44 protein-coding genes (2 of these 44 cut by a window edge) are annotated in these 57671 nt (G+C 70.4%); 25 read left to right on the top strand and 19 right to left on the bottom strand.

The genetic code is table 11. The features are described from left to right. The 12 genes from IPL40_10185 to IPL40_10130 form a co-directional block, all read left to right on the top strand. Positions 1-2633, top strand: partial view of a hypothetical protein gene (locus tag IPL40_10185; protein ID MBK8481529.1) — the 3' portion only. 478 nt of this gene lie to the left of the window's left edge; the window shows 2633 of its 3111 coding nt (coding positions 479-3111); its start codon lies beyond the left edge, outside the window; the stop codon is at positions 2631-2633. A gap of 92 nt (positions 2634-2725) precedes the next feature. After that, on the top strand, positions 2726-3589 hold the full coding sequence (locus IPL40_10180; GenBank protein MBK8481528.1) for a sugar phosphate isomerase/epimerase: 864 nt from the start codon (positions 2726-2728) through the stop codon (positions 3587-3589). Beyond that, entirely contained in the window at positions 3565-6315 is a 2751-nt protein-coding gene (locus tag IPL40_10175) for a hypothetical protein (GenBank protein ID MBK8481527.1), read from the top strand. Before IPL40_10180 ends, IPL40_10175 begins: the two co-directional genes overlap by 25 nt. Positions 6316-6317: 2 nt before the next feature. Then, positions 6318-7478, top strand: coding sequence for a hypothetical protein (locus IPL40_10170; protein ID MBK8481526.1), 1161 nt, complete (start codon positions 6318-6320; stop codon positions 7476-7478). A gap of 63 nt (positions 7479-7541) precedes the next feature. Next, on the top strand, positions 7542-9494 hold the full coding sequence (speA, locus tag IPL40_10165; protein ID MBK8481525.1) for a biosynthetic arginine decarboxylase: 1953 nt from the start codon (positions 7542-7544) through the stop codon (positions 9492-9494). 55 nt (positions 9495-9549) lie between these two features. Continuing rightward, entirely contained in the window at positions 9550-10434 is an 885-nt protein-coding gene (locus IPL40_10160; protein ID MBK8481524.1) for a carbon-nitrogen hydrolase, read from the top strand. Next, entirely contained in the window at positions 10431-11603 is a 1173-nt protein-coding gene (locus tag IPL40_10155) for an agmatine deiminase family protein (GenBank protein MBK8481523.1), read from the top strand. Before IPL40_10160 ends, IPL40_10155 begins: the two co-directional genes overlap by 4 nt. 1051 nt (positions 11604-12654) lie before the next feature. Continuing rightward, positions 12655-14202, top strand: coding sequence for an ABC transporter substrate-binding protein (locus IPL40_10150; GenBank protein MBK8481522.1), 1548 nt, complete (start codon positions 12655-12657; stop codon positions 14200-14202). Between the two features lie 7 nt (positions 14203-14209). After that, entirely contained in the window at positions 14210-14785 is a 576-nt protein-coding gene (locus IPL40_10145) for a hypothetical protein (protein ID MBK8481521.1), read from the top strand. A 26-nt stretch (positions 14786-14811) separates the two neighbouring features. Continuing rightward, the gene (locus IPL40_10140) at positions 14812-15681 is read left to right on the top strand and encodes a tetratricopeptide repeat protein (GenBank protein ID MBK8481520.1); all 870 of its coding nucleotides are present in this window, start codon (positions 14812-14814) and stop codon (positions 15679-15681) included. Continuing rightward, entirely contained in the window at positions 15682-16953 is a 1272-nt protein-coding gene (locus tag IPL40_10135) for a hypothetical protein (GenBank protein MBK8481519.1), read from the top strand. Between the two features lie 96 nt (positions 16954-17049). Beyond that, positions 17050-19449 (top strand): cyclic nucleotide-binding domain-containing protein, encoded by a 2400-nt coding sequence (locus IPL40_10130; GenBank protein ID MBK8481518.1) that lies wholly within the window; start codon positions 17050-17052, stop codon positions 19447-19449. A 31-nt stretch (positions 19450-19480) separates the two neighbouring features. Here the strand turns inward: IPL40_10130 and IPL40_10125 are convergent, their stop codons facing one another. Together IPL40_10125 and rimO are read right to left on the bottom strand one after the other, a co-directional pair. Beyond that, positions 19481-20710, bottom strand: a complete 1230-nt coding sequence (locus tag IPL40_10125; protein ID MBK8481517.1) for a hypothetical protein — start codon at positions 20708-20710, stop codon at positions 19481-19483. 51 nt (positions 20711-20761) lie between these two features. After that, the gene (gene rimO / locus IPL40_10120; protein ID MBK8481516.1) at positions 20762-22123 is read right to left on the bottom strand and encodes a 30S ribosomal protein S12 methylthiotransferase RimO; all 1362 of its coding nucleotides are present in this window, start codon (positions 22121-22123) and stop codon (positions 20762-20764) included. Positions 22124-22185: 62 nt separating this feature from the next. Between rimO and IPL40_10115 the strand changes: the two genes are divergently transcribed. The 3 genes from IPL40_10115 (at position 22186) to IPL40_10105 (ending at position 25735) form a co-directional block, all read left to right on the top strand. After that, complete coding sequence (locus IPL40_10115; protein MBK8481515.1) at positions 22186-23280, top strand: alpha/beta hydrolase fold domain-containing protein; 1095 nt, start codon at positions 22186-22188, stop codon at positions 23278-23280. Positions 23281-23396: 116 nt separating this feature from the next. After that, positions 23397-24917: a HAMP domain-containing protein gene (locus tag IPL40_10110; protein MBK8481514.1), complete on the top strand. Its 1521-nt coding sequence runs from the start codon at positions 23397-23399 to the stop codon at positions 24915-24917. Positions 24918-24979: 62 nt separating this feature from the next. After that, on the top strand, positions 24980-25735 hold the full coding sequence (locus IPL40_10105) for a response regulator (GenBank protein MBK8481513.1): 756 nt from the start codon (positions 24980-24982) through the stop codon (positions 25733-25735). Between the two features lie 75 nt (positions 25736-25810). Here IPL40_10105 and IPL40_10100 read toward each other — a convergent pair whose 3' ends face one another. Further along, complete coding sequence (locus IPL40_10100) at positions 25811-26470, bottom strand: response regulator transcription factor (protein MBK8481512.1); 660 nt, start codon at positions 26468-26470, stop codon at positions 25811-25813. 478 nt (positions 26471-26948) lie between these two features. On the opposite strand from IPL40_10100, the gene IPL40_10095 reads away from it, so the two are divergent. From IPL40_10095 to IPL40_10085, 3 genes are read left to right on the top strand one after another with little or no spacing between them, the layout of a single operon-like run. Continuing rightward, on the top strand, positions 26949-27509 hold the full coding sequence (locus tag IPL40_10095) for a carboxypeptidase regulatory-like domain-containing protein (GenBank protein MBK8481511.1): 561 nt from the start codon (positions 26949-26951) through the stop codon (positions 27507-27509). 33 nt (positions 27510-27542) lie between these two features. Then, the gene (gene trpS / locus IPL40_10090) at positions 27543-28520 is read left to right on the top strand and encodes a tryptophan--tRNA ligase (protein ID MBK8481510.1); all 978 of its coding nucleotides are present in this window, start codon (positions 27543-27545) and stop codon (positions 28518-28520) included. Beyond that, positions 28514-28960: a hypothetical protein gene (locus tag IPL40_10085; protein MBK8481509.1), complete on the top strand. Its 447-nt coding sequence runs from the start codon at positions 28514-28516 to the stop codon at positions 28958-28960. The genes trpS and IPL40_10085 overlap by 7 nt, the downstream gene beginning before the upstream one ends. A gap of 9 nt (positions 28961-28969) precedes the next feature. On the opposite strand, the gene IPL40_10080 is transcribed toward IPL40_10085, so the two are convergent. The 4 genes from IPL40_10080 to IPL40_10065 all read right to left on the bottom strand — a co-directional run bounded on the left by IPL40_10080 (position 28970) and on the right by IPL40_10065 (position 36234). Beyond that, positions 28970-30409 carry a sigma 54-dependent Fis family transcriptional regulator gene (locus IPL40_10080; GenBank protein ID MBK8481508.1) on the bottom strand — a complete coding sequence of 480 codons (1440 nt, stop codon included), beginning with the start codon at positions 30407-30409 and terminating at the stop codon, positions 28970-28972. A 193-nt stretch (positions 30410-30602) separates the two neighbouring features. Further along, positions 30603-31601, bottom strand: coding sequence for a dihydroorotate dehydrogenase-like protein (locus IPL40_10075; protein MBK8481507.1), 999 nt, complete (start codon positions 31599-31601; stop codon positions 30603-30605). Positions 31602-31642: 41 nt separating this feature from the next. Next, on the bottom strand, positions 31643-35242 hold the full coding sequence (gene nifJ / locus IPL40_10070) for a pyruvate:ferredoxin (flavodoxin) oxidoreductase (GenBank protein ID MBK8481506.1): 3600 nt from the start codon (positions 35240-35242) through the stop codon (positions 31643-31645). Positions 35243-35532: 290 nt separating this feature from the next. Then, complete coding sequence (locus IPL40_10065; protein MBK8481505.1) at positions 35533-36234, bottom strand: rhomboid family intramembrane serine protease; 702 nt, start codon at positions 36232-36234, stop codon at positions 35533-35535. A 304-nt stretch (positions 36235-36538) separates the two neighbouring features. On the opposite strand from IPL40_10065, the gene IPL40_10060 reads away from it, so the two are divergent. Next, positions 36539-37741, top strand: coding sequence for a glycosyltransferase family 4 protein (locus tag IPL40_10060; protein ID MBK8481504.1), 1203 nt, complete (start codon positions 36539-36541; stop codon positions 37739-37741). A gap of 15 nt (positions 37742-37756) precedes the next feature. Here the strand turns inward: IPL40_10060 and IPL40_10055 are convergent, their stop codons facing one another. Continuing rightward, positions 37757-39076, bottom strand: coding sequence for a GAF domain-containing protein (locus IPL40_10055; GenBank protein MBK8481503.1), 1320 nt, complete (start codon positions 39074-39076; stop codon positions 37757-37759). A 1214-nt stretch (positions 39077-40290) separates the two neighbouring features. Here IPL40_10055 and IPL40_10050 point away from each other — a divergent pair. Continuing rightward, positions 40291-40506 carry a hypothetical protein gene (locus IPL40_10050; protein ID MBK8481502.1) on the top strand — a complete coding sequence of 72 codons (216 nt, stop codon included), beginning with the start codon at positions 40291-40293 and terminating at the stop codon, positions 40504-40506. A gap of 213 nt (positions 40507-40719) precedes the next feature. Next, the gene (rarD, locus tag IPL40_10045) at positions 40720-41664 is read left to right on the top strand and encodes an EamA family transporter RarD (GenBank protein MBK8481501.1); all 945 of its coding nucleotides are present in this window, start codon (positions 40720-40722) and stop codon (positions 41662-41664) included. On the opposite strand, the gene IPL40_10040 is transcribed toward rarD, so the two are convergent. The 6 genes from IPL40_10040 to cysT form a co-directional block, all read right to left on the bottom strand. Continuing rightward, positions 41561-42631 (bottom strand): Gfo/Idh/MocA family oxidoreductase, encoded by a 1071-nt coding sequence (locus IPL40_10040; protein ID MBK8481500.1) that lies wholly within the window; start codon positions 42629-42631, stop codon positions 41561-41563. The two genes, rarD and IPL40_10040, sit on opposite strands and share 104 nt — an antisense overlap. Position 42632: 1 nt before the next feature. Continuing rightward, positions 42633-44180, bottom strand: a complete 1548-nt coding sequence (locus tag IPL40_10035; protein ID MBK8481499.1) for a GMC family oxidoreductase — start codon at positions 44178-44180, stop codon at positions 42633-42635. A gap of 36 nt (positions 44181-44216) precedes the next feature. Next, positions 44217-45251, bottom strand: a complete 1035-nt coding sequence (locus IPL40_10030) for a glycosyltransferase family 4 protein (GenBank protein MBK8481498.1) — start codon at positions 45249-45251, stop codon at positions 44217-44219. 140 nt (positions 45252-45391) lie between these two features. Further along, a complete protein-coding gene (locus IPL40_10025; GenBank protein MBK8481497.1) occupies positions 45392-46453 on the bottom strand; it encodes an ABC transporter ATP-binding protein in 1062 nt (353 codons plus the stop codon). Continuing rightward, positions 46450-47298 carry a sulfate ABC transporter permease subunit CysW gene (gene cysW / locus IPL40_10020; protein ID MBK8481496.1) on the bottom strand — a complete coding sequence of 283 codons (849 nt, stop codon included), beginning with the start codon at positions 47296-47298 and terminating at the stop codon, positions 46450-46452. Before cysW ends, IPL40_10025 begins: the two co-directional genes overlap by 4 nt. 25 nt (positions 47299-47323) lie before the next feature. Next, positions 47324-48163, bottom strand: a complete 840-nt coding sequence (gene cysT, locus IPL40_10015; protein MBK8481495.1) for a sulfate ABC transporter permease subunit CysT — start codon at positions 48161-48163, stop codon at positions 47324-47326. Between the two features lie 137 nt (positions 48164-48300). Between cysT and IPL40_10010 the strand changes: the two genes are divergently transcribed. Together IPL40_10010 and IPL40_10005 are read left to right on the top strand one after the other, a co-directional pair. After that, a complete protein-coding gene (locus tag IPL40_10010) occupies positions 48301-49329 on the top strand; it encodes a site-2 protease family protein (GenBank protein ID MBK8481494.1) in 1029 nt (342 codons plus the stop codon). A gap of 139 nt (positions 49330-49468) precedes the next feature. Continuing rightward, positions 49469-49831 (top strand): hypothetical protein, encoded by a 363-nt coding sequence (locus tag IPL40_10005; GenBank protein ID MBK8481493.1) that lies wholly within the window; start codon positions 49469-49471, stop codon positions 49829-49831. A gap of 8 nt (positions 49832-49839) precedes the next feature. On the opposite strand, the gene IPL40_10000 is transcribed toward IPL40_10005, so the two are convergent. Next, positions 49840-50916 carry a branched-chain amino acid aminotransferase gene (locus tag IPL40_10000; GenBank protein ID MBK8481492.1) on the bottom strand — a complete coding sequence of 359 codons (1077 nt, stop codon included), beginning with the start codon at positions 50914-50916 and terminating at the stop codon, positions 49840-49842. A gap of 78 nt (positions 50917-50994) precedes the next feature. After that, the gene (locus IPL40_09995; protein ID MBK8481491.1) at positions 50995-52281 is read right to left on the bottom strand and encodes an alpha-amylase; all 1287 of its coding nucleotides are present in this window, start codon (positions 52279-52281) and stop codon (positions 50995-50997) included. A gap of 159 nt (positions 52282-52440) precedes the next feature. On the opposite strand from IPL40_09995, the gene rffA reads away from it, so the two are divergent. Further along, entirely contained in the window at positions 52441-53607 is a 1167-nt protein-coding gene (gene rffA, locus IPL40_09990) for a dTDP-4-amino-4,6-dideoxygalactose transaminase (GenBank protein MBK8481490.1), read from the top strand. On the opposite strand, the gene IPL40_09985 is transcribed toward rffA, so the two are convergent. From IPL40_09985 to IPL40_09975, 3 genes are read right to left on the bottom strand one after another with little or no spacing between them, the layout of a single operon-like run. Continuing rightward, positions 53568-54179: a methyltransferase domain-containing protein gene (locus IPL40_09985; GenBank protein MBK8481489.1), complete on the bottom strand. Its 612-nt coding sequence runs from the start codon at positions 54177-54179 to the stop codon at positions 53568-53570. The genes rffA and IPL40_09985 overlap by 40 nt on opposite strands. Next, positions 54173-55141: a glycosyltransferase family 2 protein gene (locus IPL40_09980; protein MBK8481488.1), complete on the bottom strand. Its 969-nt coding sequence runs from the start codon at positions 55139-55141 to the stop codon at positions 54173-54175. Before IPL40_09980 ends, IPL40_09985 begins: the two co-directional genes overlap by 7 nt. Continuing rightward, the gene (locus IPL40_09975; protein ID MBK8481487.1) at positions 55138-56718 is read right to left on the bottom strand and encodes a hypothetical protein; all 1581 of its coding nucleotides are present in this window, start codon (positions 56716-56718) and stop codon (positions 55138-55140) included. Before IPL40_09975 ends, IPL40_09980 begins: the two co-directional genes overlap by 4 nt. Positions 56719-56967: 249 nt before the next feature. Here IPL40_09975 and IPL40_09970 point away from each other — a divergent pair, with 249 nt between their 5' ends. Beyond that, positions 56968-57671 carry the 5' end (the start) of a phosphoenolpyruvate carboxylase gene (locus IPL40_09970; GenBank protein ID MBK8481486.1) on the top strand. The gene runs 2101 nt beyond the window's last position, so only the first 704 of its 2805 coding nucleotides appear in the window; its start codon is at positions 56968-56970; the stop codon falls past the right edge of the window.

Below are 57671 nucleotides of genomic sequence, written 5' to 3'. Positions count from 1 at the left end.
GCCACGCCCTGATCGAGGGCTGCGGCGCCGACGCCGACGCGTTGGCCTACCTCTTCGTCTGGCTGCGGTTCTCGGCGCTGCGCCAGCTCGACTGGCAGCGGCGCTACAACACCAAGCCGCGCGAGCTCGCCCACGCGCAGCAGCGCTTGGGCGAGCTGCTGGTGCAGCGCTTCGCGGGGGCGCCGCGCGCTCGGCCGCTCGTGCGGCTGTTGCTCGGCACCGTCGGTGCGGCGAACGAAGGCCAGCGCATCCGCGACGAGATCCTCGAGATCATGCATCGCCATCGGATCAAGGAGGTGGCGGGGCACTTCCTCGAGGAGTGGCATCAGAAGCTCCATAACAACACGACGCCCGACGACGTCGCGATCGCCGAGGCGTACCTCGCGTTCTTGCGCAGCGACGGCGATCTGTTGCGGTACTGGGCCGAGCTGCAGCGACACGGCGTGACGCGCCAACGCCTCGAAAGCTACGAGCGGCCGATCCGCTCGGCGCCCGACTTCGTGCCGGGATTGAAGGCGGGCCTGGCCCAGGACATCGAGCACTTCGCCGGCACGCTGCGTGCGTTGCATGAGGCGAACGATCTGGCGGCGGCGGCGGCGGCGGCGCGAGAAAGCTGCGATCCCGAGGACCGTCAGCGGCTGGCCTGGCTCTTGAGCCTGTCACGCCCGAGCCCTGCGGATGGCGGCGCGCGCGGGATCGACCGGGCCACAGGCGCCGCGTCCCCGTCGCCGGCGGCCATCCTCGTGCAGGTGGTCGAGGCGATCACCGTCCTACGCCGCAACCTCGCCCGGCGCCTCGCTGGCGGCGAGACCGTGCGGGCGCTGCTCTACCTCGACCTCGCGCTCGAGGACCACCTTCGCCTCGCGGTCGAGCGCTGGCTCGACGCCGACGTGACGTTGGCAGAGCTGGTGGTGCTCGTTGAGCACGTGCTCGAGAACCTTGGCCTGAGCAGCGCGCTTCCGGAGCTCGAGCTCTGCCGGCGCCATTGGCGCCGCATCAGCGCCGACGGAACCTTCGACGCTGACCGTGCGCGCCATGCGCGGGCCGTGGTCGAGCGGGTCGCCCGCGCCGTCGGTGGCGAGGTCGACGCCTGGTACGCGCTGCTGCAGCCCAAGGCCGAGCAGCTCGGGGTCGCCCTGCGCGTCGAGGCCTGGGTCATCAGCCTCTTCAGCGAGGAGGTGGTGCGCGGGCGACCGAGCTTCGTGATCGCGGCGCTGCTGCGCCACCTCGACCCCTTGCTGCGGGCGGTGGCTGCGCTGGGCGACTGGCAGGTGGTCAGTCCGGGGCGCGGGGAGGGGGAGCTGCGCTGTGTCGACACCCTGCGCGAGCTGCAACTCGATGGTCAGCGCGGGCCGCTGGTCGTGCTCTCGCGCTCGGTCGGTGGCGATGAGGAGATCCCCGAGCAGGTGACCGCGGTGATCACCCCGATGCCGACGGATCTCGTCTCCCACGTCGCCGTACGCGCCCGCAACGCGGGGCTGCTCTTCGCCACCTGCTATGCGCCGCAGAAGTTGAGCGAGCTCGAAGCGCTGCAGGGACGGCAGGTGCGGCTGGAGGTCGACGCGCGCGGCGATGTGGTGGTGGCCGCGCTGGAGGGCGCCACCGCGGCCGCAGCGACGCCACGCGCACCGCTCGTGCTGCCGGCCGTCGACCTGAGCGGCGAGGATTGGGTCCTTCCCCTGGCGCGCTGCGGGCCGGACCAGGTGGGAGCCAAGGCGCGCGGGCTGCTGCGGCTCGCGGCGGTGTTGCCCTCGTGGGCGATCGTACCCCCGGCCGTCGCCGTGCCCTTCGGTGGCCTCGAGCGCGCCCTGGCGCTGCCCGCCAACGCGGGTCGGGCCGAGGAGTATGCCGAGCGGACGCGGCGCGCCGACGAGGGGGCGATCGATGTGGCGCTGCTGAGCCGCCTGCGCGCGTTGGTGCTGGAGCTGGAGGCGCCCGCGGCCCTGGCGCCGGCGCTGAAGAGTGCGCTGGCGGCCGTCGGCGTGCCGCTCGGCGACGCGCTCGCGACGAGCTGGATGCAGATCAAGCGGGTTTGGGCCTCGAAGTGGAACGAACGCGCTTACCAGGCGCGGCAGCACTGGCAGCTCGCGCACCGCGCCGTCCACCTCGCGGTGTTGATTCAGCCGCTGGTGCCCGCCGATCACGCCTTCGTCCTGCACAGCGTCAATCCGGCCGATGGCAACGCCCGTGAACTCTACCTCGAGCTCGTCCCGGGCCTCGGCGAGACCCTCGTCGGCAACCACCCGGGACGCGCGCTGGCGGTGGTCGTTGATAAGGCGCGCCTCGGCGACGCCGACGGGGGCGCGCGAATCGTGGCCTATCCGAGCAAGAGTGAGGCCTTGAGCGCTCGGGGGCTCATCTACCGCTCGGACGCCAACGCCGAGGATCTGGCAGGCTACGCTGGCGCTGGACTCTACGACAGCGTGACGGCCGAGGCGCCGACGGCGCGCCTGCTGGACTATACTGAGGAGCCGCTCTTGTGGGACGCCGCGCGACGCCTGCCGCTGGTGCGTCGCATCGCAGAGATCGGCCTGAGCGTGGAGCGGGCCTTCGGCACGCCCCAGGATATCGAGGGTGTGATCAGCGAGGGGCGGCTCTATGTCGTCCAGGCGCGGCCGCAGGTGGGTCTCTAGGCCCGGCGGGAACGGGCCGGCGTCGGTCGTCAGACGGTCGCGCGAGGGTGCGGACGCGGCTAGCGTTCGACGTGAAGGCAACGGGAGCAGGGATGCAACAGTCGCCGAGGCGTGTGCCGATCCGGATTGGAAACCAGACCAGCTTTGCCGCGAGCAGCGTGGGCGAGCCCTTCGACTACGCGATCGAGCATGGCTTCGACGCGTTTGAGTGGTTCCCCGATCGGCCTGATCGGCCCGAAATCGGGCTCGGCTGGGAGGAGGGCGATTTGGACGCCGGCCAGCGTCTGCAGCTGCGCAGCGCCGCGCATCGCCACGGCGTGCAGCAATCGGTCCACGCGCCCTGGCGCGCGACCCCGCTGCAGCCCGGGGGCCCGGAGCGGCTCCAGCAGTCGGTCGAGTTGGCGCTCGACCTCGGCGCCACGCTGATCAACCTTCACCTCGATCTCAGTCAGGGCATCGAGGCCTTCGCGGAGGCGACGGCGCACCTTGCGCAGCAGCTCGCGCGCCACCGGCTGGCGCTGGCGATCGAGAACACGCCCGAGACCAGCCCCGAGCACTTCAATGCGCTCTTCGCCCTGCTGCGCGCGCAGTTCGGCACGCAGCGCGCTGGCATGTGTCTCGACCTCGGGCACGCGAACCTCTATGGCGGCACGCGCAACGACTACCTCGCCTACGTCGATCGGCTCGCCGACCACGTGCCGTTGATTCATCTGCACCTGCACGAAAACTACGGCGATCGCGACAGCCACCTGACGCTCTTTACGGGTCCGGCGGCGCAGTCGCCGGCCGGGCTGCAGGGGTTAATCGCGCGGCTGCGGGCGCGCGGCTTCGCCGGCGCGGCAATCCTCGAGCAATGGCCACGGCCGCCGCGCTTGCTCAACGAGGCCAGGGATCGGCTATGCGAGCTGCTGGGGCAGCCACGGGCGCGAGCATGGACCGCCTGGTCGAACGACTAGTCGAGGCCAATGCCCGCCAGCGAAGCTGGCGCGAGAAGCTCGAGTGGGTGGCGGAGCTCTGCGCGGCCGGGCCCGACGGCGTGAGCGATGAGCAGCTCCGTGATCTCGGGATCTACCTGCGCTTCCTCGGCACGGGCGAGCTGCCCTGCGTCGAGGATGGACGGCACTTTCGCCCGGTGCATCACGCGCGGCTGGCGCAGCGTATCCACGCGAGTCTGCGCACGCTGCGCCGCCCGGGCAACGCAGGGCTGCTACGCCGCATCGTTCGTTGGCTGCCCTCTTACGATGGCGCCTTCCTCGCGGCCGAGCCGCTGACCCGGATCCGCGACATCGCGCACCGCAACGACATCCCGTCGGCGCTCAAGCACGAGATCAAGCATACGCTGCAGAACAAGCTCCACCGCTGCGCGGGTCCCGAGGATCTGGCGACCTCCGCGGCGCTCCTGCAGCGCGTCACGGCGCCCGGGGCGGACTATTCGCCGGCCTTTGTGCGCGAGTTCCGCAAGTTCCACGAGGAGCTGCAGCAGTTCTTCGGTGCGGGTGAGCTCGCGGCGCAGCTCGCGCCACTGCTGAGTGAGGCGCAGCTGGACCTCCAGAGCGCGGCAGCCGCGCTGCAACGAGCGCAGCAGCAGGCGCTCGGTCGTGACGCGACGCCTGAGGAACTGCTGCAGGAGCTGCGGGCGCTGACCGCGCTGCGGGAGCGGCTCGAGCCATCGATCGTCGGGAGCGCCAGCGCCCTGGCGCAGCGCTGCGAGCGCGTCGACCTGGCGCTCGAACGCCAGGCGTTTCTCGTCGCGAGCCGCTTCTGCAGCGCGCTCGAGGCGAGTCCGGAGCCGGCGCCGTGGAGCACCGTCTTGGGGGCCCTGGGGGCGCTGCTCGACCAGCTCGCGCTCAGCGGCGTGGCGCAGGCGGAGTCGCGCGCGCTGGGCAGCGATCTGCGCTGCTGGATGGCGGCGCCGCCCGGGGAGGCCTGGCGCCTACTGGCCCTCCTCGCCGCGACAGAGCGGGCCCAGGGTCTGGCCGCGGCCTGCGCCGCGCGCTCGCTGACGCTCTTGGCCGTGCGCGCCGAGCTCGTGGGCCGCGCCCTTGGCGTGGCGCCGCATGCGCTGGCCAGCTACGTCGAAGGCGAGCTGCGCGGCGCGCTCGTCTTTCAGCTCAGCAAGCTCGCCGAGTGGCTCGAGGCGGCGTTGCGGCGCGAGGCGGGCCTGCCGCCGTGGAGCGCGGTGGTCGCGGGGACTGTGGTCGGGCGGCTCTTTCACGCGAGCAGCCTCGAGGACGTCGAGGCTGGAGGCGCGCGCGAGGGCGCCGGCGCCGAGCCGGTGATCGCCTGCGTGGACCGCGCGACGGGCGATGAGGTCTTGCCGCCGGGCGTGGTCGGCGTGCTGCTCGGTCAGCCGATGGCGCTGCTGTCTCACCTCGGCGTGCGGGCGCGCCAGCACGCCGTGGCGTTCGCCGCGGGGAGCGCCGCGGCCTTGCAGGGGCTGCTGCGCGACGCTGCCGCCGACGCGGCGGGGCCCTTCCGGCTGACGGTGCGGGCCGATGGCGTGGAGCTGAGACCCGCGGCCTTGGCTCCCGCGCTGGCGCCGGAGCCAGCGAGTGCCCCGGCGGCCATCACCCGCGCCACCACGCAGGAGGCGCTTGATTGCGAGGCGCGCTGGTTCCTGCCGCTGCACGAGGTGAGCGCCGAGCGCGCAGGCGCCAAGGCCGCGAGCCTCCGCTGGCTGGCCGAGCTTGCGGCCGCTGAGCCCAGCGTCTTGCGCGTCGCGCCCGCGGCGGTCGTGCCCTTCAGCGCGCTCGAGCGGCTGATCGCGGAGCAGCCTGCGCCCTGGCGCGCGGCCTGGGCGCGCTGGAGCGGAGGCGCGGCGAGCGCCGGCGAGGGTCGCGCCGAGGGGGGCAGCGCGGCCGAGGCGCAGGCTGCTGCGCTCGCGGCGCTCTGGGCGGCGGTTTCCGTGCCACCGGCCTTGTTGGCGGGGTTGGTTGATCTGCTTGGCGCCGACGCACCGCTCGTGGTGCGCTCCAGCGCCGACACCGAGGATCGCGTCGGCTACACGACGGCCGGCCTGTTTCGCTCCGTGGTGAACGTCAGCTCGGCGGCCGTGGCCGGGGCGCTGAAGGAGGTCTGGGTCTCGCTCTGGTCGGCGCGCGCGCTGCGCGTGCGTGCGCAGCAGTTCGCTGGAGCGCCGCCTGCGCGGATGGCCGTGATTGTCCAGCAACTGATCGACGCTGAACTTTCGTTCGTCATCCACACCGTTGATCCGCTAACCTGCGACCGTGCCTTTGCGCTGGTCGAGTGCGCAGTGGGGTTGGGTGAGACGCTGGCGAGCGGCGCCGCGGGGACGCCCTTTCGCTTGCGTTGCCGCAAGGACGGCGGGGCGACGACGTTGCTCGGCTGCGCCAGCTACGCTGAGGCCCTGCGCCCTGCCGCGAACGGCGGCTTGTGCGCGGCGCCGGTGCGCTACGCTGGAATGCCGATCCTTTGCGACCCAGCCTGGCGCGAGCGGTTGGGCCAGAAGCTGGCGTCGTTGGCGCGACTGATTGAAGCGCGGGCCGGAATGCCGCAGGACATCGAGGGCGCGCTGGTCGCCGACGCGCTGCTGGCGCTGCAGACGCGAGCGCAACTGGGACTGTCGCGGCCACTGGGATTGTCGCGGCCACTGGGATTGTCGCCGCCACTGGGATTGTCGCCGCCACTGGGATTGTCGCCGCCACTGGGCGACGAGGACTGACGATGAGCCTTTCAACCAGCGAGAGCGCGCCAGAGAGCCGCGGAGCACCAATGCTTGCGCGGCAGCAGCCCGCCCTGCTGGGGCTCTTCGATAAGCGCCTCGAGGGCGACGACACGCTCTTTCAGTTGGCACGGCTGCGCTTCGAGCGCGCGGGGATCGGCGCCGAGGTCTATCCCGGCGCCCCGGAGCGCTTGAACGACGTCGTGGGGCAGACCCCAGGCAACGCGCTTACGATCCACGCGCATCTGCCGCGCGGGCTGAACCTGCTGCGGGAGGACGACCGGCATTGGGTCGTCGAGTTCGCCCGGCGATCCCCGGCGCGGGTGCGTGGGCTCGTGGCGCACGATCAATGGGATCTCGTCGAGAGCCCGGACGAGTATCGGGCGGCGTTACGCGCGCTCGACGCCGACTTGCGCGCCTTGGGTCGGCCCGAGCCGCTGCTCTTCGTCGAGTATGCGGTCGGAGTCGAGGCATCGCGCTTTGTCGCGATGTTCGCCAGCATCGCCGAGCTGTCGCAGATCAGCGCCTGCATCGACGTCGGTCACCTCGGCATTCAGCAGGCGCGGGTGGCCTTCGCGGCGCGCCGCCCCGGCCTCGACGTCTGCGCCTTGACGCCCTACGCCGACGAGCTGCCAGCGCTGATCGCCGTGGTGGAGGGCGCAGTGCGGAGCGTTCTGCCCTGGCTGCTCGAGCAGATCGAGGCGCTCGCGCGGATCGGTAAGCCCCTGCACTTCCATCTGCACGATGGTCATCCCCTCTGGACCCTGAACCGCTACGGCGTGGCCGACCACGCCAGCTTCCTCGAGCGGGTGGTCTTGCCCTTCGAGTTTCAGGGCCAGCACTGCTTGCCGATGATGTATGGCCCGCGGGGGCTGCAGGCGATCGTCGCCAGCGCGCTGCGCTGGCTGGCGGCCGCGCAGGTCAGCTTCACCGTCGAGGTCCATCCGGTTGAAGGGCGCCAGCCGCTGGCAGCCTTTGCGCCGCACTTTCGCCACTGGCGCGACACGACGAACGCCGAGCGGATGAACTACTGGTTGACGGTGCTGCTGCGCAACGCCCGGCTGACGCAAGAGGCCGCGCTGGCGGCCCTGGGTGCAGCGCCAGCCCTGGGCGCGCCGCCGCCGCTGCCGGCGGCCGGTGCTGGGTCCGAGCATGCCGAATAGCCGCCTGATCCCGCGGGCTCGACCGCAGTAGCGCGCGCGCACGGGATCGAGTAGTTTGCGCGCATGTCTGCCGACCCCCTCCGTCATAATGCGCTGCTCGACGGCGCCTGGACTGCCGATGATGCTCGTGCGCTCTATGGACTCGAGGACTGGGGGAAAGGCTATTTCCGCATCAGTCCGACTGGGCATCTGACGATCTGCCCGACGCGTCAACCCGAGCGCGGAATCGACGTCTGGGAGGTGGTCGAGGGCCTGCGTGAGCGCGGCATCAATCCTCCCGTACTCCTGCGCTTCCCCGACCTCGCGCGCGACCGGCTCCACGAGCTGCGGCAGGCCTTCGACGCGGCGATCGAGGAGAACCAGTACCAGGGCGGCTACTGCTTCGTCTATCCGATCAAGGTCAACCAGGAGCGCGACGTCTGCGAGGAGATCCGCAACATCGGCGCGCAGCTCGGCTATGGGCTGGAGGCTGGTTCGAAGCCGGAGCTGCTGGCGGTCTTGGCGATGACGGTCGGCCACAACGACATGCCGATCGTCTGCAACGGCTTCAAGGACCACGAGTACATCGAGACCGTGGTGTTGGCGACCAAGCTCGGTCGGCGGATCATTCCGGTCGTCGAGCGCTTCAATGAACTCGAGCTGATCATCGAGCAGGCGCAGCGGCATCAGACGCGGCCCCTGGTCGGTCTGCGCATCAAGCCGGCCGCGCGCAGCACCGGCAAGTGGGCCTCGTCCTCCGGCATGCGCAGCAAGTTCGGGCTGACGGCCGCCGAGGCCTTGCGGGTGATCGAAGAGCTCGAGCGGCACGGGATGCTCGACTGCCTGAAGATGGTCCACTTCCACCTGGGAAGTCAGGTGTCGGATATTCGGCGCCTGAAGAGCGCCGTCACGGAGCTGGCGTACTTCTACACCGAGCTGCGTCGACTCGGCGCCGGCATCGAGTACATCGACGTCGGCGGCGGGCTCGGCGTCGACTACGACGGCAGTAGCTCGGTCTTCGAGTCGAGCGTCAACTACTCGATCCGCGAGTACGCCAGCGATTTGATCTACCGCATCAAGACCGTCTGCGACGACGCCGGCGTCCCGCACCCGACGATCTTCAGCGAGTCCGGCCGGGCGATGGTGGCGTATTCCACTGTGCTCGTCTTCGACGTCGTCGGGCGCTCACATTTCGACAGCGAGCCCGACATCGAGGCCATTCGCGCGCGGGTCGCCGCGGAGGACGACCCGCCGCAGCCCGTGCTCGACCTGCTCGATGCCTTCGAGAGCATCACCGATCGCCGGCTCTCCGAGGCCTTCCACGACGCGGTCCAGGCGCGTGATGAGGCGATGAACCTCTTCTCGCTCGGCTACCTCACGCTGCCGATGCGCGCCGACGCGGAGAAGCTCTTTTGGGCGATCGGGCGCCAGATCCTGGCCCGCGCCGAGAAGCGCGGGGAGTTGCCCGAGGAGCTCAGCGATCTCCGTGAGGGGCTGAGCGACACCTACTACTGTAACTTCAGCGTCTTTCAGTCGCTGCCGGACGCCTGGGCGGTCGATCAGCTCTTTCCGATTCTGCCCTTGCACCGCTTGAACGAGCGCCCGACGCGGGCGGCGACCTTGGCCGACATTACCTGCGACTCGGACGGCAAGGTCGACAACTTCGTCGACCGGCGGGACATCAAGCGCACCTTGGAGCTGCACGAGACTCAGGGCGACGAGCGCTACACGCTGGCGGCCTGTCTCGTCGGCGCCTACCAAGAGGTGCTCGGCGACCTGCACAATCTCTTCGGCGACAACCACGTCGTCCGGGTCAGTCTCGACGCCGAAGGCTCCTGGTCGATCGACGAGGTGATCGAAGGTGACTCGGTGCGCGAGGTGCTCGCTTACGTCGGCTATAGCGGCGGGGAGATGGTCCGGACGATGCGTCAGGACGTCGAGCGCGCGCTGCGGGCGAGCACGCTCAGCGTGGCGGAGGGACGCTCCCTGCTCGAGTTCTACGAGAGCGGGATGGCCGGCTACACCTACTTGGAGTGACGGGTTGTGGGAGTGAGGCTTCGTGGCGCCACGGCGACTGGAGCGCCCTTCGATCATGACTAGTACCAAGATCGCGCTCGTGCAGATGGCGATGGGCCCCGAGCCGGCCGACAACCTGCGCCGCGCCACCGAGCTGATTGGGGAGGCCGCTGGGCGGGGTGCCGCGTTGGTCTGCCTACCCGAGCTCTTCCTTCGACGCTATTTCTGTCAGCACGAAGCCGTGCAGCACTTCGACGCGGCGGAGCCGATTCCCGGCCCGACGACGCAGGCGCTGGCGGCGGTCGCGCGGCGCGAGCGGGTCGCGCTGATCGTTCCACTCTTCGAGCGGCGCGCGGCAGGCGTCTTTCACAACAGCGCGGCGCTGCTCGACGCTGAGGGCGCCTTGAGCGGCGTCTACCGCAAGATGCACATCCCGGATGATCCGGGCTACTACGAGAAATACTACTTCGCGCCCGGCGATCTCGGGTTCCTCGCCTTCGACTTGGGACAGGTGCGGATCGCCGTGCTGATTTGTTGGGACCAGTGGTACCCGGAGGCCGCACGCTTGGCTGCCTTGCGCGGCGCGTCGGTGCTCTTCTACCCGACCGCCATCGGTTGGCATCCGCAGGAGAAGCAGGCGGAGGGCGCCGTGCAGCGCGACGCCTGGCGCACGGTCCAGCGCGGCCATGCGGTGGCGAACGGCGTGTACGTTGCCGCGGCCAATCGCGTCGGTCATGAGCCCGGCGAGGCCGGGGGCGCGGGGATCGAGTTCTGGGGCTCGTCGTTCGTCTGCGATCCGCAGGGCGTCGTCCTGGCGGAGGCGGGCGCGGCGGACGAGCAGATCCTGCTGGCGACCATCGAGTCGTCCCGCATCGAGCAGGTGCGACGCCATTGGCCCTTCTTGCGCGATCGGCGCATCGACGCCTACGCTGATCTTCAGCGCCGCTTCATCGACAAATGAGCCGGGCGACGCCGCCGACGCGGAGGATCGCGGTGGGCACGGGGGAGGCAGCGCCGCCGGCTGGGTTGCGCTACCGGATGCCCGCCGAATGGGAGCGGCATGCCGCGACGTGGCTGGCCTGGCCCCATAACGCGAGCGACTGGCCCGGCAAGCTGGGTGCGATCCACTGGGTCTTCGGTGAGATCGTGCGCCGCCTGGCGCCAGGCGAACGACTCCGCCTCGTCGTCGCCTCCACGGCGGTCGAGCGGCGGGCTCGCTCGGTGCTCGCGCGCGTCGGCGTCGATCTCGCTCAGATCGACTGGTTGCCCTGGCCGACCAATCGCGGCTGGCTCCGTGATAGCGGGCCCGTTTTCGTCGACGACCGGCGCGCGCAGGACAGCGCGCTGAAGGTCTGCAGCTTCGGCTTCAACGCGTGGGCGCGTTACTCGGATTGGCAGCTGGATGCGCGCCTGGCGGAGCGCGCGGCGCGTCACCTGGGCCTGCCGGTGCTGCGGGCCCGCCGCGGCGCGCGCGACTTCGTGCTCGAGGGCGGGGCGATCGACGTCAACGGCTACGGTAGCGCCCTGGTGACGGAGGAATGCCTGCTCGATCCTGAGGTTCAGGTGCGCAATTCGGGCCTCGACCGGCGTGGCTACGAGCGGCTCTTGGCCGACTACCTCGGGATCAGCCAGGTGCTCTGGCTCGGTCGCGGGATCGCCGGCGACGATACCCACGGCCACGTCGACGATCTCTGCCGCTTCGTCGACCGGCGCACTGTCGTGCTCTGCAGCGAGGACGACCCGCGCGACGCCAACTACGGGGCGCTGGCGGAGAACCGCGAGCGCCTGCAGGCGCTGCGCCTCGAGGACGGATCGCGTCCGCAGGTGGTGGCGCTGCCGATGCCGGCTCCGCTCTGGTTCGGCGGGCGGCGCCTGCCTGCCAGCTACGCCAACTTCTATGTCGGCAATGCGGCGGTGCTGGTGCCGACCTTCAACGATCCGCGTGATCGGCAGGCGCTGGGCGTGCTGGCCGAGCTGTTTCGCGATCGTCCGGTGGTCGGCATTCACGCGGTTGATCTGGTATGGGGACTGGGTACGCTCCATTGCTTGACCCAGCAGGAGCCGCTGGCGGGCCCGGCGCGCGCCAGCGCGAGGGGCGCTCGCGCGCCAGCCGCCGAAGATTGCGCCTGATCCCGGCTGCCGGCGCGCCGGCGCGGAGCGCGCGACGGTACGATCGCGCCGCCGCCGCGCGATCGCCAAGGAGCTGCTCGCTGAGGCCCAGGTTGCTCTGCGCCTCGGCGAAAGCCGGGAGCTGGTCGACGACCAAGGCGTAGTGGGCGCGGGCGGCCTGCAAGGCGCCGGCGCCGCGCAGCGCGTTCGCGAGCTCGTAGCGCAAGACGGCGAGGCTCTCGGCGGAGGAGAGCGAGCGCAGGTAGAGCGGATGGTCGGCGGGAACGCGGTACCTGCGCCGATACCAGTCATCGCTATACGCGCGCCCCGCGGCAAGCAGCTCGACGTTGCGCGCGGGGCCCCCATCGTGCGCCTGCAGGCGCACGAAGAAGTGACCCGGGACGAGCACACCCCGCAGCGGCAGCCCGAGCGCCTCCCCCAGGGCCAGGTAGAGGGCGCCGAGGCCCAGGCAGCTTCCCTGCCGGCGGGCCAACAGCGCAGGCAGCTGCGTTGCCGCCAGGGTCGGCGGGCCGCCCGCTGGCAGCGCGCTGAAGCGCCACTTGCCGAAGATCACCCGATGCCAGCTGCGGAGCCGGGCGCGGTCGTCCGGTGCAGCCAGGCCCGCATCACCGAGCTCTGCCAGCAAGCGCGCCAAGGCGCTGGGCGCCGCGGCAGCCGCGCAGCGGGCGCGCGCCTCCGGGCGCGGCCCCGCCGCTTCACCGAGCCGCCACCATGCCGCTGCGAAGGGTCCCAAGCCCGCGCCAGCCGCGCGCGCGCGGCTGCGCGGCTGATCGATCCCCGTGACGATCACCATCACGCAAAGCAGCCGAAAATGGGGACCAAAGGAGCCCTGCCTCACGCCCGCACCTCCCTTTCGCCGGAGCGCCGACCAGCATGCGGCCAGCGTAGCGGGCAAGGTGGATCGCTCCAAGCTCGACCGCCCCCCCTTGGGCTGCTACAGGCGGGCTGGGCGCACTTGGCTCCCGCGGATGGTTCGTAGTACGCTCGGTTGCAATCAGCTGCGTGTCACGCTTCAATGCGGCTCCTTCGGCCGCTGTTAACGGGGTCATCGATGGGTTTGGGGCAGATTCTGCGAGCGTCTAGCGCCTGCGTCCTGGCAATCGCCGTGGGCGGTGGCTGCAACGGACCGAGTCTCGAGGGCCTTCGCTTCAGCTGCCAGGCCAGCGCGGACTGCGGCGGGGGCTTCGTCTGTCAGGGCAATCCGCGCGAGTGCGTCGCCGCCTATAAAGACGTCAACGGGGTCTCCGACGGCCGATTGGTGCTGGGCATGACGGCGGCGATCACCGAGGGACTCTCCGCCCTCGCGCCGGTGGGTCGGCAGGCCCTGCTGGGTTTTCGCGCCTATTTCGACAAGGCCAACAGCACCGGTGGTGTCTTCGGGCGCGAGGTGGTGGTCGAGGTCGAGGAGGACGAGTACAAGGCAGCCCTCACCCTGGAGAAGGCAGAGGAGCTGATCGGCGGCACCCCGCGCAAGGCCTTCGCGCTGGTTGGCGTGTTGGGCAGTCCCAATGCGCTGGCGGCCGCGAGGCTGGCCACGGAGAAGCGGGTGCTGCTCTTCGCGCCGGGCAGCGGGGCCGACGAGTTGGAGGAGGATCCGCCGGCGCGCTACGTCTTCAATGTCCGGGCGCGCTACTCGGAGGAGGCGGAGCAGCTCACGGCCTACGCGCTGAGCACGCTCCGGATTCCGCCGCAGAACGTGGCGGCCTTTGGCCAGGGCGTCAGTGAGTTCGCAGGGACGAATGGACCGCAGGATCTCGACGAATTCGGTGCGAGCGGGCGTCGGGGCGTGGTGCGCGGCCTGGCGGCCCACCAGATCGCCGAGGAGGCGGTGCTTGCGGCCTCGTATAACGCAGGGGCAGCGGCGGTCAATACGAGTCGCGCGATCGGTGAAATTCTGCGCTGGATGGCGCAACCTGCCAGCGCGGCGGGTCGGGTGCCGGCCGTCGATGGCGATGTCGCCACGGCGGTCGTGATCGCGGCGCTGCCCAACGCCGCCGCGAGCTTTATCTGCGGCCTCGAGGCTGAGATCAAGGCCGTGCAGGCGACCGGCAGCGCGCCGTCGAGCTGGTTCGCTCCGGCCCCATCGACCCAGGAGATCGCGCAGCTGAAGAAGGTCAAGACCCGGCGCTATTTGGCGCTGTCGCCGGTGGGTATCGCGCTCAAGAGCCTCTTCGGTATCTACTGCGATCCGACGAACTCGGCCGCCGCCAAGACGGTGATCGCCACCACCGTGCCCGACCCGACTCCGGGGTCGTCGAGCGCCAGCGCGGTGCTCGAGTTCCGCGAGGACCAGGCCGCCTACTTCACGCGCCACGAAACAGACGCCTCCGAGGAGCTGAAGCTGGCGACCGTGACCAGTCCGATTGCCCTCGAGGGCTATCTCTCGGCCAAGCTGCTCCTTTCCGCGCTGCGCCAGCACGGGCCCGATCTGACGACCGAGTCCTTCATCGACACGCTTGAGACCCTGAGCGTGGACGTCGGCATAGGCGCGCCGCTCGCGTACTCGCCGGTGAGCCATCAGGCGACGAAGCGACTCTACGCGGTCGAGCTCCAGGCCGACCATAGCCTCAAGCCGCTGGGGCTTCTGACGCGGGAGTAGGCGGGTCTTGGCCGAGCGCAAGTACAGAATTTGGATGTGGGTGGTGGGGGCGCTGGCGATCACGCTGGCGCTGGTCATGGCCCTCGTTCCGCATGGGCCGCGTGGCGGTCCTGGCCGCCGCGTGCTGGAGGTTGTCGCCGGCGAGCGGGCGGCGGATGGTCGCGCGGGCCACGCGGAGGATCCCGCGGGGGCAGCAGTCACGCCGACTGGGCGCGCAGGAGTGGCGCCGGTAGGGGCGGCTGCGGCTGCGGCCGCGGCCGCGAGCCCCGCCGCGACGGACCAGGTTGCGGAGGCGCGGCGGTCGCAGCAGCCGCGCCTGTCCGCGAGCGCTCGCTCACGTGACCCGCGCCCGTTCAAGGGTTCGTTGAGCGGAGCGGCGGCGGCCAAGGTCACGGCGATCGCGGGCGCTGGTACGCTCGCGCCGGCCGCACGCGCTGAAGGCTCAGCGGCGACGCCCGCTGGAGACGAACTCGATGCTCCGCCCGCGCCGACGCGCGCCGCCGCGAGGCCCGACGCGCCGCGAATCGATCTGATCCCCGATGATCGTCGACCGGCCATCGGTGTCGTCGGCGAGCCGGAATGATGAGACGCCTAGGAAACGGAGCGCCCATGGACCCGCGCATGCCTTGGTTGACCCTTCTGCTCGTCTTGGTCCTCGGCGCGCCGGCGCTCGCGCGCGCCGAGGGCGCGGCGAGTGGCGCGGGCCAAGAGCCGTCCCAGGCCACGGATCCGGCGCGCCGCGTCGAAGCCCTCTACGCCGAGGGTGTGGCGCTCTTTCGCGCCGGCGCCTATCGCGAGGCCCTCGCGCGCTTCGAAACAGCCTATGGCGTGCTTCCGGTGCCGAACCTCCTCTACAACATCGGGCGCAGCTTCGAGGCGCTCGGCGAGCTCGACCGAGCGCTTGCCAGCTACCGGCGCTGCATGGACCATCCGGACTCCTCGGGTGAGGCCAAGCTGCGCTCGGCCCAGCGCTATGAAACGCTCGTCCAGGCGCGGGTCACTGGTGCCCAGGCCACGCGCCCGATCGAGGCGGCGCCGCCACCGGCCGCGCCGGCGCTGCAGCCCGCGGAGCCCGGGGCGTGGCGGAGCACCGCCGGCTGGGTCGTGCTGCCCGTGGCCTTGGCCGCCGTCGCCGCGGGGGGAGTGGCCTTTGTGCTGGGCGCTCGCGACCACGCTGGAATCGAGGATCTGCTCGGCTACGGCGATCCGGCGAAGGTGCTCGAGATGACGCGCGCCGAGGCGCTCAGGCGCAGCGACGATGGGCGCCTCAAGAAGCAGATCGGCGTCGGGTTGCTGGCCGCCGGTGGGGTGCTCGCGGCCGCCGCGACGGCGTTGCTGATCTGGCCCGCGGAGCGCGGGACCAGGGGGCCACAGGGGGGCGTCGCGGGGCCACTGACGCTGGGCGTTACGCCCTTGGGCGCAGCGGCCGGCGGTGCGCCGGTGACGGGTGCGGAGCTCGTGCTTCGGGGGGGCTTCTAGGTGGCGCAGGACAGCAGAGGCTCGACGCTCGGCGGCTTTCACCTTGGCGAACGGCTGCACGTTGGCGAGGGCAGCGAGAGCTACGTTTGCGTTCGACCGGGCGATCCGGCGCTGCTCCTGCTCAAGCGGGTCGCGCCACCAGCGGAGGTGCGGCCCTTCCTCGCCACGGTCGAGGTCGAGCGACGCTTCGAACATCCCGTGCTCTGCCGGCAAATGGAAACGGGTCGCGATGGCGAGGCGGTCTTCTCCGTGCGCGAGCTTGCCTTGGGCAAGGACCTGCGCGGGATCGTGCGGCGGCTCGTGCTGCAGCAGCAGGCAGTCGACGAGGCCACCGCGCTCTGGGTGACGCGCGAGCTGTGCTTGGCGCTCGAGCACATCCATCAGCGTGTCAAGGCGAAGGATCCGGTCCGCTGCCAGATTCGCACGCGGAGTGTCGTACTCAGCGACGATGGCGCGGTCCACCTGGTAGGACCGCTGGCGCCGGGCTCGGGCGTCGACCCGGTGGCGGATATTCGCGCGCTGGGGCTTTGCCTGCACGAGATGCTCACGGGGACGCTGTCCACCGCTGAGCAAGAGGCGGCCGGGCCGCCCGCAGGCTCGCTCGCGGCCGGGCTGATCGAGGGTGCCTTGGCCGAGCGCAGCGTGTCGCGTTTGCGCGAGGCGATCGAGGAGCGGACGAAGGGCCAGAGCACGACGCGCGAATGCGTCGCCGAGTTGGTCAAGCGCGTGTTTCCACGCGGTCGGCAGACGGAGGATGTTTGGCGCGCCAATCTGCGCCAGGCGGCGCGCTCGGCGGCGGTCGCGGATACAACCGCGCGCAGCGTGGCCATGGCGGAGCTGACGCCAGCGGCCACGGCGGCCGACGCGGTTCCGACGGCCGCGTCGACGACGACGCCCCCGGCCCTCTCCTCCCAGCGGACCGGCCTTTGGTCGTGGCCGGCGGGGGCCCGTCTTCCGGTGCGCGGCATCATCTTCGCGCTCGTCGCGACCCTCTCCGCGCTCTTTGTGGTCTATCGACTGGTGGTGATGCTCTCGCCGCAGCCGGGTCGGGTGGTCGTGCGTTCCGAGCTGCCGATTGAGGTCGTCGTTGACGGCGTTACGCCTGGCCAGTGGGCGCCCTGCGACCTCGTGTTGCCGAAGGGCCCGCATCGCTTCCTCTTTCGCTTCCCCGGGACCGGCCGGGAGTTCGAGAAGGTCGTCGAGGTGCCGTCCCATGAGGTGGTTGAGCTGCGCCTCCACGATCACGACTTCGCGGCGACGAAGGCGCGGTGACCCAGGACCCGGCACGGGCGCGTGCGCGAGCCGCGCCGGCTTGTGGATTGGGCACCACGCGCTAGAGCGCTCCACCATGTTTCCAGGCGATCCGCCATGAACCTCACCAAGCTGCGACAGAGCCTCGTTGCCGGCGATCTGGAGGCTGCGCGCCCGCTTGTCGCGGAGCTTGGCGCGGGCGATGCCGACCTTGGGCGCGCCTTTGGCGAGCTCATCGAGGGGGTCGACCACGTCTGCCACGGCGGGCGGGCGGCCGCCGCCGAGAAGCTGCTCCAGCGGCTCAGCAACGTGCAGGCCGGCAGCGCCGACGTGCGCTGGTTGTCTTGGCTCTGGCGGGCGACGGGGCTCGTGCGCAGCGGTCAGCTCGACGTCGCGCGCACCGCCGCGGATCTCGCGCTGACGATTGCCCGCCAGGTCGATCCGGCGAGTCAGGCGGTGACGCTCGCGCTGCGAGCCGCGGTTGCCTCGCTCCAAGGCGACTTCGGCCATGCGCGGGTTCGGGTCGTCGAGGCTGCAGCGCTGCTCGCTGGTGATTCGATAGCGGTGGCCCAGCTCTGGTTGTTTTGGGGCCAGGTGATGCTCGCCACGGGCTGCCAGCGAGAGGGTTTGCGGGCGCTCGGGCAGGCGGCCCTGGCCGTTCGCCAGCCCTGGGCCTGCGTGCCGCTCGGGCGCCAGGCGCTGATGGCCAATCGCGTCGGTGAGGCCGAAGATATTCTCGCGCCGCTCGCGACCCTCGGCCTCGCGCTGGGTGATGACGTGCTCTGTCTGCTCGATCTGGTCGCCGAAGTGCATGCCGGCCGCATCGGGGCGAGCGTCGTCGGCGAGTACCTCTGGACGACCTCGCAGGCGATGACACCGCAGGTGGCCGGCCTGGCCGAGTCGCTCGTTGAAGAGAAGTCCGGCTACCCGCGTTTGCGCCTGCTGCTGGCCTGGGATCTGGCCCAGGCGGGTCTCTTCGACCGGGCCCTTCAGCAGCTCGGCGCGATCACCGCGTCCAGCGGCGCGACCGATGAGAGCGTACGCAATGCCGCTCGGCGCAGCGTGGTGGCGGTCGAGGCTCTGCGTGGTCGCTGGCATCAGGGCGTGCTGGATGTGGTGCGTGTGGCCGCCTGGGCCTTGGGGGCTGGACGCGCTCCAGCGGCGGAGAACACCCAGCAGGAGGGGGAGCTCTTCTGGATTCGGCGCGCGATCGGGGCCGGTCAGCTCGAGCGCGCGGAGGAAGACCTCGAGCTGATTCCCGAGCTGGATGAGACGCTCCTGCAACAGGAGCGCGAGTTCCTGCAGGCGGTGAGTTCCGGGGCCATTCCCTTCGAGGTGGCGCAGGAGTACGTCTGGATCGCCGAGCGCCTGCTGACCGAGGAACAGCTCGGGCTGGTGCGCGCGTTCGCCGACGAGAACCGCTCCTTGGAGATGCTGCAGCTGGTGATGGCTCGAGACCTGCTGCGCGAGGGCTTTCGCCACGACGCGCGCTCAATGCTCGAGGAGCTCGTGCGGCGCTCGCAAAGCGAGGAGCTGAAGCTCGCTTGCAGGCGCGAGCTGCAGCAGTTCGTGACCGCGCGGCTGACGGTCGATCTCCCCCCGGCGATCGATCTCGCGACCTTCGTCAGGAAGCCGCTACCGTGGCCCTCGGTGGTCGATAAGAACAGCCTGCTCTTCTGCGGGCCGCTGCTCGAGCTGCCGCTGGCCGTGGCCGAGGTCGCGGAGACCATCACGCTGGAGGCCGGGGAGACGCTGCACGCCCAGGGTGGCCGCGGTGAGATCCTCTACCTCCTGCGGCAGGGTGAGCTCAACGCCAGCCGCCTTCGCGGCACGCTGGCACAGGAGCTGGGCCCCTTTGGCGCCGGCTCGTTCTTGGGCGAGATCGGCACCCTCTATGGAATGCCGAATACGGCGACCTTGACGGCCGCCACGGGCTGCGAGATCGGCGTGATCAAGCGGCGTAGCCTGCGCCAGGCGACCGAGCGCGCGGCGACGACGGTCGTGATGGAGACGCTCCGTCAGCTCTACTGGGACACGGCGTTGCACCTCTGCCCGCTAACCACGCCGACGGATGAGCAGTGGATCTCGCAGCTCGCGCTGACCGAGGGGCGCTCGCGCATCTTCCGTCCCGGCGAGCCGCTCAGCATCGAACCCGAGGCGCCGCTGGCGATCCTGATCTCGGGTGTTGGCCGCGTGATGGCCGTCGAGCACGGCGGGGTGACCCTCGGCTTCGCCGTGCCGGGCGACCTCGTGCTCAACGCGGCAGCCCGCCTGCTGCGCGTGCGGGCCGAGACCGTATTGTCGCTCGCGGTGGTGAACAGCGCCGATCTCGAGCGTCTCTCGACGGCCAGTCGGCAGGCGCTCGAGGAGCAGCTCGGACGCTTTCTGCATGCGATGCAGACGGTGGGCGTGCTGAGCGACGACGAGCAGCGCGCCATCGTCGCTCAGCCCACGATCGTCGACCGCTTGCGTGCGCTGGCCCAGGGCGACCCGCTCCAGGCCAACGACTTGCGCTAGGCCGCGCGCCCGCGCCGCCACCACGCTCGCTTCAGCCGGTGAACCAGGCGTTGAGGAAGCGCATGTAGTAGATCGCCAGGATGAAGGCGAAGGCGAAGATGATCAGCCGCTCGGCCGTGCGCCCGCGGCTCAGCGCGGCGAGGCCGAAGAATCCGGGGAAGACCACCCCCGTGTAACGCAACATGCTGCGGATCGTCCCCGTGCTCAGCGGAAAGAGCACGCTGAGCAGCGTGTAGGTCCAGAGCGCCGGGTGCATCTGGCGCAGCGCCATCATCAGGCCCAGGCCGAGGAAGCCGAGCGTCGGCGCGAGCTCCAGCAGGCGATGCATATTGGCGTCGTGGCGTTGGGCGAAGCTGAAGTCGATGCGGCGCCCGTCACGCAGGAGCGCGACCCAGGGCGCGGTGGGGCGGCGGTTCCAGTTGCCGAGGTAACGAGCGAAGGCTAGCGGGTCGCCGAGCTGCCGCTGCAAGATCAGCATGAAGATGGGGTAGGAGCCGAGGGTCAGGAGCAGCCAGAGGCTACGCCACTCGAAGGGCGCTCGCCGGCGTTGGAGCCGCCCCTGGAGCTGCTGCCAGGCCAGCGTCGCCGCATAGCCGAGAAAGAGCGGGAGCCCGGCCGAGCGCGTCAGCCCGGCCAGCAGGCCACAGATCCCGGCGACGAAATAGCGGCGCCGCAGGAAGAAGTAGAAGCTGGCTGCGCTGGCGAGCAGGAAGAGCCCCTCGGTGTAGAAGGCCGAGAGGAAGTAGGAGGAGGGGTAGACCAGCAGGTAGATCAAAGCGCGCCGCGTCCGCTCGCGACCGACCAGCTCCAGGCCGATCGCCGCGAGGAAGATCAGGGCCAGCGCGGTGCTGAGGTTCGAGACCAAGAGCCCGGCCAGGTAGAGGTCGCCCGTCAGCGGGCGAAGCCAGCGCGCGAGGTAGGGATAGAGCGGAAAGAAGGGCGCGTTCGATTCGCCCTCGGCCGCGTAGTAACCCCGCTCGGCGATCCCGGCGTACCACAGCGAGTCGGAGCGTACGTGGGCGCTGAGAAACCAGTGATCGGGGGCGACGGGAGGGCGCGCGCCCTCGCGCTCATAGGTCACGTTGGCGGCGACGAAGGCGAGGACGAGCAGCGCGCCGCGCCAGATCAGAAAGAGCCTGAGACCTTCGCCGACAGCGCGCCTTAGCGGCGCCGGGGTCGGGTCGCAGACGCCCTCGGTCGGCAGGGCGGCCGGCCTAACGCTCTTGGGGTCGACCATCGGCTTGGGGGTCGAGCTCGTCATCGCGCGTTCGTCGAGGTCTGGGGCCATCCGGGTCGCGCGGCGTCGCCTGCCCTACTCCGCCCGGGCGACCAGGTCGTAGTCGCTCGTGTCCTCGACGCGGGCGCGCACCAAGGTGCCTGGGGCGCCGCTCGCGTCGGCGAGAATCACCGTGCCGTCGATGCCGGGCGACTGGCCCGCATGGCGGCCGGTCAGCAGCAGCTCGCTCTCCTCGCTGACCCCGTCGATCATCACCTCGAGCAGCTTCCCGCGCAGTCGCCGCAGGCGGCGGCGACTGCGCGTGCGCTGCAGGGTCATCAGCTCGTCTCGACGCTCGGTGGCCAACGCGGTCGGCACGGTCTCGCTCTGGCTTGCCGCCGCGGTGTCCTCCTCGGGCGAGAAGACGAAGGCGCCGAGGTGATCGATCTCGGCCTCGCTCACGAACGCGCAGAGCCGGCGATGGGCCTCCTCGCTCTCCCCCGGATGGCCGACGAGGAGCGTCGACCGGATCGCCACGGTGGGCATCGCGGCGCGCAGATTCGCTAGCGCCTGTCTCACCTGCGCGGCGCCGTAGCCGCGTCGCATGCGGCGCAGCACCTCGTCGTCGATGTGCTGGATCGGTAGATCGAGGTAAGGGACGACCCGTGGCAGCCGCGCCATTTGCTCGGCGAGCTCGGGCGTCACCAGCGAGGGGTAGGCGTAGTGCACGCGAAGCCAATGCAGGCCCGCCACGCCGTCGAGCGCCGCCAGGAGCTGTGCCAGATCGGCGTGCTCCTCGTCGCGCAGGTCGCGCCCGTAGGCCGTGCTGTCCTGCGCCACCAGAATCAGCTCGCGCGCGCCGCGCGCCACGAGCTGCTCGGCCTCGGCCACCAGCGAGCCGATCGTGCGGCTGCGCTGGCGACCGCGCATCAGCGGAATCGCGCAGAACGCGCACGGACGGTTACAGCCCTCGGAGATCTTCAGGTAGGCCGTGTGTGCCGGGCCGCAGAGCTCGCGGGCGTACTCCGCCTCCTCCAGCCCCTCCGCTGGCCCCACGGTGATGCGTGCGCCGGCCGCCACCTCACGCTGCTCGAGGATCCCCGCTAGACGACCGAGGTCCGCCGTGCCGATAAAGGCGTCGACCTCCGGTAGCTCGCGCGCGAGCTCCTCGGGATAGCGCTGGGCCAGGCAGCCGGCGACGAGCAAGAGGCGGCAGCGGCCGTCGTGCTTCTGCTGCGCCAGATCGAGGATGGTCTCTACCGACTCTTGCTTGGCGGCCTCGATGAAGCCGCAGGTGTTGACGACGATGATCTCGGCCTCGGCTGGCGCCGCGCCGAGCCGCAGTCCCTGGCGCCGCGCCAGCCCCGCCATCCGTTCGGTGTCGACGGTGTTCTTCGGGCAGCCGAGGGAGACGAAATGAATCGCCGTGGAGCTGGGGCTGGGGATCGCTGCGCTCATGGTCCTCGGCTGGCCGCTGTGACGGCGCTCCGCGCGGCGAGCCGCGCCAACATGCCGTGCCCTTGATAGCCCAAGCGCCGACCGCGCGCCAGTCGTGGCCCGCGGTCGGCGCTGCCGCGGTCGTGCGCTACACTCTGGCCTCGATGGAGCAACGGGCGCCGCCGACCGCAACGATCGCTGTCCGCGCGCCTCGCCGCTGGCGAGGCCGCGCGCGGCGCCAGCGGCCCAGTCTGCTGCTGACCCTGGCCGTGGTGACGGCGAGCTGCGTTGGCGCGGCGAGCGAGGGCGAGCGGCATCCGCCTGCGCGCGCGCCCGGCGGCGAAGGCGCTGCAGACCAGCCAGGGGAGGGCGTCGCGTCGCCGCTGCTCTTGGGGGGGGGCGAGTCGTCGCCAGCGGTGCCGCGCGCCAAGCGGCCCCTGCTGCTGCTGCTCCACGGCTATGGCGCCGGCCCAGAGAGCGTGGTCGAGGGCCTCGGTCTCGCGCGGCTGCTCTCGCGGCAGAGGCTGCTCGCGCTCGTCCCCGCGGGCCGCCTCGATCGCCACGGCCAGCGCTTCTGGCGGGCCGGACCGGCCTGCTGTGACTTCTTTAGCACGGGCGCCGCCAACGCCGACGATGCACCGCGGCTCCAGGCCCTGCTGGAGCAGACCTGGCGCGCTCAGCGTGCCGATGCCCGTCGCCTCTACGTGGTGGGGCACTCGAACGGCGGGCATCTGGCCTACCGACTGGCCTGCGCCGGCGGCGGGCGCCTGGCCGCCGTGGTCAGCCTTGCCGGTGCCGACTTCTCCAAGGGGCCCTGCCCCTCGCCGCCGCGACTGAGCGTGCTCCACGTTCAGGGCGATCGCGACCCGATCGTGCCCTATCGACCGGCCTGCGTGCCGCGGCCGGGGCCGCGTAACTCCCTTTGCTATCCGGGTGCGGAGGCCAGCACGCGGCGGTGGGCCCTGCGCCTCGGCTGCGCGGCACGTCGGGTGGCCGAGGCGCCGCTGCGCGTAGGCGCTGCCCTCTCGGTTTCGCGTGAGCACTATGCCGACTGCCCTCCCGGGCTAGACGTGGCCCTCTGGACCGTGCGCGGCGGTGGCCACACTACGGCCACCTTCGCCCCGCTGCTCGACGCGATCTGGGCCTGGCTCAACGCGCATCCGCGGCCACCGCCCTAGCCCGCCCGTGGGCGGTCACGCCGGGCGCCACTCGGGCGATTGGGCGATCGGAGACCCTCTCCGAAATCCGAGGCGGCGCGTTGGTCGCTCGCTGACTTGGGCTATCATCGCCGGCGATGCGCCCCTCGGTCTCAGCGCGGATCTTCACCGGGTTCGTGTTGGTGATGTGCACCTTCGGCGCCGCGCTGGCCTACAGCGTCTACAGCACGCATGCGGTGCGGCGGCGCCTGGAGCTGATCGGCGCGCGCTACCTCGAGCTGACCCTGGGCCTCAGCGAGCTCTACACGGTGCAGCGGGGACTGCTCGGCGTCGTCGCCGATCGGGCCAACGGCAGCGAGGCCTCGGCCTTGGTGCGCCAGCAGGTCCGGCTCGCGCGGCAGCTGCGACAACGCGAGCTGCGGCGCGCCCTGCGCCTGGCCACGGGCGATACGGGGCGCCTGGCCGCGGCCGAGCAGCAGATCTTGGCCCGGGCGCATCAGCGGTTGAGCCAGGTGCAGCAGGCGATTTGGCGGCGCGAGCCCGACTTCGAGCGGCTCTTTGGCGTGGCGGGCGAGGCCGCGGTCTTGGGGCGGCTCGGCCGTGAGCTCGGGCGCCACGAGCGTCAGGTCGCCGGGGTGTTTCGCCGCTTGCGCGGCGAGATGCGCGCCCAGGTGCAGCAAGCGGCAGCCGATCTCGAGCAGGATCAGCGCGAGGGGACCTGGATCGGACTGGCCCTGGCGCTGGTGGCGCTCGCTGTCGGCGCGGCGGTCACGGCGCAGGCGCGGCGCACCTTGCGCCCGCTGCGTACCCTGGCCGACGGCACGCGACGTATCGGTGCTGGCGATTATGCGCGTCGCATCCCCGTCGGCGCAGAGGATGAGCTGGGCCGCCTCGCCCGCGACTTCAACGCGATGGCGGCAGCCCTGCAGGAGCGTGAGGAACGGCTGATTCGCAGCGAGCGGATGGCGGCCGCGGGTCTGCTCGCCGCGCACATCACGCATGAGGTGCGCAACCCGCTCAACTCGATCTCGCTCAACACCGAGCTGCTCGAGGAGGTCCTGTCCCAGCGCGGCGCGGGCGCGGTCACCGACGAGGTGCGACAGCTCTGCACGGCGATTCAGCGCGAGGTCGACCGGCTGACGGCGATCACCGAGGAGTACCTGCGTCTGGCGCGTCGGCCCGAGCCCTCGCGGCGCGCCGAGGACCTCAACGTACTGGTCCGCACCCTGGTCGAGTTCGTCGGTGCGGAGCTGCGGCAGCAAGGCATCGTTTGCACGCTCGAGCTTGCCGAGACCCTGCCGCCGGCGGCCGTCGACGAGAGCCAACTCCGTCAGGCGCTGCTCAATCTGCTGCGCAACGGGGCCGAGGCGCTGGCGGGTCGCGGCGGCGAGCTCCGCGTGAGCACGCGGTCGCTGGGCAGTCGCGTCGAGGTGGCGATCGGCGATGACGGACCGGGCATCGGCCCCGGCGATCTGCCGCGCGTCTTCGAGCCCTTCTTCACCACGAAGCAGGGGGGAACGGGGCTTGGGTTGGCGCTCACGCGCCAGATCGTCGAGGACCACGGTGGAACGATCGAGGTCAGCAGCGCGCGCCGACAGGGCGCGCTCTTCACGCTGACCTTGCCTTCGGCTGTACCCGGCGATAGCATCGTGATCTGACTAACGGACGCCTGACTAACTAAAACCTGACTGACTAGAACCTGATGTGGTGAATCGGCGCGATGGTGGATAGCGAGGCGGGCGAGCAGCGAGATCGACCACGCACGGCGCTCGCGCTCAAGGTCGAGTACCCGACGCTTGACGGCTTCCTGCAGGACTACGAGGACAACATCCGCCACGGCGGGACGATGATTCGCACGCGCCGTGATGTCGCCGTCGGCGATGAGCTGCGCCTCGCCGTGTCGTTTCCGCGCTTGCTGCAGCCGATCGCGCTCGAAGGCGTCGTGCAGTGGGCTCAGCCCCCGGTCGACGGCGAGCAGGCCTTTGGCGTCGAGTTCAGTCGTCAGCCCGAGGGCGGCTGGATGATGCTGGCCGAGCTGGTGCCGCGTCTCGCCGCGCGCGACGAGCGCCTCTTCGGGGCGCGCACCCCGCAGATCCTCGTGGCCGACGACAACGAGCACATCGCCGAAATGATCTGCCGTGGGCTGCAGGCGCGGCTGCGTCGCGGCAGCGCGCCAGGACCGACCTGTCAGGCGCAGCGTGTCGCCAACGGGGTCGACGCGCTGAGCTGGCTGGAGGCTCAGGACTGCGATCTTCTGCTCGTCGACGTGATGCTGCCGCTGATCGACGGGGTCGAGCTGGTCGGCCGCGTGCGCGCCGACCCACGCTGGCAGCGGCTGCCGATCGTGGCCTTCAGCGCGTCGCTCGAGGCCGACCTGGCGCAGCGGGTCATCGACGCGGGCGCGGACGCCTTCATCGCCAAGCCCTTTCGGCTGGCGGACCTGCTGGACACGGTCGATCGCCTGCTCGAGAGCTGAGGGGCGCAGCGGCGCTCGCGTCGCGGCGCGACGCGCGGCTGGCGGGAGCGGAGGGTCCTGGTGCTCGCTGCTCCCTCAGGGGTCGATCAATCCACGACGAATCGCCTCGCTGACGGCCTCGGTGCGGTTGGAGACCTCCAGCTTGGCGTAGATGTGCTCGAGGTGGGTGCGCACCGTCGCGCGGCTGAGCCCCAGCGTCTCGGCGGCGTGGCGATTGGTCAGCCCCTTGGCGATCAAGGTCAGGATCTCGCCCTCGCGCGGCGTCAGCCCGGGCCCCGAGGGCGCCGGCGAGTGGAAGCGCCGCAGCAGGTTGCGCGCGAGCTGCGGCTGTAGCACGCTGCCGCCCTGGTGGACGTCGCGCACCGCCTCGACGATCCGGCTCGCCGGGGTGCCCTTCAGCAGGTAGCCGCTGGCGCCCGCGCGGATCGCCTGCAGCACCCCGTCATCGTCGTCGAAGATCGTGTAGATCAGGACCTCGGTCGTGGGCTGGGTGGCCCGAATGCGCCGCGTGACCTCGATCCCGCTCAGGTCGGGCAGCCCAAGATCCAGCAGGACGACGTCCGGTCGCTGCTGCGCGATCACCTCGAGGGCATGCGCGCCGTCGCGAGCGGTGCCCACGATCGCCAGCTCGGCAAAGCCCTCGAGCAGCCGCACCTGCTGCGAGAGGATGGCCGCCTGGTCCTCGACGATCACCAGGCGAATGGGTTCTTGCCCGGGTTCGCTCACGGGCGCCATCCTAGCACCTGCGGGGAGGACTTCGCCGCGGCCGCCCTTGGCCGGCGGCGTTTCTTGGGTTGGGCCGCGACCTCATGCGTATAATGCGACCGAGCAAGCGCGGCTTCGGCGCGAGCGTTGAGGGGCCTAGCCTCGGCCGTCCGCGGCGCCGGGGTAGCCTTGGGAGCGAGCGAGGATGCGGCGACTACAACCCGTGCAGGTGGGCGTTCAGTCGGCCGGCCTGGCAGGCGATGGGCGGGCGACGTCAGCGCGCCGGTCGGGCGCCTGGCTGCCGCTGGCTGCGCTGCTTTTTGCGTCGCTAGCGTCGCCGCGGGCGGCCGCCGCGGCGCCGGGGTCGGGGTCGGGGTCGGGGTCGGGGTCGGGGTCGGGGTCGGGGTCGGTCCGCGTCGCCGTACTCGGCGTCGAGACGCGCGACCTCTCCGAGGCCCTCGGGCTTCCGCTCGAGTTCAGGTGGGCAGTCGAGCAGTCGCTGCGCCGAATGCCTGGCCTGCGCCTCCTGCCCTGCAAGACGCTCGAGGAGTTCAAGCTCGTCTTCGGCTGTCTCGACGAGCAGGCCGCGTGCATGGCTCGCGGTGGCGCCGAGCTCGGCGCGGACCGCCTGCTCTGGGGCCTTCTCCAGCCGCGGGGCGAGCAGTGGCTGCTGCGTCTACAGTGGTTCGAGGTGGCCTCGGCGCGCAGCCTCAACGTCGTCGAGCTCGCGTTGCCGGCAATGGCGGACCGCGAGACGGTGGCGCGCGCTCTGACGCCCGCTTTGCGCCGCCTGCTCGGGCTACGCCTCGGCACCCTGATCCTGCGCCTGCCCCTCGCCGAGGTCGAGGTCTGGGTCGATGGCCAGCGGCGGCCCCTCGTGGCGGGCCGCGTCTTTCGCGCGACCGAGCTCCCGCGCGGTAGCCATCGCGTCGAGGTGCGCAAGCAGGGCTACCTGCGCTGGCAGCGCGAGGTGCAGATCGCCGCGGACCTGCAGACTGACCTTGTGGTCTCGCTGCGACTCGCGCGCGCTGGTGCTGGCGGCGCCGGCCCCGCTGCTGCTGCCGATTGACAGCCGGGCCTCGGACTGTCAGCTTCCGCCCCGATGGAACGAGTCTTCAGCGGTATCCAGCCGACCGGCGTGCTGCACCTGGGGAACTACCTGGGGGCGGTTCGTAACTGGGTCGCGATCCAACACGACTACGAGTGCATCTACTGCGTCGTCGACCTGCACGCGGTCACGCAGTCCTATGCGGTCGAGGAGATGCCGGGGCGGATCCTCGAGCTTGCGACCGGACTCCTCGCCTGCGGCCTCGACGCGGCGCACGTCCGATTGTTCGTGCAGTCGGCCGTGCCGCAGCACACCGAGCTGGCGTGGATTTTCACCTGCGTGACCTCGATGGGCGAGCTCAGCCGGCAGACGCAGTTCAAGAGCAAGTCCGAGCAACAAGCGGATAACATCAACGTCGGCCTCTTCGCTTACCCTGTGCTGCAGGCGGCGGATATCTTGCTCTACAAGGCCTCGCGCGTGCCGGTGGGCGAGGATCAGGAGCAGCATCTCGAGCTCAGCCGGGAGATCGCGCGGCGTTTCAACGGCCGCTTTGGCGCGACCTTCCCCGAGCCGCGCACCCTCTTCACCTCGACGCCTCGGGTGCGTGGCCTGGACGGCGCCGCGAAGATGTCGAAGAGCCTCGGCAACCATATCGCCGTCGACGAGGATGAGGCCGTGTTGCGCCGCAAGCTCGCCGGCGCCGTGACCGATCCCGCGCGGCAGCGGCGATCCGATCCTGGCCACCCCGAGATCTGCAACATCTTCAGCCTGCACGGCTTCTTCAGCGGGCCTGAGCAATGTGAGGAGATCGGCGCGGCGTGTCGCGCGGCCGCCATCGGCTGCGTCGACTGCAAGAAGCGCCTGGGGGATCAGCTCGTGGCGCATTTCGCGCCGATCCGTGAGCGCTGGCGCGCGCTGCGCGAGCGACCCGACGAGGTGCGCGAGGTGCTCGCGCAAGGGCAGGGGCACTGCCAGCAGCTCGCCGAGGCGACGATGCAAGAGGTGCGCGCCAAGATGGGCCTGAAGTGGTAGCCCGCCGCGCGGCTCGCCGCCGCGCGCTCGTCGCCGCCCTCGGCCTGCTCTGCGGCGCCTGGGCCTGCGGAGCCAGGGCCGGGAGCACGCCGGAGAACGCCGCGCGCGCGTTCCTGGAGGCCGCTGGCGACGGGCAGACCGAGGCGCTCTTCGCGCTGCTTGCGCCTGCGTCGCGCACCATGCTGCAGCGGCTGGCCCGACGTGCCACGCTGCAAGCCGGCGGTCAGCGTCGGCTCAAGGCCGAGGACCTGCTCGTCCTGGGCTTCGCGCGGCCGCGCTTCGAAGCGTCAGAAATCGAGCTGAGCTACGCTGATCGTGATCGCGCCCAGGTGCGCTTGATCAGCCGGGCGGATCATGGCAGTGAGCTGCTCGATCTGCAGCGCGTCGATGGTCAGTGGCGCGTCGTGCTGCCGCAGCCCGCCAGCGACCCCCTCCGCTAGCAGCGCGCCTCAGCTACCGGCCGTCGCCAGCTCGTGGCGCTTCAGCAGCTCGCGCAGATGGTAGCGCGTCAGGCCGGCCTCGTGCGCGGAGCGCGTGATGTTGCCCTTGTTGCGGTCGATCAAGTTGCGCAGGTAGAGCCGCTCGAAGTGATCGACGACACTTTGCTTGGCGTCCTTGAAGGCGATGCCCGGCGTGAAGAGCTCCGGTGGAAAGCCCGCGCTCGCCGAGCCAGAGGCGACCAGCCCCGTGGCCGCGGCCGAGACGCTCGCGGAGGAGCCGAGGCTGCTGCTCGTCGGCGAGTTGACGAAGCCGCGGCCGAGGTTGAGGTCCGCGCGCGTCACGACCGAGGTGTCGCAGAGTGACGCGGCGCGCTCGACGACATTGCGCAGCTCGCGCACGTTGCCTGGCCACTCCTGGTTGACGAGCGCCATCATCGCGTCGGGGGCGATGCTGAGCTGCATGCCGCGGCGCTGCGAGACGTCAGTCAGGAAGTAGTGCACGAGCTGCGGCACGTCGTCCTTGCGCGAGCGCAGGGGCGGGTTGTGCACCGTGATCACCGAGAGGCGAAAATAGAGATCCTCGCGGAACGCGCCCTTATGCACCATCGAGCGCAGCTCGCGGTTGGTCGCGGCCAGCACGCGGACATCGACCTTGATCGTGCGGTCGCCGCCGACGCGCTTGATCTCGCGGTTCTCGAGCACGCGCAGCAGCTTGGGCTGCAGTCCGACGTCGAGCTCGCCGATCTCGTCGAGGAAGATTGTGCCGCCCTGGGCCTGCTCGAAGCAGCCGCGCTGCTGGCCGACGGCGCCGGTGAAGGCGCCCTTCTCGTGACCGAAGAGCGTCGACTCGATCAGATCGCGGGGGATCGCGCCGCAGTCGAGCACGACGAAGGGCTTGCCGCGTCGCGTGCTGTAGTCGTGAATGCTGCGCGCGACCAGCTCCTTACCGGTGCCGGTCTCGCCCGTGATCATCACGGTCAGATCCGTCGGCGCGACCTTCTCCAGGTTGGCGAAGATCTCACGCATCGCCACGCTTCCGCCGAGGACGGAGCCAAAGCGATCCTCATCGCTGAGGGCGATCTCGACGACGTCGTTGAGCGGCTGAAAGACCAGCTCCGTATGGCCGACGCGAAAGCGCATGCCGGGCTTGAGGAAGACCTCCTTGATACGGACGTCGCCGACGAAGGTTCCATTGGTGCTTCCGGTGTCGATCAACCGGTGCCCGTCGTCGTCGCTGGCGATCTCGAAGTGCGTCCCCGAGACGGCCTTGTCCTCGATCTGAATATCGTTGATCTGGCTGCGCCCACCGACGACGCGCGCCTTCGTCAGCTCGAACTCGCGCTTGCCGCCTTCGCCTCCGGCGACGATCACGAGCTTGCTCTTCCGGAGCTGTCTGAAGGCGGCTCGCCCGCCGTCGAAGACCGTGGTGACTGCAGGGTTGTCCGTCATCGTGTCGGCTCTCTTGGCCAGGGCTCGAGCGAAACTCGTCGCGGCCAGCTTGCGGTGAAGGAAGAAATGCTGAGCAAGTCCGTCCGAATCCTAGCGGAGCTGGGCGGCAAGTCAAGCTGCCGGCGACAGCCCTGGCCAGTGCCAAGGCCAACGCGCGGCCCGGGCAAGCGCTCCCTGGTTCGGGGCGCGACGCTCAGAAGGTCGAGCTGTAGCTCAGGAGCGCTTTCATGTAGTTCGCGCGCTCGAACTGGGTGGGGTCCGGACAGTGCAGCTGACTCATCGAACCCTTGAGTTGCTCGACCGAGGTGTACTCATGCTGCTCGAGCCAGCTCTGCAGCGCCTCGAGCAGCTTCCGCGGGTAGGCTGGGCCGTTTCGCAGCAGCGCAGAGGCCAGCATCGTGACGTCGGCGCCGGCGAGCAGCAGCTTGATCACGTCGTTGGCCGTGTGCACGCCGGTCGTGGCTGCAAGCGAGAGCGCGACGCGTCCCTTGAGGATTGCGATCCAGCGCAAGGGCAGGAGCAACTCGGCCGAGGTGCTGAGCTCAACGCCGGGACGGACCTCCAGCGACTCCAGGTCGATATCCGGCTGCATGAAGCGGTTGAAGAGCACCAGGCCGTCGGCCCCCGCTTCACGCAGTCGCTGGGCCATCTGCGCCAGCGCGGTGAAATAGGGGCCGATCTTCACCGCCAAGGGAATGCTGATCGCCGCCCGGACCTGCTGCACGAGCTCGAGGTAGCGCTGCTCGACGGCCTCGGCGCCGAGCAGGGGGTCGGCGACCATGTAGTAGATGTTGAGCTCCACCGCGTCGGCGCCGGCCTCTTCGAAGAGCTTGGCGTAGCGCACCCAACCGCCGCTGGAGACGCCGTTGAGGCTGCCGATCACCGGGATCGACAGCTCCCGCTTCGCCTCCTCGAGATGCGCTAGGTAGGCGTCCGGCCCGGTGCGATAGCTCGTCAGCTCTGGAAAGTAGTTCGCGGCCTCGGCCGAGCCATCGGCGCCGAAGTCGCGCAGGCGCGCCAGCTCCAGCTCGTCGTGGTCGATCTGCTCCTCGAAGAGGGAGGGCAGCACGACCGCGGCCACGCCGGCTCGCTCGAGCGCCTTGAGCTGCGTGATGTGGCCCGTCAGGGGCGAGGCCCCGGCGACGAGCGGATTCTTGAGCTCGAGCCCGAGGTAACGGGTGCTCAGGTCAATGGTCGTCATGGCTGGTTTCCTCGCAGTCTCTCTCGCAGTCGCTATTGCGGCACGTTGCGCTCGACACCGGCGAGCTGCTCGTAGAGGCGCCAGCGTTCGTTGACGTCCTCTTGGGCCAGCGCCAGCAGCTGCTGGGCGTGCTCTGGCTTGGCCTTCGCCAGCATCGCGAAGCGCGCCTCGGACATCACGAAGTCCTTGAGCGGCATCGCCGGCTTACGGCTGTCGAGCACGAAGGGCTTTCCGTCGGGGGTCGCGCCGCTCTGCGGCGAGAAGCGATAGAGCGGCCAATACCCGCTCTTGACCGCGTCCTTCTGGTGCGTCATCGAGGTGGTCATATCGATGCCGTGCGCAATACAGGTGCTGTAGGCGATGACCAAGGAGGGGCCCGGATAGGCCTCGGCCTCGACCAACGCGCGGATGGTCTGCCGGGGCTGCGCTCCCAGCGCGATCTGCGCGACGTAGACGTTGCCGTAGGCCATCGCGATCATGCCGAGGTCCTTCTTGCCGCTGGCCTTGCCGCTGGCGGCAAACTTGGCGACCGCACCACGCGGCGTGGCCTTCGAGGCCTGACCTCCGGTGTTGGAATAGACCTCGGTGTCGAGCACCAGGATGTTGACGTTGCGTCCCGAGGCCATCACATGGTCGAGGCCGCCGAAGCCGATGTCATAGGCCCAGCCGTCCCCACCGATGATCCAGAGGCTGCGCTCGACCAGCGCGTCGACGACGCTCGTCAGTTGCCGCGCGGCTGGGCGTCCGCCGAGCGTCTCCAGCGCGCGCGTGAGCTCGGCGACGCGCTGCCGCTGCTCGGCGTAGCCCGCCTCGCTGCGCGGATGCTCTTGCAGCAGCGCCTCGTAGCTCGCCGGGCTGAGCGTCGGCCGCAGCTCGTCGGCGAGCTCGGCCAGCAGCTGTCGCGCCAGCGTGCGCTGTTGATCGAGCGCCAAGCGCATCCCGAGTCCGAACTCCGCGTTGTCCTCGAAGAGCGAGTTGGCCCAGGCCGGTCCGCGGCCGTCGCGGTTGGCCGACCAGGGCGTCGTCGGCAGGTTGCCGCCGTAGATCGACGAGCAGCCGGTCGCGTTGGCGACGACCATCCGATCGCCGAAGAGCTGGCTGAGCAGCTTGAGGTAGGGCGTCTCGCCGCACCCGGCGCAGGCGCCCGAGAACTGGAAGAGCGGCTCGAGGAGCTGGGAGCCCTTGACCCCGTCGGTCGCGACCGACTGACGGTCGATCTCCGGCAGCGCGGCGAAGAAGGCGAAATTGGCGCGCTCGCGCTCGAGGTGCGGGTCCTTGAGCTGCATGTTGATCGCCTTATGCTTGGCGACCTCCTTGCTGCGAGCCGGGCAAACGTCGACGCAGACAGCGCAGCCGGTGCAGTCCTCTGGCGCCACCTGAATCCGCATCAAGGTGCCAGCGGGCTGTTCTTTGCCGCCCCAGGGCCGCGTGACGAAGCCCGCGGGGGCGCTGGCGGCGGCGGCCGGCGTGAAGGTCTTCATGCGAATCGCGGCATGCGGGCAAACGATCGCACACAGGCCGCACTGCGTGCAGATCGTGTCGTCCCAGATCGGGATCTCCGTGGCGATGCTGCGCTTCTCCCAGATCGCCGAGCCGACGGGGAAGGTGCCGTCAGGCGGGAGCGCGCTGACCGGCAGCAAGTCGCCTTGGCCGCTGAGAATCAACGCGGTCACGCGCTTGAAGAAGTCGGTCGTGCCGTCGAGGGCGGCGAAGTCGTGGCGGCGCAGCGCGCTGCTCGCCCGCGCCGGTACGGTGACCCGCGCGATACCCTCCAGGCTGGCGTCGACCGCCGCGTAGTTGCGGCGCAGCACGGCGTCGCCGCGCTTGTTGTAGGTCTTGGTGATCGCGTCCTTGATCTGAGCGATCGCCTCGTCGCGCGGCAGCATCTTCGAGAGGCCGAAGAAGCAGGTTTGCATCACCGTGTTGATGCGACCAGGCAGCCCGGCCTCCTGCGCCACCTTGTCGGCGTCGATGACGTAGAAGGTCAGCGCTTTGTCGATGATCTGCTGCTGCGTCTCCTGCGGCAGCTTCTCCCAGACCTCCGCAGCAGCGTAGGGGCTGTTGAGGAGGAAGGTGGCGCCAGGCTCCGCGTAGCTCAGCACGTCGAGTCGCTCGAGGAAGCTGAACTGGTGGCAAGCGACGAAGTTGGCGCGCTGGATCAGATAGGTCGAGTGAATCGGCCGCGGGCTGATGCGCAGGTGCGAGACGGTGATCGACCCCGACTTCTTCGAGTCGTAGACGAAGTAGCCCTGCGCGTGCAGCGGCGTGTTCTCGCCGACGATCTTGACGGTGTTCTTGACGGCGCTGACGGTGCCGTCGCTGCCGAGACCAAAGAAGACCCCGCGCGTCGTGTCCTTGCCCTCGGTGTCGAAGTCGGCGTCCCAGCGCAGGCTGGTGTGGCTCACATCGTCGACGATGCCGATCGTGAAGTGCCGCTTCGGCTTGGGCTCGGCGAGGTGGTCGAAGACCGCCTTGACCATCGCCGGCGTAAACTCCTTCGAGGAGAGCCCGTAGCGCCCGCCGATCACCCGCGGCAGCGGCCGGCTGGCGCCGGGGCCCGTGCTCCAGGCCTCGTGCAGAGCTGCCAGCACGTCCTGGTAGAGCGGCTCGCCGAGGGCGCCCGGCTCCTTGGTGCGATCGAGCACGGCGACGCTCTGTACGCTCGCGGGCAGCGCCGCGACGAAGGCCTCGGCGTCGAAGGGGCGATAGAGCCGCACGGCCACCACGCCGACCTTGCTGCCCTGCTGCTGCAGCGCGTCGACCGCCTCGTGAACGGCCCCGACACCCGAGCCCATCAGGACGATCACGCGCTCAGCATCGCTGGCGCCGTGGTACTCGAAGAGGTCGTAGCGGCGGCCGGTGCGCGCGGCAAAGGCGTCGAGGGCGTCGCGGACAATGCCCGGGACCGCGGCGTAATAGGGGTTGCAGGCCTCGCGGGCCTGGAAGAAGACATCGGGGTTCTGCGCCGAGCCGCGCAGAACCGGCCGGTCGGGGCTGAGGGCCCGCGCGCGGTGCGCCTGCACCAGCTCGTCGTCGAGCAAGGCGCGCACGTCCTCGACGGGCAGCGAGACGATCTTGTTGACCTCGTGTGAGGTGCGGAAGCCGTCGAAGAAGTGGAGGAAGGGCAGGCGGGCGCGCAACGTGGAACGCTGCGCGATCAGCGCCATGTCCTGCGCCTCCTGCACGGAGTTGGCACATAACATCGCCCAGCCGGTGCTCCGCGTCGACATCACGTCGCTATGGTCGCCGAAGATCGAGAGCGCATGCGTGGCGAGGGTCCGCGCGGCGATATGAAAGACGGTCGGCGTCAGCTCGCCGGCGATCTTGAACATGTTCGGGATCATCAGCAGCAGGCCCTGCGACGCCGTGAAGGTCGTCGTCAGCGCGCCGGCCTGCAGCGCGCCGTGGACCGCGCCGGCCGCGCCAGCCTCGCTCTGCATCTCGATGACCGTTGGGGTCGTGCCCCAGAGGTTGGGATCGCCCTCGGCGGCCCAGGCATCGGCGAACTCACCCATCGCCGAGGCCGGGGTGATCGGGTAGATCGCGATGACCTCATTGGTCAGGTAGGCGATGCGCGCGGCGGCTTCGTTGCCGTCCAGGGTGACCATGGTTGCGGCGGTGTCTGAGCCCATGAGCTTTGTATCCTCCACGCTTGCAGAGAGCGAACGAGCGCCGGCGTCGCGCGGCGCGACGCCCGACGCACGCCGTGCCGGGTGACCGGCCAGCGGGTCCTGGGCGTCGCGCTGATCAAGCCAAACGCTGGCGTCGACCGGACGACGACTGGGCATCGGCAAACGCGGCGAAGTCTACTGTTTCGCTGGCGACCTGTCAGCAATTCCCTCGGTGCAACACAATTCCCTCGGTGCGGGGACGGGCCTCGGTGCGCCGAGCGAGGGGCGCGCCTCGGTGATTCCTTCCGAGGTCAGTTGGGCCCATGGCGATTGGGGCCGCGGGGTGGCCGCGGCTTCGGGCTGCCGACGCTACGGAGTCGGTGTCGGGGTCCCCAGCGCTTGAAGGGCTGAAGGAAGCAGGCGCCGATCGCGGCGCCGGCCAGCGCGGCGCTGAGGTCGAGCCAGGCGCGGTCGAGCAGGGCCAGCAGCAGCAGGGCCCCGCCGACGATCGACGCCGCGGGGCGCACGCGCAGTCCGAGCGTGGCCTGGCCCCAGAGCAAGAGGTGCTCCGCGTAGACGACAGCACTGGCGAGCAGGATCGCGAGCGTGGCCCCCGTCGCCCCGCAGACCAGCGTGGAGGGACGGCTCAGCCCGACCAGGGCGGCGGCTGCTAGCCCACCGGTGCCGCTGGCCAGGTAAAAGACCCGGAATCGCCCGCCGCCCCAGGCGCGTTCGAGCGCGGCGCCCAGCAGCCAGAGCACGGCAAGGTCGACCAGCAGCGTGCGAGCGTCGAGATGTAACACCAGCGCGGTGATCGGCTGCCACAGCTCGTGGCGGCCGAAGACGCCCGCTGCGCTGAGGGCGAGGTGCCGCCGGACCCAGGCCGGTCCATCGGCAAAGACATAGAGCAGAAAGATCGCCGCCTGGAGGCCGAGCAGGGCGAGGGTGGTGCGCGGCGGACGCCCGCCGAGGCGCAGCAGCTTGGTGTCGGCGTTGATCCAGACTTGACGCATCGGCGGCCAGCGTAGCGAGCCGCCAGCCGCCGGGCAACCCGTCTCGCACCCCTATAGGGCGCACCCTTTTATAGTGGACCCCTAACACCCGTCACCGCACCCGTCTGCACCAGGGTGTCTTTGCAAGGGTGTCACGGCTTCGGGGGATGAGCTTGGGGGAGGGCCTTGGGGCGTCGGCGGAAGCAGTCGGCCGCAGCGCCGCGGCCGCAGCGCCGGGGCTGGACGGCGGAGGGGCGCTGCACGTACAACAGCGCGGCTGCGGGGCCCTCCGGAGGCGGGGAGGCGACCGCCAAGGGAGTCTTCGATGCGCGTGATGTACGTCTTGCCGACGCAGGCCTTTGGCGGCGCCGAGCGGCAGGCACTGCTCCACATCCGCCGGCTGCCCGACTACGGCGTCGAGGTGCTGCCGGTCGTCGGACCCGGCAAGCCGATGTGCCGTGCGCTCGAGGAGGCTGGGGTTCGCGACTACGTTTATCTCGATGATGTGCCCGAGGAAACCCACAGCCAGCTCTCCCTCTGGGGCAACGTTCGCTACTGCGCGCGCTACTTCAGCACGGCAAGGCGCGCCGCGCGGCGCCTGGTCGAGCTGGCGCGAACCGGCGGTGTCGACGCCATCTTCGCGGCGCGCACGATCGGCTGGATCGTCTCGGCTCGCGCGGCCCGCCGCCTCGCGCTGCCGCTGGTGGTGCGACAGGGCAGTCGGCCCTTTCATCCGATCGCCAAGCTGGGCGCGCGGCTCTCGCCGCTGCTGCTCGGGGGTCGTCCGACGGCGATGCTCAGCAACTGTGAAGCGGCGCACCGCATCGTGGCCCCATTGATCGGCGTCGAAGGGGCGATCCTGCCCAACGCGGTCGACTGCGCGCGCTTCGACCGCGCGCGGGTCGAGCCGCGCTTTCGCAGCGCCCTGGGGCTGGGGCCGGACGTGCCGGTGGTCGGCCTGGCCGCCCGCCCGGCGCCAGACAAGGGCCTCGAGTTCCTTGCTGAGGTCGTTGGCCGGCTGCGCGAAGCTGTGCCGGGCCTGCGCCTGCTGATCGCCGGCGACTACGGCTGGCGCGCGCACTATGAGCGCTGGTTCGCAGCGCGCGGTCTCGCGCAGCAGGTCACCTTCCTCGGTCACGTGGTGGACGTCGAGGCGTTCTACGCGAGCTGTGACGTCGTGGTGCTGAGCTCCAGAGAGCGCTCGATCGAGGCCTCGCCCAACGCGCTGCTCGAGGCGATGGCGATGGAGCGCCCGCTGGTGGCGACCAACGTTGGAGGCATCCCCGAGGCGGTCGACCACGGCGTCGAGGGTTTCCTCGTCGATCCCGACGACGTCGAGGGCTTTGCCGCGCACCTCGGGACGCTGCTCGGTGATGCCGCGCTGCGGCAGCGGATGGGCGCTGCCGGACGACGTCGCATTCAGCGCCAGTTCGGCGAGGCGGAGGTGATGCGGATCCTCGTCGGCACCTTGCAGCGGGTCGTCGAGGACGCGCGCGGCGCGGGCCGGTCTCTGGCGGCGCCCGGCTAGCACCGAGCAGGCCCTTCAGGCGGGTCGGCGCCCCAGGCCGTCCTGGCGCCGCTGCTGGCGCACGGCAGCGATGTCGAGGCGCGTCGGGCTGACGCGCACCAGGCCGTGGTCGGCGTCGACCAGCAGCGTCTCGCCATCGCTGATCCAGCGGAAGAGGTCGTTGACGCCGGTGACGGTCGGCACGCCGATCAGTTGCGCCAGCGTCGCGGTAGTGGCCTCCTGGACTGCGTCGCCGAGCACCAGCGCGCTGGGCTGACGGCGGCCAGAAATGAGCAGATCGTAGATCGTCAGCCGGTCGCCGACGAGGACCGCCCCGGGGGGCGTCTCGGTCAGCGAGGCGTCGCTGACCAGCGCCACCAAGGTCTCGCAAAGGTCATTGATGGTGTGGGCACGCTCGAGCGCGAAGTCTTCGCCCGCGCGCGTGGCGGCCCGCGCGGCCTCGCTGCCCGCGGTGAGCAGGGCGTGCGCGAGCGAGCTGCGGCCGTCGCAGCCCGCGAGGATGCGTTCGCGCAGGCGGGTATCGTCGAGAATCGAGTGCAGGGGACCGAAGACCGCCGTCTCGAGCCCGCGCTTGCTGGCGCGCTCGCCTTCGGCGGTGAGGGCCCGGCGGAGTTGGGCTACAGCGCGATCGAGCGCGAGGGCCGCGCTCTCGCTTGCCGCGACCGGGTTAGATCCCGGCGCACGAGCGGGCTCCGGTCGGCGCAGCGCCCAGGCGCGGCCAAAGGCCCGCCCGCGGACCACCGTGCGACCGGAGAGCGTGACGCGGCGCCGGCCCGGCGGTAGCGCGCGATGTTGCGCGCGCAGGGCGTCGACGAGACGCGCGCGCTCGAGCACGGCGGCGATCGGAGCCGTCAGGGCCACGGCCAGCTCGATCGTCGTGTCGCCGAAGGCGGCCTGAGCGCGCCGCTGCAGCACGAGCGCGCCGACGGGGCCACGGGGGCCGAGAATCGGCAGCGCCAGGAAAACCGGAAAGCGCTCCTCCTCAAGGCCGTCGACGTGATGGTAGCTCGTATGCTGGGGGGCCAGGTTGACGGAGATCGGTCGCATGCATTCGACTGCGACCCCGGTGATGCCCTGACCGATCGCCAGGCGCACCTCGCCCAGCGCCGCGGCGGGAAAGCCGACGTTGGCGCGCATCACCAGGTCTTCGCCCTCGAGGATGTAGATCGAGCAGACGTCCGCGCTGAAGACCTCGGCCAGGCGACGCGGCAGCTCGTCGAGGCAGGCTGAGAGCGGCTGGTGGTTGGTGACGAAGCGCACCAGGTCGAAGACGCGATCGAGCTGAGCGGCCTGACCGCGCAGGTGGATCGTGGGAACGAGCGCGGGCGTCGACATCGCGTGGACTCCGGGGCGGCGCGTGGCGGCCGGGGCTGGCCGGCCCGGCGCACTTTGGCGCCGAATCGCTGGACGGTCCAGCGCCGCCGATCGTCCCGCAGCGTCGCGGAGCGTCGCGGCGGAATAAAGCTGCTAGACTGGTCTGTATCTCAGAGCACAAACTAGGAGCTCATGGAGGAACGTCATGCGCCTGCCCGCCCCCTCGCTGCTCGTGCTCGTCCTCCTCGGCGCGATGGCCGCCTGCAGCGGCGGAACCGTGCGCCGAAACCACGCCGACGCCCGCAGTGATGCTCGAGGGCTGGCGGCAGGCCCGTGCTCGCAGCAGCCGCCGGCGATCGCTTGTGGGCAGCCCTGCGCGAGCGCGAAGCCGGCCTGCCCGTCGGGCTTTTACTGTGGCGATGATGGGCGCTGCACGGCCGAGTGCTTGAGCGCGGGCACGGGGTGCCGCGACGATCAACGCTGCAATGCCGACGGTCGCTGCGAGGCGCGGCTCACGCGCAGCGACGGCGGCAACAGCTGCGCCGACCTCGACGTGCGCCTGAGCGCCCAGACGCCGACGGTGGTCGTGATCGTCGACAAGTCGGCCAGCATGAATGCCGACTTCGGCGGCCATGCCGTTGGTGACGGGGAGGTCAGCCGCTGGGATGCGGTGCGCCAGACGCTGCTCGACGCCGACGACGGGGTGCTCCCGCCGCTGGTCCAGCGCGCGCGTTTCGGCCTCGCGCTCTACACGGCGACCAACGGGGGTAACGCGCCCGGCGTGGCGGCGATCGGCACCTGTCCGATGCTCGAGCTCGCCGCACCGCTCGTCGGATCCCTCGATACCTTGCGCGCAACCTACCTGCCTGAGAGCTGGCGTTCGCTCAGCGGCGGCGTTCAGGTGGCGCCGCCCGACCCGGATGGCTTCGTCGGCGAGGATACGCCCACCGGCGACGCGATCGACGGCGTGATCACCTGGCTCCAAGGCAGCGGCCAGCTGCCCAGCCCGACGGCCGAGCCCGTAACGCTGCTGCTGGCCACTGACGGCGAGCCCGACCGCTGTGAGGATGGTGACCCGGGGAGCCCCCCCCCCGCGCCCCCCCCCCCCCCCCCCCCCCCCCCCCCCCGGGCCGCCACGCGCCACCACATCCGCGCCCCACGGCAGCGGCACCTTCTACGAGGCCACCGACGCGGCGGCGCTGCGGACGGCCCTGCAGGCGATCGTCGCCGGTCAGGTGAGCTGCACGCTGGCGCTCTCCGGTCGCATTCCGGACCTCGAGAAGGCCTGCCTGGGAAGTGTGCTACTGGACGGTCGCCCGCTGAAATGCGGCAGCGACTGGCGCGCGGCCGACGCGTCGCAGGTCGAGCTGCTCGGCGAGGCCTGCGCGGCCTTCAAGAGCGGCAAAGCCGTCAGCGCTCGCTTCCCCTGCGACGCGATCATCGTCTACTGAGTACACCGCAGCGCAGCGCAGCGTCGAGGTCGCGGCCCGCGACGCGCGACCTCCACCTCGACTTGACATTGGTCGCGAATTCCCGCACCAGCAACAGCAGTGAGCCGGGCTCCTCCGGCCTTCTGACGTGGCGCATCGCGCGCAGGGAGCTTCGAGAGCATGCGCACTACCAAGCAGGCCGTCGCCGCGCTGGTCGGCTGGCCGGGTGCGGTCATGCCGGGTGGTCCCGATCCGAGCGTCGAGGCCGGTCGCGCGCGTCAGGGCGTCGTGGCCGCGGCGGCCGCCTACACGATCTGGGGGCTCTTCCCGCTCTACTTTCGCGCCCTGGCCGGTGTTCCTGCGCTCGAGGTCCTGGCCCACCGCATCGTTTGGACGGCCGCCGTGCTCGGCGTGGTGTTGACCGTGCTGAAGCGCTGGCCGTTGGTCGTCGCCGCGCTGCGCCGACCTCGCCTCGTCGCCGCGCTCGCGACGTCGGCCGTGGTGCTCTCGCTGAACTGGTTGATCTACGTCTGGGCCGTGCTGAAGGGCCGCGTGCTCGAGTCGAGCCTGGGCTACTTCATCAACCCGCTGGTCAGCGTGATGCTAGGTGTGCTCGTGCTGCGCGAAAGCCTGCGGCCGATTCAGGCGCTCGCCGTCGTCACGGCCGCGGTGGCGGTGCTGCACCAGGTGTTGGCGCTCGGTCACGCCCCGTGGATCGCGCTCGTCTTGGCCGTCAGCTTTGCGGTCTATGGGTTGATCCGCAAGGTGGCGCAGGTCGATGTCTGGGTCGGGCTCTTCTTCGAGACCGCCCTGATGGCCCCGCTCGCGCTGACCTATCTCGTGGCCATCGGCCTGCGCGGGGGCGGTGCCTTCGGTTCGCCACGCCTTGGGCTCGATGTGTTGCTGCTACTCGCCGGGCCGATCACGGCGGTGCCGCTCGTGCTCTTTGCGGCGGGTGCCCGCCGCGTGTCGCTCTCTACCCTGGGCGTGCTGCAGTACATCGCGCCGACGGGGCAGTTCCTGCTGGCGATCTTGGTCTTCCACGAGCGGCTGGCCCCGGCCACGCTGCGCTCCTTCACGCTGATCTGGCTGGCGCTGGCGATCTACTCGCTGGGCCTTCAGCGCAGCTCTCGCCGCCCGCCGCTTCGTGCTGGCCAGGCGCCGCAGGGTCGTCGCTGAGCGCGACGCTGCGGTAGATGGCCTCGACGAGCCTGAGGTCGTGCTCGGCGCGCGCGAGGTTCATCGCCGGCTCGCGCTGCTCCGTGCGCAGCGCGGCGAGGAAGTCGGTGAACATCGCCTTGGAGCCCGCCAGGTCGCTGACGCCAGGCAGTAGCAGCCGGCGTGATTTGCCATTGACCCAGATGAAGAGCCCGTTGGACTCGAAGGTGATCGAGCCGCACCGACCGCTGATGGTCGAGAGGTGCACGCCGTTGATCAACGCCGGCACCTCCCAGGAATAGGCCAGCGTCCCCACCGCGCCTTCGCGATAGGAGAGCGTGATCAGCATGCTCCGCTCCAGCGGGCCCGCCAGCGGTGTCGGCAGCAGGCCGCGCGCCGTCTGCAGCTCGAGGCCGATGTTGGCCAGCAGGTTGATCCAGTGGATGCCGCCCTCGAAGAGGGCGCCGCCACCGGCCAGCGCTCGATCGTCGCGCCAGCCGCTGGTGCGCTGACGCTTGGTGGCGTTGACCAGCACGAAGAGCACGTCGCCGACCACCTCGTCCGCGAGCAGCGCGCGCAGTCGGGTGGCCAAGGGCTTGTAGTAGTAGTTCTCGGCGACGAGCACCCGCCGTCCGCTGCTGGCGCAGGCCTGACGCACGGCGGCGACGTCCGCGGCGCGCAGGAAGGCCGGCTTCTCGACAATCACGTCCTTCCCCGCGGCGAGCGCCCGCAGGGTCCACTCGAGGTGCGAGGAGGGCGGCGTCGTGACGAAGACCACGTCGATCGTGGTGTCGTCCAGCGCCTCCTCGTAGCTGCCATAGGCGCGGACGCCGCGGTGCTTGGCGCAGGCGGCCAGCGCGCGCTCGCGGTCGCGGCTGGCGTAGGCGCGCCGCAGGGTCGGATCGAGCTTGGCGAGCGTCTTGCTGTGCAGGCGCGTGGCCAAGCCACAGCCGAGAAAGACCAGAGAGAGTGTGTCGCGAAAGGCCATATCAATCCTCGAGCGCGGCGCGACTCGCCCGCAACGCGTTGGCGGCAATGGTCAGACTCGGATTGACCGCGGCGGCGGTCGGAAAGGCGCTGGCGTCGACGACGAAGAGGTTGTCCAACCCGCGGAAGCGCGACTGGGCATCGAGCGCCGAGGTCTCGGGCGTCGGTCCCATGCGCACGGTGCCCAAGGCGTGGGAGAAGGTCTCGATCGTGCGGGTATGGGTCAGCCAGGCGCCGGCCTTGCGCATGATCCTGCGGGCCGCCTTGCCCAGCGCGCGCCGGGCGGCCAGGTCGCGCTCGCTGTAGCGGTGCGTGATCTCGAGCTGGGGCAGACCGGCGGCATCGCGGGTCTGCCAGTCGAGGCGGACGTGATTGTCGTGCTGGGGCTGGTCCTCGGCGATCAGCAGCAGGCCCGTCATGCGCTCGATCACCGGCGCGGCGATGGTGCCGAGCGCCCGCGGGATGTGGGCGCGGACCAGCCCGATCGGCGGCGTCTGGAGCTGCTGCAGGCTGCCGAGCTTGCCCTTGGGCTCGCGTACGGTCGGATGGCCGAAGTAGAAGTCGTGGACGCCGAGTTGCTTATGAAACTCGCGCTGCGGATCGGGCACGCGCGGGAAGACGCCGAAGACGATGCCATTGCAGTGCCGCATCAGATAACGCCCGACGACCTGCCCGCCGGGGTTGAGCTGATCGAGGCGCGACGAGAGCAGCAGATGCGCCGAGCCGAGCGCGCCGGCGGCCAAGGCCACGGTCCGTCCGCGGACCACCCGATGCTCTTGCGTGGCGAGGTCGAAGTACTCGACGGCGGTGACCCGTCGGCCCTGCTCGACGAGCCGAGTCACGAGCGCGCCCGGGCGCAGGCTCAAGCCCTGCCGCAGCAGCGCCGGGAGCAGGCCCGAGGCCAGATCGTTCTTGGCGCCGATCGCGCAGGCGAAGGTGTCGCAGGTGCGGCAGGCCGCGCAGACCTGACGCTCGTGGTCGCTGCGGTAGTTGATCGCCAGCGGCAGGGGAAAGGGTTTCAGCCCGCAGCGCTGGGCGCCGCGCTCGACCAACCGGGCGGCGCGCGAGAGCGCCTGAGAGGGCTGCGGGTAGTGGGTGCTGCGCGGTGGCTCGGTGGGATCGACGCCCGTGGTGCCGGCGACATCGAGGCGTCGCTCGGCCTCGGCATAGAAGGGCTCGAGCAGCTCATAGCTCAGCGGCCAGCACGCGCCCGAAGCGCCGACGATCGCGGGATCGACGGCCAGATCCTCCCGGCGCAAGCGCAACGAGACGCCGCCGTAGAAGACCGAGGCGCCGCCAACGCAGGCGCAGCTCCCGATGACCCTCGGCTTGCTGCCCGCGGCGACGCGATAGGGCGGCAGGGTGGAGTAATAGGGCGTCAGGTCGAAGGAGGCGTCGACGTCCCAGCAGCGCTCGTCGCGCGGCACCCAGTCGCCGCGCTCGAGCAAGAGTACGCGCTTGCCGGCCTCGACCCAGGGCGCCGCGAACATCGCACCGCCGAAGCCGCTGCCAATCACGATCAGATCGAACTCTGTGTTCTCGTCGCTCATCGCCGCCTTCATCTCGCTGGCTGTTGGTCCGCTGGCCTACGCCCCGCCGCTGAGCCGCTGAAGCAGCTCGAGGTAGCGCGGTACCACGGCGTCGAGGCTGTAGTGCGCCTCGACCCGCTGGCGTCCCGCAGCGCCCATCGCCTCGCGACGCGCGCGATCCGCGGCCAGCGTCAGGAGCCCCTCCGCCCAGGCGTCGGCCGTCTCGGCGTGGTAGCCGTCCACGCCCTCGCGGACGATCTCGCGGTTGGCGCCCAAGGGCGTCGCGATTACGGGGATGCCGCGCGCCATGTACTGGATCAGCTTGAAACCGCACTTGCCGCGGTTGTAGGGGCGATCGACGAGCGGCATGATGCCGACGTGGGCGGTCGCCAGCGCGGCGACCTCGCGCTCCGGCGACCAGCGGTGGAAGTCGACGGGCAGCCCTGCGAGCCACGGTTGATCGCAGCGATCGGCGACGATCAGCAGCCGACCCTTGGTCTCACGCAGGACGCGGCGCAGCGGGTCGAGCACCAAGCGCAGCTCGCGGAGATTCGACGACAGCCCGGTCCAGCCGATGGTGAAGGGGGCGGCGGGGCCAGGATCGCTGCGCACCGCGAAGCGGGCCGTATCGACCACCGTCGGAATCACGGTCGTCTTCTCGGGCCGGTCGACGCCACGGAAGAGGTATTGGTTGCCGACGATCACGTGTCCAACGCGTTGGACAATGCGCCGAATTTGCAGGCCCTCGAGGCCCCAGAGGTTATGGAAGAGAGCATCGTCCATGTCGAAGATCGTCGGCCGGCGCCGCGCCACGATCGTCTCGAGCGCGATGCTGACAGAACGGAGCAGCGGGCGTTGGATGAAGACGAGATCGTGCTCGTCGAGCTCGCGCAGCGCGCTGAGGCCGCGGAAGAGCTGGGAGGGGCGCCAACGCCCGTCGGTTTCGCCGCGGAGGCGCGGCCGAATCGGTCGCACGGTGCAACGCAGTCCGGCCGCAACCAAACGCGGCACGAGCTGGTGCACCCGGAATCGGCTCGAGGGAACCCATTCACCTTGGACCAAGAACAGGACGCGCGGGGCGTCTCGAGACACGAGGTACTCCGTCCAGCCGCGTACCGTGGATCGCGCGTCGGCTGGGGCAGGGAAGTGCGGCCGGGTCATACTCGCCACGTCCTGGCTTGGCAAGGGCGGCGTGGCCGCCTGGCCGGGCGCGAGGACGTGGTGAGGGCCGATCAGATCGCGTAGTCGCCGACGAAGACGCGGCTGCTCTGCAGGTCGACGAAGACATGGTCGCCCTCGCTGATGCTCAGCGCCAGCACCTGCGGCGTTGGCATTTCGACCAGCAGCTGCGCGCCACCGTCGAGCGTGAGCTGCAGCTTGACCTGGCCGCCGACGCGCCGCAGGCGGGCGACGCGCGCCTCGATCACCTGCCCCGCGCCACTGGCCAGGCGGGCGACCTTGACGTCATGGGGTCGCACCACCGCGTGGACGGCGTCCCCTTCCTGCGCGCCCTCGGGCACGCGCAGGGCCACCGTGCCGGCCTCGACGCGACCGTCGCGGACCGTGCCGCTCAGCACGTTGGCGCCGCCGACGAAGGCGGCAACCTGCGGCGTGGCCGGCTCATCGTAGATCGCGGCTGGGCTGGCCGCCTGGGCCACGCGCCCGTCGAACATCACGACGACGTGCTCGGCGAGCTCGAGCGCCTCGCCCTGGTCATGCGTCACCATCAGCGTCGTCAGCCCCGTCTCGTGGTGCAGCTCGTGGAGCCATTGGCGCAGCTCGTGGCGTACCCGCGCATCGAGTGCACCGAAGGGCTCGTCGAGCAGCAACACGCGTGGTCGCACGGCCAGGGCGCGGGCAAAGGCCACGCGCTGGCGTTGGCCGCCCGAGAGCTGGGCCGGGTAGCGCGCGCCGAGGCCCTCGAGCCGGACCATGCTCAGCAGTTCCTCGACCCGCGCGTCGATCGCGCGGCGTCCCAGACGCCGAAGCTCGAGCCCGAAGCCGATGTTGCGCCGGACGCTGAGGTGATCGAAGAGCGCGTAGCTCTGAAAGACGAAGCCGACGCCGCGCCGGCGCACCGGGAGCCCGGAGACGTCCTGCCCCTCGATCGCGATCGAGCCCCCGTCGGCAACCTCGAGCCCGGCGATCATCCGCAGCACCGTCGATTTGCCCGCGCCCGAGGGGCCGAGCAGCGCGGTGATCGCGCCCGGCGGCGCGGCGAAGCTGACGTTCTCGACCGCCAGCGCTCCACCCTTGGCGTAGGCCTTCGTCAGGTTGCTGACGACGACGCTCATGCCGCGCCACGTTTCTGCTCGAGCGCGCGTTTGGCGACGAGCGTGAGCAGGGAGAGCAGCGTCAGCAGCGAGGCCACGGCGAAGGCGCCGACGAAGTTGAAGTCGTTGTAGAGCGTCTCGACGTGCAGTGGCAGCGTCGTCGTGACCCCGCGGATATGCCCCGAGACGACGGAGACGGCGCCGAATTCACCCATCGCGCGCGCGCTGCAGAGCACGACGCCGTAGAGCACGCCCCAGCGCACACGGGGCAGCGTGACGCGGAAGAAGGTCTGCCAGCCGTTGGCGCCGAGCGTCAGCGCCGCCTCTTCGGGCTCGCGGCCCTGACTCTGCATCACAGCCAGGACCTCGCGTGCGACGAAGGGGAAGGTGACGAAGAGCGTCGCGATCACGATGCCGGGCAGCGCGAAGATCACGTGGAGCTGCCGTTCGGCGAGCCACGGTCCGAGCCAGCCCTGACGGCCGAAGAGCAGGACAAAGAGCAGCCCCGCGACCACGGGCGAGACGGAGAAGGGGAGGTCGAGCAGGGTCAGCAGCACGCCCTTGCCGGCGAAGCTGAAGCGGCCGAGGGCCCAGGCCGCCACGAGGCCGAGCACCGCGTTCAGCGGGACCACGAGCGCTGTGACCCAGAGCGTCAGTCTGATCGCCGCCGCCGCGTCGCTCTCCGTGACGGCGGCCAGGTAGGCCTTGGCGCCCCCTTGCAGTGCCTGGCTGAAGACGGCGATCAGGGGCAGCAGCAGGAAGAGACCGACGAAGGTCAGCGCGACGGTGATCAAGAGCGCCCTCGCGAGCTTGCCCTCGACAGGCTCGCGCGCGGCGGCCGCCCGGCCCGCGCGCGCGCGGGCCACCAGCGGCGGCGTGATGGGGGCGCGCTCAAGCACCGCGTGCCTCCGTCCGAGCGCCCCAGCGGTGCAAGAGATTCACGGCTAGCAGCAGGAGCGCCGACATGGCCAGCAGCGCCAGGGCCAGGGCGATCGCCCCGGCGTAGTCGTATTGCTCGAGCTTGCTGACGATCAGCAGCGGCGTGAGCTCGGTGTGCAGCGGCATGTTGCCCGAGATGAAGACGATCGAACCGTACTCGCCGAGGGCGCGGGCGAAGGCCAGCGTGAAGCCGGTGGCCCAGGCGGGGGCGATCGCGGGCAGCAGGACGCGGTAGAAGACCTGCCAGCGCGTGGCCCCAAGGACCAGCGCGGCCTCCTCGACCGTGGGATCGAGCTGCTCGAGCACGGGCTGGACCGTGCGGACGACGAAGGGCAGGCCGATGAAGATCAGCGCCACGACGATGCCCAGCCGGGTGAAGGCGACCTGGATCCCGAGCGGCTCGAGCAGGCGCCCGAGCCAGCCGCCCGGCACGTAGAGCGTGGTCAGGGTCAGGCCCGAGACGGCCGTCGGCAGGGCGAAGGGCAGGTCGACCAGCGCGTCGACCAGGGCGCGGCCGGGGAAGCGGTAGCGAATCAGCACCCAGGCCAAGAGCAGGCCGAAGACCGCGTTGGCGGCGGCGGCCGCCAGCGCCGTGCCGAGGCTGAGCTGAAGGGCGGCCACGGCGCGGGGCTCCGTTACCGCGCCCCAGAGCTCGCGCCAGCCGAGGGTCGTGGCCTTGAGCACCAGCGCCGAGAGGGGCAGCAGCACGACCAGGCCCAGCGCGAAGCAGGTCAACCCCAACGCCGGAGCGAAGCCTGGGAGCACGTGTCTGCCGCGTCGTCGCTGGGTCATGGCCGTGGCCCGACCTAGCACGTGCGCGCCGCGCGGGGAATGGGCAGCCGCAGCGCCGCGCGCGGCCTCGGCGGGCCATTGATAGCGGCTGGCGAGAGGCTGGCGCGAGCCCGGCGTGGCGGCTATAGTTCCCGCGCTTGGTTTATTTGCTCGCCATCGCAGCGCTTGCCGTTCTGATCGTCGTCCACGAGTTCGGGCATATGTGGGTGGCGCGGCGCTGCGGCATGCGGGTGGAGAAGTTCAGCATTTTTTTCGGCCCGGTGCTGTGGCGCTGGAAGGGCCGGGAGACGACCTACCAGCTCGCCACCGTGCCCCTCGGGGGCTACGTGCAGATCGCCGGGATGAACCCCGAGGAGGCTCTGGCGGCCGACGACCAGGGCTCGTACCAGAACAAGCCGGCCTGGCAGCGCTTCCTCACCATCCTCGCCGGGCCTGGGATCAACTACGTCTTCGCCATCGCGCTGATCTTCGCGCTGGTGCTGATCTGGGGCCAGCCACGACCGCTGGTCGCGGTGGGCGAGGTGATGCCGGGCTCGCCGGCGCAGCAGGTCGGCCTGCGGGCCGGGGACGTGCTGCGTCGTATCGACGGCGTGCCGATACGGGAGGCCGTCGACCTCACGGCCGCCGTTACCAGCAGCGGAGGTCGACCGCTGACCATCGAGGTCGACCGCGGCAAGGCGCCGCAGCTCCTGCGGGTGGCGGCGCGCCAGGACGACGGCATCTATCGCATCGGGATACGCTTCGCCCCTGTGCCGGCCTTCGAGCGCGTGGGGCTGCTCCGGGCGGCGACCTACAGCGTGACCTATCCGGTCGTGCAGTCGCTGGCAATGCTCCGCATGCTGGGGAAGCTGGCGACGCGGCAGATCAGCGCCAAGCAGGTCGAGGGTCCGGTCGGGATCGTGCACCAGCTGAAGCTCAGCTTCGAGAGCGGCGTGGCCGCCGCCGTCTTGCAGATCGCGTTGCTCAGCGTCTGCCTCGGCCTCTTCAACCTGCTGCCGCTCCCGGCCCTCGATGGCGGGCGGCTCGTGTTCCTGGCCTTCGAGATGCTGACGCGCAGGCGCGTCAGCCATCGCGTGGAGGCGTTTGTCCATACCGTTGGGTTCGTCCTGCTTTTCGGCGTCCTGCTGCTGGTGACCTACTCGGACCTCCGGCGGCGTCTGGGCTGAAGGGGGCGCGCACGACCATTGCTACGCAGGAACGACCATTGCTACGCAGGAACGACCATCGCTACGCAGGAACGACCATCGCTACGCAGGAACGACCATCGCTACGCAGGAACGACCATCGCTACGCAAGGAGCTGTCGATGACCGACAAGGCCTCATTCACCAAGTACGAGCATCAGGTCCTGCCGAGCTTTCGGCATCGGCTCAGTCAGGCCGAGTCGAGCGAGGACGTGAGGAATTCCTTCGCTCATACGGCGCAGGAGCTGCTGGATAAGGTGCTGGCGGGGCGCGTCGCGGTGGGCCAAATGGACGTCGCGCTGACGCCCGACGAGGCGCCCTTCTTCGTGATCAACGAGCGCTTGAGCGGCGATGCGGAGCTGGCCTCGATCTGCGCCGGCTCAGATTTGCCCAACGTGCTCGGTCGACTCGCCGAGGCGGCGGTCCATCGCCAGCGGCACATCGAACGCCATCCCGAGAAGACCAACGCAAAGATTCGTGGCTGAGCCGCGGCTCAGGTGTCGATGCGAGGCGCCCAGCCGAGCGGATCCGCAACGCGGCCGTGCTGAAGATCGTTGATGTGGTCGAAGAGGCGGCGTGAGAGCGGGCCGGTCTGGCCGTCGCCGACCCGATAGACCTGCCCCTTGTAGGCGAACTGGCCGACCGGTGAGACGACCGCCGCGGTGCCGGTGCCGAAGACCTCACGCAGGCGCCCGGCGTTGGCCGCCTCGACCACCTCGTCGATCGCCAGCGGGCGCTCCGTCACGCGACAGTCTCCCCACTCGCGCAGCACCTGCAGCACCGAGTCGCGCGTCACGCCAGGAAGCACCGTGCCCGTCAGCGGGCTGGTGATCACCTCGTCCCCGAGGCGGAAGAAGATGTTCATCGTGCCCACCTCTTCCACGTAGCGCCGCTCGCGCCCGTCGAGCCACAGGACCTGGGTGTAGCCCTGGCGTTTGGCGTCGAGCTGGCTGAGCAGCGTGGCGGCGTAGTTGCCGCCTGTCTTGGCCTCGCCCACGCCACCCTGAGCCGCGCGCACATAGCGATCTTCGACGAGGATACTGATCGGATTGAACCCCTCCGCGTAGTACGCGCCAACGGGGCCCAGGATCACGTAGAGCAGGTAGCTCTGCGACGGATGCACGCCGAGGTAGGGGTCGGTGGCGATCATGTTCGGGCGGATATAGAGCGCAGAACCCGAGTCCGCTGGCACCCAGGCGCGATCGAGCAGCACCAGCTCGCGGATCGCCTGCTGCAGGCCCTCGGCCTCTGGTGGCGGCATGCACATCCGGCGCGCGGAGCGCTGCATGCGTTCGACGTACTTGGCGAGGCGAAAGATGCGCAGCCCGCCGTCGTCACCGTGATAGGCCTTGATCCCCTCGAAGATCTGCTGGGCGTAGTGCAGCGTCATGCAGGCCGGATCGAGGCTCAGGGGTTGATAGGGCACGATTCGCGGATCATGCCAGCGCTGCGCGGGATCGTAGTTCCAGAGCAACATGTGGTCGGTGAATTGGCGCCCAAAGCCGAGCTGTCCAGCCGGCGGTTGGGCCTTGCGCTGCGCCGGGTCGGCGGCTTGCACCCGGATCTTCATGGTCTCCTCCTACGGCCCGACCGACCGACGCCGTGGCGCCGCGATCGAGCGTGTCTCAGTGTGCCGGACAGGAAACGCTCAGGCAATCGGTACGGGGGGCCGGTCGACGAGGAAGGCGACCTCGGCCGGCTCGAGCCGGACGCTGCCGCTGGCTGGCCAAGCTTCGCCGTGCGCGGGCGCCAAGCTCGGGCGCAGCAGGGTCGCGCCCACGGGTACGCCGCGTAGCTCGCCGACGTCGAAGTGCTGGGCTTCATGCCAATCCTTGTTGATCAGCAGCCAGCAGGGCGCGCACTGGGCGGCGTTCTTGCGCAGCGCCAGCGTGGGACGATCGAAGCTCGTTTGCGGCTGCCAGTGGCCCTCGAGGCCGAGCACCGGCACCGCGCGCTTGATGCGGTTGATGGCCGCGACGAAGGCCTGCAGATCGACGCCGCCCTGCTCCCAATCGCTCGGCCGCGTGGCGACGACGTGCAGGCGCTTGCTGAAGCCGAACTCATAGCCGATCGGCATCATCAGCCCGGCCGAGAAGGCCGCGGCGAACGCGTAGCGCTGGCGCTGAACGGCGGCGCTGCCGCCGCTCTCGGCCATCAGGCGCGCGGTGTCGTGGCTCTCTGGAAAGGCGATCGAGGGCGCGACGCGACCGTATTGCTCGTGTTGGTCCAGACACCAGGGCTGGTCGAAGTTCCACCACTTGCTGCTGTTGAAGAGGTAGTCGAAGCCCGCCGGCGCCAACGCCTGGACCTCGCTCGGCCGGCAGCCGAGGGTCTCCGCCGCGAAGACCACGTCGGGCCGCCGCTGGCGCGCGCTGCCGATGAGCTGCTGCCAGAGGCGCGCCGGCACCTTATAGGCCGCGTCACAGCGAAAGCCGTCGAAGCCGAGGTCGAGGTAGGTCTGGATAAGGTGGGTCCAGAAGGCCCAGAGCGTCCGTCGCTCGGCCGAGCCCGCGTTATCCACCTCGGCCAGATCGCCCCAGACGGTCACCTTTCGGGCATCGTCGGGGTCGACCGCCGATGGGCTGAGGACGTGACCTTGGCCATCGAAGCGAAACCAGCGCGGATGCGTGGCGACGAGGGGCGAATCCTTCGCCGTGTGATTGATCACCAGGTCGTACATGACGCGCAGGCCCTGCGCCTGGATCGCCGCGATCACCTCGGCCAGAGCGTCGAGGGTTTCGGCGCTGCCGGCCGGCAAGAACTCCGGGTTGAGGCGCTCGAGGTCCTTGATCGCGTAGAGGCTGCCGGAGAACCCCGGATACTGGACGGGATTGAGGTAGACCCAGTCGAACCCCAAGGCCGCAGCGCGAGCCGTGTGTTCCGTCCACTGATCGAGGGTGCCGGCGAGGCGCGGGAAGAGAGAGTAGATCAGCATGGCGACGCGGGAGCATACTGCGGGTCGGCGCCAGCGCCAACTGCCTTGCCTGACGCTGTCTTGCCCGAGCGATCGATCTGCTGAGGGGCCGCAGGGGGGCGTCCGGCGCCCGCCTTTGTTGCCGTCCGCTGAGCCAGGTACGTTATACTTTTCCGCACGATGATTCCCTTCTCGAAGCACTGCACCGCCCCGCGCGAGCTGCAGTACCTGCAAGAGAGCCTGGCGGGCGGCCACCTCTCGGGCGATGGCCCCTTCACGCGGCGGGCGGCGGCGCTGCTCAGCGCGCGGATGAACGGGGCGCCTGTGCTCCTCACGCCCTCCTGCAGTGATGCGCTCGAGCTGGCGGCGTTGCTCTGCGACCTCGGCCCGGAGGATGAGGTCGTGATGCCGTCGCTGACCTTCTCGTCGACGGCCAATGCCTTTGCGATCCGCGGCGCGGCGCTGCGCTTCGCCGACGTCGACCCCGGAACCTTTTCGATGGAGCTGCCGCAGTTGCTGGCGGCGGTCACGCCGGCGACCAAGGTGGTGGTCGCCGTGCATTACGGTGGGGTTACCCGCGACCTGGCGGCGATGCGCGCCTACTGTGCGGAGCGTGGCCTGCGCCTGGTCGAGGACAACGCGCACGGGCTCTTCGCGAGCTGTGACGGGCGGCCGCTGGGGACCTTCGGTCAGCTCAGCACGCTCAGCTTCCATGGCACGAAGAACGTCAGCTGCGGTGAAGGCGGGGCCGTGGTGGTCTCCGATCCAGCGCTGCTCGCCCGCGCCGAGATCCTGCGCGAGAAGGGGACCGATCGTCATCGCTTCCTGCGCGGCGAGGTCGACCGCTACACTTGGCGCGAGGTGGGCTCGAGCTTCCTGCTCGCCGATGTGCTCGCGGCCTTGCTGACGGCGCAGCTCGAGCACGCCGAGACGATCCAGGCGCGCCGCCAGGCGCTGGTCCAGCGCTACCGCGAGCGGCTGGCACCTCATGCCGCGGAACTCGGTCTCGAGCTGCAGCAGGTCCCCGCCGGATGCACGCCGCCGGCCCATCTGCTGGCGATGCTGCTGCCGCCCGAGGTCGAGCGCGGGCGCGTGCTCAGCGCGATGCGCGAGCGCGGCGTCCAGGCGACCAGCCACTACGAGCCGCTGCACCTCGCGCCGGCCTACCGGGCGCCCGTGCGCCGCGGGGCGCTGTTGCCGCTGCCCAATACAGAGGACATCGGTCGCCGCCTGCTGCGCCTGCCGCTCTTTCCGGAGTTGACGCTGGAGGCTGCGGACCTGGGCGTCGAGGCGCTCTGCGAGGTGCTTCAGGCGCTGGGCGCGGGCGGGCGGGGTCGGGCGACGTAGAAGACGACGCGATGCAGCGGCGTCCAGCGCTGCTCGTGGACGAGCTCGAAGTCGCGCCGCAAGAGTGCGCGTAGCGTCTCGGCGCTGCGGGGATGCGCGCCGCGGTCGAAGCGCCAGAGCAGGCGGCCGACGGGATACCAAGCCACCCAGGTGGGCTCCGCCAGCAGCAGCCGTCCCTTGGGGCCGAGGACGCGGGCGATCTCCGTCAACGCCCGCGCGAGCTGGTCGGTGGTCAGGTGGTGCGCCACCGCCGTCAGGAGCACCAGGTCGACCGTGCCGCTGGCAAAGGGGCAGCGCGTGGCGTCGGCGAGCATCGCCTGCCCGGGCCGGCCGCGCGCGCGCCAGCCCCCCAGCTTCTGCGCGTCGACATCGAGGCAGAGGTAGAGCCCCGAGCCGGCGAAGAGCTGGCCGCGATGTCCGGTTCCTCCACCGATATCGACGACGATGCGCCGGGCGCAGAGCCGCGCTGCGCTGGCAATGCGACGGTCGACGCTGTGGGTGCCCGCCAGGGTCTGGACCAGGTCGTAGATCCAGGGCACCGCGACGATGCGGTGGGCGAGGCGAATCAGCACTTGCCGGTCGGCTCCGGGGCTGGCGCGGGCGCGCTCTCCCCTGGGGCTGCGGTGCGTTCGCGTACCGTGTAGGGCAGGCGGTCCATCATGCGGAAGTGCATGCGCGCGAGGTACTCGCCGATGATGCCGAGCGCGAAGAGCTGTGCCCCGGCGAAGATCGAAATGATCGAGGCGAGGAAGGGGAAGCCCGGGATGCCGCCGCCGGCGATCCAGTAGCGCAGCAAGGTGAAGGCGAGCACCCCGCCGCCGAAGAGCGTGAAGACGAAGCCGAGGATGCTGGCCGCCTGCAGCGGGCGCACGCTGAAGCCGGTCATCATGTTCAGCGCGTGGGCGATCAGGCGACCCACGGTATAGGTCGACGCGCCGATCGCGCGCCGCTCGTGGCGCACGGTGATCGCGGTGAAGCGCGTCGTGCCCCAGGTCAGCAGCACGTCGATCGAGACGAAGGGGCCGCGGAAGGCGGCGAAGGCCTGGCGCAGGGTCGTGCGAAAGGCGCGGAAGGCGCTGACGTGGCGCGCGGTGGCGACGCCCATCGCGCTGGCCAGGGCGAGCTTGGTCACGTAGGAGGCCAGGTCGCGCAGCAGCCCGTGCTGCTCGGTGGCGGGGCGACCGTAGACGACGTCACAGTCGTCGCCGAGGGCGGCGAGCAGCCGCGGGATCTCCTCGGGCGGGTTCTGCAGGTCGTCGTCGATCGTCACCACCACCTCGCGCCGCGCGGCGCGGATCCCGCAGAGCAGGGCGTTATGCTGGCCCGAGTTGCGCATCAGATTGATGCCGCGAATCGACGGATAGCGCTGCGCGAGCTGCTCGATCACGCGCCAGCTATCGTCGCGACTGCCGTCATTGACCAGGATCACCTCGGCCTGCGGGTCGAGGCCGTCGAGCACCGGCTGCAGTCGCTGCATCAGGCTCGGCAGGCTCGCCGCGCTGTTGTAAACGGGTACCACCACCGAGACGGTCACGAGGCGTGCTCCCCTCTGGCCGCGGCCAGCTCATGCGCCAGCTTGCGCCGCCAGACCTGCAGGTTGCCGAAGCGTTGCTCGAAGACGTAGCCGCGCGCCAGCAGGGTGTGGAAGGCCTCGAGCGACATGCGGTTCGAGGGCGGCGGTTGAGCCACGACGACCAAGGCCGGCACGCGTTGCTCGAGCGCGGCCACGACCTTGGCGAAGGCGCGCGGCGAGTAGCGCGCCACCGCGTAGTAGAGCTGCTCGGGCACGGCCGCCGGTCGATCCGCGAGGTAGTAGAGATCGGCCTGCGAGAAGGCGACGTAGATCGGCTCGCCGGGCTGGGTCTTGGCCTGGATGTAGCGCGCGAGCGGCGCGCTGAAGACATAGCCGGGCCGATGGTAGCACTCCCACGAGGCGCGCAGCGGGTCGTAGGTCCAGAAGCGCGCGTTGTGCAGCGCGAAGAGCGCCAGCGCGGCGGTCGCCAACGAGGCCCAGCCCCAGCGCTGAACGCGCTGCCACGGCGAGCTGCGCCAGCGCTGGCTCTCCCAGAGCTGGAGCGCGCCGAGCCCCGCCAAGAAGCAGAGCGGCGGCAGGAGCTGAATGAAGAAGTGCCAATCCCACCAGACGCCGACGCCCAGGCCGACCCAGGCCGCAAACAGCCAGATCAGGGCAAAGAGGCGTGCCTTGCCGAGGGGTCGCAGCGCGGCGCTGACGAAGAGCAGCGCGGGGAAGGCCCAGGCCGAATAGGTCGCCGAAACCCCCGCCCACCAGCGCGCCAGCGTCGCGCCCAGCGCCGTGATCTCGGGTGCGTAGACCTCGCGGCGGACGACCACCATCGCGTACCAATAATGACTCCAGCCGATCGCGAGGCCGTGCAGGAGCGATGGCACGACGCCAACCACGCCGCCGAGACCAAAGACGAAGAGCGCACGCCAGCCGGGGCGGGTCGCCGCGATCCAGAGCAGGCCAAAGACCGCGCCCTCGATGCCGCTGGGCTTGAGGTTGGTCGCGATCGCCGTCAGCAGGCCGGCCCAGAACCACTGCTGCTTCCAGAGCGCATGCGCCGCGAGCACGAGCGGCAGCAGCGTGAAGATCTCGGCGTTCGCGCTGAAGCCCTCGATCACCGGGCTGGCGCTCAGCAGGGCATAGGTGCTGGCGCTGATCCAGGCGGCGCGCGACCCGAAGACGGTCCGCACCAGGGCAAAGAGGGCGAGCGTCGTGGCCGCGTTGTAGAGCGCCGCGAAGACGCGGATCGCGATCACGTCGCCGCCGAGGGTCGCGAAGATTAGCTTGTAGAGCAGGAAGATCCCTTCCGGTCGCCCGAAGGGAATCTCGCGATAGAGGCGCGTCTGAGCGGTCCAATGACGCGCCACATAGGCATAGCCGCCCTCGTCCGTGATCATCGGCACGTTGAAGAAGGGCCAGCGAATCGCGACGGCAGCGACGGCGAGGCCGAGCAAGAGCCCGAGCGTCTTCCAATCGCTGGGTCCGCCGACGTCGAACGCCGAGCCGGCGATCGGCGGGTCGCCTCGCTCCAGCTCCTTGGCGTTGGCTGCGCGCGGCGCCTGGCCGCGCCGAAAGAAGCCCCACATCGCGGCACCTGACGGAAATTCGGAGCGGCGAGGGTAGCGAGCAGCCCCCTGACGGTCAATTATTGTGGGCGCTCGACAGTATTGCGGCCATTAGTATTGCTGCCATTAGGGCGCTGATCTGGGCGTTCGTCTGGGCGTTCGTCTGGGCGTTCTGGTCCAGAATTCGGGGTCCACTCGGGTACGCTTTGCATAGGTCCGCTGGCGCCACGCGCATTTGCTCTGCTTGCCGCAGCTAACCAGGAGAACGCGATGCCATTTCCCGAACCAAGCGAGCCTCGGGTGAGTGATCAGCCGCTGGAGTTGTTCGCCAAGGTCGAGGCGGACTTGACCTACGTCTGCGGCTGCTTCGCCGAGGTCTTGCGCGACTTGGGCCACCTCGCGCTGGCCTCAGCCATCGAGCGCTTCGGCTCAGCGGACCCCGGCGCGGCGGATGCCGACCTGTGCTCGTCGGTGATGGCGCAGGCCTACTCGATCGCCTTTCAGCTGCTCAATGCGGTCGAAGAGAACGCCGCGGTGCAGGACCGCCGCGTTCGCGAGGATCGCCTGGGCCTGGCAGCCGAGCCGGGCCTCTGGGGGGAGAATCTGCGGCGCTTGACCAGCGCGGGGCTGGGCGCGGAGGCTATCGCGGCCGCACTGCCGCGCGTCCGCGTGGAGCCCGTCTTGACGGCGCACCCGACCGAAGCCAAGCGCGCCACCGTGCTCGAGCACCACCGCGAGCTCTATTTGCTGCTGGTGGCACGCGAGAATCAGGTGTGGACGCGTGCCGAGCGGCAAGAGGCTCGCGAGTCCCTCAAAGCGGTGCTCGAGCGGCTGTGGCGCACCGGCAATATCTTCGTTGAACGCCCTGAGGTCTCGTCTGAGGTGCGCAACGTGCTGCATTACCTGCGCGACGTCTTCCCCGTGGTGTTGCCGCTGCTGGATCAACGCCTGCGGCAAGCGTGGGTCGCCGGCGG

Source organism: Pseudomonadota bacterium (assembly GCA_016711215.1).
Taxonomy (GTDB): Bacteria; Myxococcota_A; Polyangia.
This window is presented reverse-complemented; position numbering and strand designations above follow the sequence as displayed.

Coding starts and splice junctions, on each gene's coding strand:
- IPL40_10170 (MBK8481526.1), top strand. CDS start 6,318: ATGAGCCTTTCAACCAGCGAGAGCGCGCCAGAGAGCCGCGGAGCACCA.
- IPL40_10055 (MBK8481503.1), bottom strand. CDS start 39,076: ATGTCGACGCCCGCGCTCGTTCCCACGATCCACCTGCGCGGTCAGGCC.
- IPL40_10040 (MBK8481500.1), bottom strand. CDS start 42,631: ATGGCCTTTCGCGACACACTCTCTCTGGTCTTTCTCGGCTGTGGCTTG.
- IPL40_10000 (MBK8481492.1), bottom strand. CDS start 50,916: ATGAAGATCCGGGTGCAAGCCGCCGACCCGGCGCAGCGCAAGGCCCAA.
- IPL40_10060 (MBK8481504.1), top strand. CDS start 36,539: ATGCGCGTGATGTACGTCTTGCCGACGCAGGCCTTTGGCGGCGCCGAG.
- IPL40_10140 (MBK8481520.1), top strand. CDS start 14,812: ATGGACCCGCGCATGCCTTGGTTGACCCTTCTGCTCGTCTTGGTCCTC.
- rimO (MBK8481516.1), bottom strand. CDS start 22,123: ATGAGCGCAGCGATCCCCAGCCCCAGCTCCACGGCGATTCATTTCGTC.
- IPL40_09995 (MBK8481491.1), bottom strand. CDS start 52,281: ATGCTGATCTACTCTCTCTTCCCGCGCCTCGCCGGCACCCTCGATCAG.
- IPL40_10175 (MBK8481527.1), top strand. CDS start 3,565: ATGGACCGCCTGGTCGAACGACTAGTCGAGGCCAATGCCCGCCAGCGA.
- IPL40_10080 (MBK8481508.1), bottom strand. CDS start 30,409: ATGACGGACAACCCTGCAGTCACCACGGTCTTCGACGGCGGGCGAGCC.
- IPL40_10110 (MBK8481514.1), top strand. CDS start 23,397: ATGCGCCCCTCGGTCTCAGCGCGGATCTTCACCGGGTTCGTGTTGGTG.
- IPL40_10105 (MBK8481513.1), top strand. CDS start 24,980: ATGGTGGATAGCGAGGCGGGCGAGCAGCGAGATCGACCACGCACGGCG.
- IPL40_10130 (MBK8481518.1), top strand. CDS start 17,050: ATGAACCTCACCAAGCTGCGACAGAGCCTCGTTGCCGGCGATCTGGAG.
- IPL40_10005 (MBK8481493.1), top strand. CDS start 49,469: ATGACCGACAAGGCCTCATTCACCAAGTACGAGCATCAGGTCCTGCCG.
- speA (MBK8481525.1), top strand. CDS start 7,542: ATGTCTGCCGACCCCCTCCGTCATAATGCGCTGCTCGACGGCGCCTGG.
- cysT (MBK8481495.1), bottom strand. CDS start 48,163: ATGACCCAGCGACGACGCGGCAGACACGTGCTCCCAGGCTTCGCTCCG.
- IPL40_10035 (MBK8481499.1), bottom strand. CDS start 44,180: ATGAGCGACGAGAACACAGAGTTCGATCTGATCGTGATTGGCAGCGGC.
- rffA (MBK8481490.1), top strand. CDS start 52,441: ATGATTCCCTTCTCGAAGCACTGCACCGCCCCGCGCGAGCTGCAGTAC.
- IPL40_10025 (MBK8481497.1), bottom strand. CDS start 46,453: ATGAGCGTCGTCGTCAGCAACCTGACGAAGGCCTACGCCAAGGGTGGA.
- IPL40_10125 (MBK8481517.1), bottom strand. CDS start 20,710: ATGACGAGCTCGACCCCCAAGCCGATGGTCGACCCCAAGAGCGTTAGG.
- trpS (MBK8481510.1), top strand. CDS start 27,543: ATGGAACGAGTCTTCAGCGGTATCCAGCCGACCGGCGTGCTGCACCTG.
- IPL40_10155 (MBK8481523.1), top strand. CDS start 10,431: ATGAGCCGGGCGACGCCGCCGACGCGGAGGATCGCGGTGGGCACGGGG.
- IPL40_09975 (MBK8481487.1), bottom strand. CDS start 56,718: ATGTGGGGCTTCTTTCGGCGCGGCCAGGCGCCGCGCGCAGCCAACGCC.
- IPL40_10180 (MBK8481528.1), top strand. CDS start 2,726: ATGCAACAGTCGCCGAGGCGTGTGCCGATCCGGATTGGAAACCAGACC.
- IPL40_10150 (MBK8481522.1), top strand. CDS start 12,655: ATGGGTTTGGGGCAGATTCTGCGAGCGTCTAGCGCCTGCGTCCTGGCA.
- rarD (MBK8481501.1), top strand. CDS start 40,720: ATGCCGGGTGGTCCCGATCCGAGCGTCGAGGCCGGTCGCGCGCGTCAG.
- IPL40_10095 (MBK8481511.1), top strand. CDS start 26,949: ATGCCTGGCCTGCGCCTCCTGCCCTGCAAGACGCTCGAGGAGTTCAAG.
- IPL40_10160 (MBK8481524.1), top strand. CDS start 9,550: ATGACTAGTACCAAGATCGCGCTCGTGCAGATGGCGATGGGCCCCGAG.
- IPL40_10100 (MBK8481512.1), bottom strand. CDS start 26,470: ATGGCGCCCGTGAGCGAACCCGGGCAAGAACCCATTCGCCTGGTGATC.
- nifJ (MBK8481506.1), bottom strand. CDS start 35,242: ATGGGCTCAGACACCGCCGCAACCATGGTCACCCTGGACGGCAACGAA.
- IPL40_10065 (MBK8481505.1), bottom strand. CDS start 36,234: ATGCGTCAAGTCTGGATCAACGCCGACACCAAGCTGCTGCGCCTCGGC.